This window comes from Leptospira bandrabouensis, assembly GCF_004770905.1.
Lineage (GTDB): Bacteria > Spirochaetota > Leptospiria > Leptospirales > Leptospiraceae > Leptospira_A > Leptospira_A bandrabouensis.
The window spans coordinates 1,095,759-1,153,429 of the sequence record NZ_RQHT01000014.1 but is presented as its reverse complement, the minus strand read 5'-3'; the positions used below and the strand labels follow the sequence as shown (position 1 = coordinate 1,153,429).

Below are 57,671 nucleotides of genomic sequence, written 5' to 3'. Positions count from 1 at the left end.
GCAGTTCTCACACATAATGGCACTTTTGCATTTCACTCCTATTTCCGGGGGCGCCAAAAAAAACTAAGTCCAACGAAAGACATTACAGTCAAAACAAGTTTTCAATCTTTTTTACTTAGCAAACGTAATGGAGCTTCTGTTGCGGAAACTTATTCCCATGAAAACATAAATAATGACTTTATGGAACTCCATGCAAACTACATTTATCCTTTTATCTTTCGAGAAAAACTCTTTGGTTTCATTGCGGTTTCCAACATCCCCAATACGGATGCAACACATAGTTTATCACTTCTTGCAGGACAATCAGCCTTAACTATACACAACCACATTCTCTCTTATCATATTTCAGAAAACAAAAAGTATCAAAAAGAAGCAGCTTATGCGGTGCGCGTACAAAACCTTTTGGAAACAGGAACTATTCCTGAGCTACTAGGTTGGAAAATCACTGCTTATAAAAGAACTAGTAGAAACTTAATCGAGTTTTTCCAAGTGGAGGATGGAAGTTGGTTTTTTGTCATTCTAAATGCAGGAAAATCTTACCAACATATTGGGATCATACTATCTTATATCTTGGGTGTGGTTTATTCGCAATCAAGACTTCGTATTTTAAAAGGATTTTCCGATATAAAATCTTTAATCCAATCCACCTTTCAAAAGTTAGACTGGAAAGAAAATTACGAAATGATTATTGGAAAAATTGGATATTCCGAACTTTATATAGTTCAAGAAGGTAAACAATTCCGTATTACCAGAAACTCTGAAGAAGTTGTGGCCAGTATGGGTTGGAAAAATATGATCAATATGGACAAAGGACCCATCCTCATCCAACAACGTGGCGAACCAATTCTTAAATTTAGTTTCGAAGAGCCAGAAGTCAAATGAGAGAACTTGCCATAACCATACTTTCATCTCTTTTATTTTTTTTAATCCTTCTATTTGCTTTTATAGGATTTCAAAATAACGCAAAAAGACTTCCCTTTTACCATTATCCTTCTGGACTCATTGTAAATATTGGCGAAGAAAACCGGACCCACTGGGGAAATTCAGTGGTTCAGGAAGATTTAGAAAAATTTGAATCCATTACCGATTTTTCAAATATAGACTCCTTTCCTTTACATATCAAAGACCATAAAGGCGAAATTTACGAAGAAAATTTTAAACTTACGAAAGTTCGCAAAACAGATGTTTTGAATGTATTTTTTTCTGATTTATTTTTGGCATTTTTTAGTTTGGCAATTGCTGTTTATTTTTATTATTCCACAAGAGATGCATTGATATTTGGTTTCTTTTTTAATTTTGGCCTTATCATTCTTTCGAACGTTTTTGTATTAACTTTTAATAATTCTATTTTTCTTTTTATTTTGACCCTCTATTTCGGCAGTTTTTTACAATACCATTTGATCTACAGGCTACGTGGAAAAGAGATCAATTCTAAATGGTTATTACCGCAAGTATTGATTTCTTTTATTATGGCAATGATCGCATCACAAGAAAAATACGATATGGTGCTTATCGAAAGAGTGGCTCTGATAGCTCATGCCATCACCGTTTTATTTGGCTCCATCAATATCATCGCCAATATTTATGAAATTATTAGATCCAAACCGCAAGAAGAAGCTCTTCTCAAACGAGTCGTTTTAGTTTCATCTATTTTCCTTTACGTAGCCCTTCCTATTAGCATTATTTTTTTTGATGGATACCCTTGGTTTTTCGTACATAGATCCTTGTTCATTTCGACTTACCTTTTATTTATTCTTTCTTTTTTTTATGGAACTTACCGTTACACCTTTGTTCCATCTCTAGTCATTTTTACTCCAAGTATTGTCACTTTGATTTTGGTTTCTATCATTTTGGGAACCTACATCGGCTCTATTTTCATTTTAGATTTTATTTTTCCTATTCGATATCTAAAAGATCGTTGGGTATTTAACCTCATTTATCTTTTTTTAGTTACTGCATATTTGATTCCACTCAAACTCAAAGTAAAAGAATTATTTGATTATTGGTTTTTTGAACAAAACCCAAAACTCAGCGAAGGGATCAATAAAATTGCAGGTTTATTATCTTCTCCGCTTTCGATGCGAAAAACAATTCTAACCATCAATCGTACTGTAAAAGAAACTGTGAATGTTTCGAATATCATTATATTAATTCCAGGTGATCAATTTGCCAGCACTGACTTAAAAAATATAAACTTCGTACGAATTTCGCCTCAATCTGAAATATGGAATTATTTCAAAAGTACGGACCGAGTCACCGTAACTTCACATTTAGAATATGGAATTGGACTAAGAGAGACATTATATAATTTTCTAAAAGGATTAAATGTTCAGTTAGCATTCCCTGCTTATGACTCATCCACTAACAAAAAAAATATCCAAGCGATGATTCTCATTGGAGAGAAATTAGATAAAAAATATTTCTCTATTGGAGAATTAAAGTTTATTAATGAAGTTGTCAAAATTTCGGGTATGTTACTCGAAAACTATAGTTTGTTAGAAGATGAAATTCAGAAACGTAAAATCGTAAGGGATATTCAAACTGCTTCCATTGTTGACAACACTCTCAGACTCATATTACCTAGTGAAGTCAAAGGAATCGATTACGGCTATATTTCTAAACCTGCTGTGGGAATTTCGGGAGATTATTTAGACATCATACCAATTTCTCAAACCAAAATGATAGTTTTGTTAGGTGATGTTGCTGGACATGGACTTGGTACGGGATTTTTAGTCAGTGCGATCAAAGGAATTGTCAGAGAACAACTTAGAAATGGAACTTCTCTCGAAGGTTTATTTCGCGAAATCAATTCGTTTTTCCGTGCAAGGTACAAAGGGAATGAGTTTATGACTCTCCTTGGAGGAGTATTCGATTCGAATGAAAATGTTTTCAAATATGTAAATGCAGGGCATCTTTCGTTAATTGAAATGCGTGCTGATGGCCAAATTAAATTACATTCCAAAACGCAACGAGTTCTTGGAATTTTAGAAACAGAATACCATGCGCAAGAATTAAAATTAATCCCTGGAACTAAATTATTCCTCTACTCAGATGGAATCACAGAAGCCTTTAGTGAACGCGATGAGATTTTTGGAGAGGAAACTTTAATCGAATTTTTGCATTTTAATGCCGAAAAAACCGTAAAAGAAATCCCAGCACTTCTTGATGCGAAGATGACAAATTTTCGCGGGAACCGAGAACAATCGGATGATATTACATTTATTGGTCTTTCTTTTACCCCCAATTAGCCGATACTGAAACTGATGATGGCAGAAAAACCAGTCAAATTTGTCATTTTTCTTTCTTTGATTCTGAGCTTAGTTGCGTTTTGGGACCACCAATTCACTTCTTATCTCAAAGAATTTGTTGTACTCATCCATGAAATCTGTCATGCCACAGCCGCACTCTTTAGCGGTGGAGTGGTCAAAGGAATCGCACTTCATGGAAACGAAGGTGGAGAAACCATTGCAGTTCCTGCATCTTTTCGTGGTTCTTTTATTTTAGTAGTTTCTGCCGGTTACATTGGATCCTCCCTCGTCGGTGCCTTTTTGCTACGTTTAGGTTTCCAAGGTCGCCATGCTCGCCAAACAATGATTTTGTTAGGATTATTTTTAATCTCAGTTAGCGTTTTGTATTCCAAATTAGGTGAACTTGCTTACCTCACAGGAATTTTTTGGGGAGTAGGAATTCTCGTAGCAGGAATGTTAGGCGAAACTATTTCGATTTTATCTTTAGTTTTTTTAGGTACAAGTATCTCTTTATATTCTTTGTATGACCTCTCTGATTTTGCAGAACGATTGACGGAAACCGATGCGGGGATCCTTGCCTTCTGGATGGCTGGACTTGGGCCGGAAGATCTACAAAACGAGGAAGTTCCGACCGTAGTTGTGGTGCTTGGTTACATGATTGCAACCCTATGGTCTCTTCTCAGTGTCGGTATCATTTTTATGTCCCTACGAAGTTCCCTCAGCCACGAAGAAACCCATGATATTCCTAGTATGGAAGAGAGTTTCGAACGTTTTCCTGGGGATCTTTCTCCGGAGGCAAAACTTTGGTTGGAAAAACGAGGTGTCGACCCCGAAAGCGGAATCGTTTTACCCCCCAATTTGTTCCAGGACTTCCCTCCCAAAGACAACAGTCCTTAGGCCTTCTCACAAATTTTCATTTGCCGAGGACACAGACTTCCTAAATATAGAATCTCAATGGCAAAAAGAATCCTTATCACAGGTGGAGCCGGATTCATCGGATCCCATCTAGCAGAAACTCTTTTGAACGCTGGGAACCAAATCATCGTATTGGACAATTTCCATACCGGACGAAAAGAAAACCTGACTCATCTTCTCGGGAATCCAAATTTCGAACTGATCCGCCACGACATTACGGATCCAATCAAATTGGAAGTGGATGAGATTTATAATATGGCTTGTCCTGCATCTCCAGTTCATTACCAAAGTAATCCCATCAAAACTACCAAAACGAATGTTTTGGGGATGATGAACATGCTTGGTCTTGCAAAAAGAGTGAAAGCAAGAATCCTACAAGCTAGTACTTCCGAAGTTTACGGAAATCCACTAGAACATCCTCAAACGGAATCATATTGGGGAAATGTGAACACAATTGGAATTCGTAGTTGTTATGATGAAGGAAAACGAGTAGCAGAAACATTGTGTTTCGATTATCACCGCCAACACGGGGTAGACATTCGAGTAATTCGTATTTTTAATACGTATGGTCCAAGAATGATCCCAGATGATGGTCGTGTAGTAAGCAATTTCATCGTACAAGCGTTACGTGGAGAAAACATTACCATTTATGGTGACGGAAGCCAAACACGTTCCTTCTGTTACGTAGATGATTTAGTGCGTGGAATCATTTCTATGATGAATACGGATGGTTTCGTTGGACCTGTAAACTTAGGTAATGATGGCGAATTTACAGTTAAGGAATTAGCTGAACTCGTAATCAAAGAGACAGGAAGTAAATCCAAAATTATTTATCTTCCGCTCCCACAAGATGATCCGACCAGAAGAAAACCAAACCTCAGTTTGGCGAAAGAGAAATTGAATTATTCAACGACCGTCCCATTAGTGGAAGGCGTAAAAAAAACCATCGAATATTTTAGCAAAAGAGTATAAAATGAAAATAGGCGTAATCAAAGAACCATCTTATGAAAACAGAGTGGCTATCACTCCCGACGTAATAGACCCATTAAAAAAACTAGGTTTCACTGTTTCCATTGAAACAACTGCTGGGGACAATGCATTTTTTTCTGATTCAGATTATAAAGAATCAGGGGCAACAGTAGAATCAAGAGACGCTATTCTTTCTGGTTCCGACATTGTTGTGTCCATACATGCTTTGGACGAAGCGAGTGCAAAAAAGATTGGCAAAGACAAAATCTATATTGCAACACTATCTCCTCTTGCTTTCCCCAAAAAAGTAAAAGAAATTGCCAATGCATCTTTTAAGATTTTCTCTATGGACACCATCCCTCGAATCACTCGTGCGCAGTCCATGGACGTTCTTAGTAGCCAAGCAACTGTTTCTGGATACAAAGCAGTGTTACTTGCCGCTTCCAATTATAGCCGATTTTTCCCAATGTTAACTACTGCGGCGGGAACCATCACTCCAGCAAGAGTTCTGATTCTTGGCGCAGGTGTAGCTGGTCTTCAAGCCATTGCAACCTCTCGCCGACTTGGAGCCGTGGTTGATGTTTTTGACACTAGACCTGAAGTAAAAGAACAGTGTATGTCACTTGGTGCAAAATTTGTCGAAGTAGAGGGTGCCGCTGATGCATCGAATACTGGTGGTTATGCGGTAGAACAATCAGAAGATTACCAACGCCGTCAAAAAGAAGCCATTGCAAAATACGCCGAAAAAGCAGATATCATTATCACAACAGCCCTCATTCCAGGAAGAAAAGCTCCACTACTAATCACAAAAGAGATGGTAGATAAAATGAGACAAGGATCTGTGATTGTGGACTTGGCAGCTGTGAATGGTGGAAACTGTGAAGTGACCGAAAATGACAAAACCATTGTTTACAAAGGAATCACAGTCATTGGAAATTCCAATCTTCAAAGTACACAACCAATGGATGCAAGTAAAATGTATGCAAAGAACATTGTGAACTTTCTAAAACTTTTTGTGAACAAAGAAAAACAGTTCAATATCAACTTAGAAGACGAAATCATCAATGCATGTATGATTGCGGAAAATGGTTCCATTCGTCACAAACCAACACTTGCACTTCTCGGAGAATAACTCCGAGATTTGAGATTGTCATTTGAAAGATTAGACTTTTATTTTTTAGATTTCTAATCTTTCAACTTCTATTTGTTTGCTGTGACTTGCGGTTGGGTTCTCCATCGACGGTGGACCCAAAAGTACTGCTCCGGAAACAACTTCACTTCTTCTTCTAAAGTTTTCGTCCAAAGTTCTGTATAATGTCGAATCACATCGTCTTTGGAAGGATAAAGTTTTTTATCAACAAAACCCAAATCCTTTACTCGAACAATTACCTTCCCATTTTCACCGGCTAACACAGAATAATATAACATTTTAGCGCCAGTTAAGTAGGCCATAAGTGCAGGGCCGACAAAAGTAGAAGCTTGTCTGTTCATAAACGGAACAAAAATTCCTGCTTTGCCAGCATTTTGATCGGCACCAAAACCAATCCAATATCCTTGTTTAAGAAGTTTAATCACTTGCGTTGATTCTTCAACGGGAACTAGGACAACTCCATTTTTAGTACGCATACGACGAAGCAACTGATCCACAAAAGGATTTCTCACCTTTTTGTAAATCCCTCCACCCTTCATACGAATTCCTAAAAACTGAACTAAAATTTCCCAAGTACCAAAGTGACCCGAAATCAAAATCACTCCGACTCCTTGTTTTTTAGTTTCTTCTTCAATTTTTAAACTCTCATCATCGATGACTAAATTTTCATCTAACCATTTTTTAGTCATCCGTGGTGCCCAAAGCGTATGTGCAAGAAGGATACCCAAATGACGATAATGAGCCTTTACTAAGTTTAAAATTTGTTCTTCGGTATAAGTAGGAAACGCAAATCGAATATTATCAGCAGCAACCTTTCTGTGTTTTTTATCAAGGGGATAAATAAGGTTGGTTAAAAAGATTCCATACGCCAAACACCATTTATATGGAAGAACCTTAAATGGAAAATAAAACAAATAAACGATTAAAAATGAAATAAAGTATCCAATCTGTTTCATAAAGTTACACAATAAGTCCAAAAATAATAATGAATTAAAACTGCAATGAGTCCTATTCCAAAACCAATGACCCATCCTCCCACAATATCACTCACAAAATGGTGTAATGTAATTAACCTACCAACACCAGCAAACAAACTAAAGAAAAAGAAATACGGAGTTTCGTGAAATGCAAAAACCAATATAGTTGATACCACAATGGAATTTGCACTATGTGCTGAAGGAAACGAATGTTTCATATCAGGATTTGAATCCACTTTTCCCATAACACTAACTAGTGGACGTTTTCTAGCGAAGTATTTTTTTAAAACTAAAACTAAACGATCCGTAAGATAGGTAAAAACCAATACAAATGGCAAACTAAAATAAACTGGTTTGTATAAATCACTTAAAAACATAAGTGGCAACAATACCAATGCAAACATTTCTCCACGGTTGACCCGAGACAATACCCAACTCAAACGTGGATGGTGGAGATTTTTTTGGATCCAAATCGAAAACTTTAAGTCAATAGAAGAAATCAAATTCATTTAGAAAGCTCTTCTTTGATCTTATGAAGTGCTTCCGAAAATGAAAAAGTCCATTGGTTCCTAGTGGCCATATCTTTTAAAGTCACAGTACCCGCTTTAATTTCGTCTTCACCACGGAGTAATATCCAACGGTATCCTTTTTTTTCTGCATAGGAAAGTTGTTTTCCCATTTTTTGAGAAACTAAAGAAACCTCGGTGGCAATCTTTTCTTTTCTTAACTCTTTTGCAAAGTTATGATTCTCAGAAAAAGAAGACTCATCCAAAAGAGGAATGTAAACCGTTGCATCATTAGCAAATTTTGGTAACAAATTATGTGCGGTTAAAAAATTCTGTAGGGTTACATCACCGAGCCCAAATCCAATTCCAGAAAGTTCTTCATTGGAAAAAAGGCCGATCAAATTATCGTATCTCCCACCACCATATAACGAACGTTTGTTTTGTGGAGATGTATCAAAAATTTCAAATATAAAACCAGTATAATAATCAAATCCTCTTACTACGGAAGGATCAAAAAACACAATATCGTCTAATCCAATTGTTTTTAAATCTCCAAACAAAGTTTGAATTGTTTTTCTTGTTTCTTCTTTGATTCCAGGAATTTGATCAAGTGAATCTGCAGTTGCCGCAAGAAACAAATTTATTTTTGAAACGGCCGTTGGATCATTAGCAATGGTTTTGGAAACGAGGGTCGTATATTCCTCTTCTGTAATTTTATTTTTTTTGTCTAAAATTTTAGATACTTCATGGGCTTGATTAGGGCTTACCTTTAGACCGTCTAACAAAAATTCATCGAGAAGTGACCTATGAGAAATTGTTACTTTAAAACTGTTCCGTGGAGCACCAAATGCAAAAAGAATATCACAAGCCAAAGATAAAATTTCTAACTCTGCTCTTTGACTCGTTACGCCAAACATATCTACATTTAATTGCCAATGTTCACGAAGTCGGCCATGCCCTGGTTGTTCGTATCTCCAAAGATTTGGGATTGAAAACCAACGAATGGGGCGTGGAAGGTCTCTCAGTTTTTTTGCCACCATCCTTGCAACTGTTGGTGTCATTTCAGGTCGAATTGCAACTTCGCGGTCGCCCTTATCAATGAAATTATAAATTTGTTTTCCTACAATTTCTTCCCCAGTTTTGGCCCGATAGAGATCCAAAGATTCCACCATTGGACCATCGTATTCTTCATATCCGTAGGATCTGACGACGTCTTTCATCACGGAAAATAAATAATTGCGAAGGCGCATATCTTCAGGATAAAAATCCCTAGTGCCCTTATAGTTTTCTGTTGTTAGTTTTTGCTCTTTCAATATATGGCCCCTGGAACCTGAACCTAAGTAAGATCAGCCGAAAAATTCAATAAGACTATGGTAAATCTCTTTGGCTTTTTTATCGCCGCTGACACCTGTGATTCTTCCACCCAATCTAAAATAATCATTCACCTCTTCTAAATGACGTAATTCTACTGCCATTCGAATCGGTGCCTGCAATTTGAAATTGATATCTAAAGTAAATGTAGGTTTCACTTTCAATGCTTTGATAATTTCCATATCGTTAACTTCCAAGGCAACTCCACCTCGGGAAACGTTTAGTACGTTTTGTCTGATTTCAAGAATATGGGTATTTGAATCCATGATTCTTTCCTGAAACGTACGTTCAACCTCTTTAAAGAGATCTAAAACCACTTCTGGAATCCCAGTTCTCTCTGTTTCAAGAGAGAGATATGCAAAGAAATGCATGTCTTTCATTTGAATGAACAAAGGATAATAGATAAAAGAACCAATTTTTTTCTTTTTATATTCTTGAATTTTATCATCCAACAAAAACTCATCTTCAAAAGTTTTTTTAGGATCAAATACATCTTCTGAAGGAAAGGAAACAAAAGTTTCCGTATCCAAAATAAAGATAGGTTTTTTATGTTCTTTCATCAAATCGATTTCATCGCTATGGATGGATACCGAAAGAAAAACTACTTTAGATTGCGGGAAATCGCGAAGGACAGTTCTTTGAATATCAGATAAAATAACCTGTGAACTCACTCCCGTTAGCTTGGAAAAGTCGATATTCGTTTTTGCGACCAAAAAATTAGAAGCAACTACATTGCCTCGAACCTTTTCATTTCTAGGATCTTGTCTTGTTGTATAAGTTTGTCTACGATCAATAATTTTACCAAGAAGTAAGTTATCCTTTTGGTTGATCAATTCATAATCCACTTCTACGTGAAAACTAGGTGTTGCCTGGACCGTAAAAATCGTTTCAATTAGTTCGGGAATGGTTTCGAGTTCCCAAATATGAGCACCATCAGGTCTTTCCCCTTTAAACTTCACTCGAATCGGAGTGTCGTATCCTTTTAAAAACAATCCATTTCCACCCATCATCTGTTTGAAAAACTCGGGCAAAGTACGTACGGCTTCTAAAGGAACGTAATCTCTTTCTTGGTCGAAATGAATTTTAACGCGATTGATCATATTAGTCTATCTTCTTGAAATTCACGCGCCTATTACGCGAACGACCTTCTTCTGTTTCATTTTCCGAAATTGGTTGAGAATAATGGTAAGCTTGTACCTTCATTCTTTCCTTAGGAACACCTTTCAATCGAAGATATTGATAAACGGAAATGGCTCTATCTTCACTCAAACTGATATTGTATTCTTTATTCCCTATATTATCCGTATGTCCACCAATTTCAACTTTTTCATTTTTATGTTGAATAAGGAAGTCCGCAAAAAGATCCAATTTTTTCTTATCTTCATCACTCAATGTTCGTTCATTGAACGGGAAATAAATAATTGTATTGTACAAACTATCAAAATCATTTAGATTTCTTAGATAAAGTACGGTATCTTTTCCTTCCATTCCAGAAATTTTCTCTTTTGCAAATAGGAAAGTTTCTTCTTTAAAACCTTTGGCCCTAACCAAAATTTCAAAATCCATAGTCGGCGATTTTTCCAAATCAAAATGAGCATCTTTGGATTCTAAGGATTTTCCTTTTCTTGTGAGATCATCAAAATAATAACAAATCGCATTCGGGATTACCAAATCAGTTTTTTTATCTTTCACTATAAAACGAATTCCTTGGATGGTTTTATCAGGGCGTTCGTCTTTTGCCTGTCGAATGGGTTGTAAGATAATTTGAGAATATTGTTCCTTATCTTTTCCTACGTTCCCTCTTAAATCCAAAAGTAACTCTGTAGGATGAAATCCAGGTGAAGACACTTCCACTCGGTAAACTTTTCCAGTTTTGATTGTAGTGCGAAAGTTTTCCGCATCGGCAATGGAAAGATCCCCACCAATTCGTTTAGAAGTAATCACTTGGATGGGTCTTGTATCATCGTAAATTTTAAGTGTCGAATCGAGACCAATCATAATTGCTTCCGATCCATCTAGAACTAACCCACGAAATAGAAATTCATAACTACGACGAAGGTCTTCTGGAACCATAGTTCGATAGATATCGAATTGGCCTTCCCCACCGGGCCTGTTGGAAGAAAAATAAAACCACAAATCATCGAAAGTGACTGAGATTCCTTCGTTATCACTTTCTTCCCAAAGGCTATATGTAGAATAATCTGCCGGAGTATCAAAAGGAAATCCTGTTGATTCACCTGACAATTGTTCTTTGGTATTAAAAGGAGATCCTAATAAAACCGGGGTAACGAAAGTTTTTTGTGATTCATCATATTCACTATAATAAAAACTAAATTTACGATTTTTATCTCCTCGGTTGGAGCTAAAATACAAACGTAATCCATCCCAATGGTATCTAGGACTAATTTCATCATCGTTTGTATTGATCAAAGTTCCCATAGAAATAGGTTTTTGCCAAACTCCATCTCTACATTGAATGGTAGGTTTATCTGGGTTTTTTTCTTTAGTTTCTGTGATCGGTTCTCGTTTGGAAATCCAAAGGTCAAATCCTCCCAGTCCACCAGGTCGATTGGATGAAAATACCATTGAACAACCATCAGGCGAAACTGCAGGCATTTTGTCTTCAAAATGCGAATTAACTTCATTTAAATGAACTGGAATGGACCAAAGGCCTGTTCTTTGGTTGATTTTAGTATAATAGATATTGAGTCCGTCATAACCTTCACGGTTCTTTTTAGGGTCTGCTTGGGTTTTATCACGAACCGATGTAAAATACAGTTCGTAAGGTTTTTCCTCTTCATCAAAGAGGATCGAAAACATACCTTCAAAATTGGATGTGTTGAGTTCCCGAAAGTTTTTGGGTGGTGACCAAACCGGCAATTTCATTCGGTCAGGAAAACTTAAGTTTTCAGAAACCCAAATGTCCATCCCTCCTTCTCCACCAGGCCTGTTGGATTGGAAAACCAGATATCTGCCTGTGGGAGAAATGATGGGGTTATACTCCACATTTTGTGTGTTGAGTGGCTGGTAAAACCTTACATCTTTCACTTTCGGTAAAGGCTGAGCCAGAAGTGGGAATGCCAAAATGATTAAGAAAGTAAGGAGTTTTTTCATCTGCCGTCTCTCCTATGTATCGGCTAATCGGAATTTTCTGCCAAGGGAAAAATAAGGCTTTTAGGACCAGCTTTACCGAGAATCCTACTCCTACATGGCCGAAATCTTCGGAATCTTAAACATTACCACCGATTCATTTAGTGACGGGGGAAAATTCCTAAACCCAGACGATGCAATCGAACAAGGAAGAAAACTTCTCCAAGAAGGTGCCGATTGGTTGGATGTCTCTGGACAATCCTCAAACATCAATGCCAGCCTTGTTTCCGAAGAAGAAGAATGGCAAAGAGTAGAACCTGTAATACGTTACTTTGTCCCCCAAGGGGTTCGGATCAGCTTGGATAGTTTTCGCCCTTCAGTCCAACAAAAGGGAATTGAAGCTGGAGTGCGATGTATTAACGATATCACAGGTTTTACCTACGAAGGTGACCGCAGTTTTTTAAAATCAGCGATTCAAAAACACCCAGAGCTAAAACTAATCATCATGCATTCGCATAACAGGAATATTGCGAAAAATAAGTCAGATCTCACACCAGAAAAAGTCATCCGAAAGATCCAGGCTTTTTTTAGGGACCGACGTTCTGAACTTCTGGCAATGGACATCCCAGAATCATCTCTCTGTTATGATCCAGGAATGGGATTTTTTTTAAGTGAAAATCCAATGGTTTCCTTTCGCGTATTACAAGAATTAGAAATTCTCAAATTAGAATTTCCGCAATTGATGGTGGGAGTTTCCAGAAAATCATTTCTCGGAAACGTACTTGGAAATTTACCAATTGCAGAAAGAGAATTTGTCACTTTGGCTTGTGAACTTCATTTGTTAAGATACAAAATTCCCTACATTCGAACGCATAATGTTTTAAAACTCAGGCAAGCTGAAAAAGTTTGGAATTTGTGTCAGGAAATTGATTAAGGTTTAAAGTTTATTTTACAGGAAAAATTTTAATTAGCTTCTTCCTGAACGAGACGCTTTGCGAACATCCTTACCTTCTTTGGATAACGTAGGAAAAAAAGCAGACTCAGGAACTGCGTATCCATTTTCGACCGCCTTACGGTAGTAAGGCAAAAGATGATCCCAACGAGGATAATCTTTTAAAACTAGTAAAGTATCTCGCCAAATTTCTAAAAAACTAATTTGTGATTTTTCAGTTGAAGGGGCAGATTCTGCCCATTTTAAAGCTTCTTCGTAACGCCCTAATTCATAATTTGCTTTTAAAAAATAAAAATGGAATTCCTTATTTTTTTTGGCGGCAACTTCCAATGATTTTGCATAATCAAGTAAACTGTACCAGTTGGATTTTTGCACTTGAATCTCTGCCATTCCATACAGAGCATTTTCGTGAAAAGGAACCACTTCTAAAATTTGATTAAAATAACCTTCCGCATAAGCAAAGTTACCTGTTTGTAAGTAATAATTAGCCAACTCTTCATAAGCAAATAATTCCCAACCTTTCACTCGGGATAAAGCATCCAGAAGAATCACACGTTCTTCATTTCGCAAACGTACTTCTAATTCTTTAAGGACAGTTGTATAAGTAACGGATGATCGAGAAGGTGCTTCTTTCGAAACTTTTTGTTTGAATAACTCATATTCATCCAATAAAAAATAAAAACGGAGTCGGTTTAAATGAACGGCCACTTCATTCGGATTGGTTTGAATGCATTTGTCCCAAACAACTTCAGCTTGGTCTAATTGAATGGCTTTCGAAAGTTTAATCCCTTCAGCATTACAATCAGTCGCAGGAGATCCCGTGATCTCCAAAAACAAAGAATCGGATTCCAATTCATCTTGTTTGGCAATGGGATACCTACATCCCAATAGAAAGAGGATAAAAGAAAAATATAGAATATTTAAAATACGAAATTTCAATCTAAGATGGCCCGTCTGGATTTGTCTTTTCCTTCATCTTTTGAGCAAATACCAAATATTGCATCGCTTTTTCAGGATTCCCATTGAAAAGATATAACAAACTTAAATCCAAAGCTTCCTGTGCGTCGGGAGGCGAAAACTCTTCTGGGTTTTCTTTGGAGAGTTCTAATTTTGTCTGAAACTCTTTTAATTTTTTTTTGGCTTTGGATTGGATCCGAACCAAACTTTCATGAACCACTTCATCTTCTTCTTTCCAAGCCGCTTGCAAACTTTCGTTAAAATTAGTAAAACCGACATCCTCTTTTACCATAGTAGAAAGCAAAGTGGCAGAGGCTTTATAATTACCTTGTTTGGCAAGGATCTCTGATTGGATGATTTTTAACTGAGCATTCCCTGGATACAGAATCAAATAACGTTCAATCATTTTTAAACTTTCTGGAAAACGATTCCTTTCGTAATAAAACATGGCGAGCCCTCCTAAAGCTGATTTATGATCTGGTTCGATTTTAATTACATTATTGAGATATACTTCGGTTTTTTCATCGTTGCCTAATTTCTGATATGCCTGCGCGAGTAATAGATGCGCCGATATAAACTTCTTTTCAAATGTAAGAGTTTGTTTTAAAAAACTAATGGCTTTTTCGGTTTCTTCATGTTTGTAAAGAGACACCGCTAAATTATAACTGTTTTTAACATTGGCATGTAATTTGTATGCTTTGGAGAACAAAGGAATGGCTTCTGCATGTTTTCCTTGTTTGGCGTATATCACACCTAAATTCTGTAATGCCAAATGAAAATTGGGATCTTTTTCAAGGAGAAGTTTGTACTGTGTTTCGGCACGATCCCAGTCTCCGTTTCTTTCCAAACGGACCGCCTCATTAAATAGAGTTTGGATTTCTTGTGCCATACAGACCGATTATCGTTTCAGAAACCAATCTCCCTCGAGAAAAATTGTCACGAGAACGGAAAAACATTCCGAAAGGTACTCACAAGAGTCCAGAGGAAGGGGAAAGTTATGCAAAGACTCATACTTATATCCATAGTATTGTGGTTGGTTTCTTGCAGTTCTGCAGATGCCACCCGAAGAGATTATAGTGCTTCCGGAGATCCCGAAGATATATTTTTCGAACGTTCTTCAGGAAAGTCCAAACCAACAAGTAATACCAAATCGGAAGATCCAGTGGCACGTTCGATCATTGACGATTTAGATTCCAATGGAAAGGCAGTTACACCAGTTGCAACAACGGCAGCAATCCCAACCAAAAAACCAACAGAATCATTTGATGAAGTCGGTTTGTCATCTTGGTATGGGCAAAAATTCCAAGGTCGTCCTACTGCCAGTGGCGAACCTTTTGATCGAATGAAAATGACAGGTGCTCACAGAACACTCCCCATTGGAAGTGTGATCCGAATCCAAAATTTAGATAATAACAAAGAAGCGGTGGTTCGAATCAATGATCGTGGGCCTTTCGTTGATGAAAGAATTGTGGATGTATCTGAAAAAACAGCTGAGATCCTTGAATTCAAAGATAAAGGTGTCACCAAAGTAGGAATCAAAGTCCTTAAAAAAGGGGAAGATGATCTTGCCGATGACTTAGATGATGCAGACCTTCTCGATGATGCCCCAGCAAAACCTGAAAAATTGACTCCAGTGAAACCAGGAGTTACCAAACCTGTGGCCGCAGGAAAAGGATTTACTGTGCAAGTGGGTGTGTTTCAGGAAAAAGAAAGAGCTCTGAAATACCAAGAAAGCATAAAATCTGAATACAACCAATCCGTGTTCGTAACTCCCAGAGATGGAAAATTCGTAGTTCAAGTTGGGGATTTTGCAGACCGCGCAAAAGCAGAATCTCTCAAATCAAAATTGAAATACGATGGAATTGATTGTTTTATCGCCACTCGTTAATTTGACCCCTTCCCTTCGGGCAATCAGTTGTTGCACTGATTTGCTCGGAAAGGTAGGAAAATGAATTGATTTCGCATTTCCGCCTGTTACGATTTCGTATTAAATTAGCAACTAGAAGACCCTATGAGTGAAAGCATATTATCCGTTGACCACATACTAACAAATTATTACACATTCGGTAGTTTAATTGTCACTGTCCTCCTTGCGGTCTTGACTACATTCTTTTTCTCTTTAAAAGATAGAACCGTCGCCACAAAACACATGGGACTGGCTTGTTTGTTTTTAGGTTTATTCCAATTTGGTTACCTCTTAGGTGCATTTTACTATCACCCCATCGCTTCCTACCATCGTTGGATCACCGGGGGATTTATTATTTTTGGTATCATACACTTTGGTCAGTTTTTTTTCCGGTTCCCAGATAACGAAGACAGCCGAACTGCCAATATTATACAAGTAAGTCTCTATGCTGTTGCCATTGTAGTGGTTCTTTGGTTTTTAGTTACAGTTTCACAAGGAGAAAGAAAATACCATTTCACTGCACACCACTGGGATTTTAACTCCGAAGGTGCTAGCCGAATCTTAAGTTTGTTCATCGCAGGTTTTTCCTTTATTAACTTTCTCGTTTTACCTGGTTATCGTTTATTCCATGTAACTAAGGAAAAACGAGGAACGCTTATGGTTATGTTAATGGCAGCATTAATTGCCGGCGTAGTTCCGAACATAACAAACGTTATGAGTCGCGATGGAGCGATGGAACGATCCACTTACCTCACTGCTTTAGTATTACTATTCACTTTTACATTTTTTATCATTACGATTTCCTTTATTAACAATAGTAGTGAAAGAACTACTTTCATGGTAAAAATTGTAGGAATTTCCTTTGTAACCATCCTTCTCATCATGCAGGCCTTCAGTTACTTGGTAGACCAAGAAAAAGAAACTTCCTTTGATAATACGGCAATCCAAAAAGCACTTCGTGTGGCCGAAGGTGGAGAAAGATCAAAAGATATTTTATTTGTCATTGAGTCCGATTCATCTGGACAAAATTTAAAAAAGGCCTACTTACCTTCTTCTGTTAATTTAGATTTACCACTTGTCCAAGCTGATCTTTATAATACTGCATTGTATGATGAAGTGGTCAGTATTCCCGAGACCGACTATAGAAATTCTCTTAAGTCTAGTTTAACGAAAACTCCTTATTATTTTGAAGGTTATAAAAATGCCATCCTACAATTTTTGGATGAAAATCCAGATTCGGAAGGTGCAGAATTAAAAGCAGAAGTTTCTAAATTAATCGAAAAACTAAACAAAAGAACCTTTATCAACACGAACAAATTGGGCGATATTCTGCCTGACCAGTTTTGTGAAGAAGGAGTCAAATACGTTGAAAAAGTTAAAAACGTAGACACTTTCCGAGATGCTATCCTTAAACATGTAAACGAATGTAAATGGGACGGAAAAGAAATATCAGGTGCAGATCTACGTGTCGAAATGCTCAAGTTTTTTCGATATTTCAAACCTGACTTAACAAGACACTACAGAAAAGATTTAGACGGCGTTTCGCATTACATTGCTTATATGACTTATGATGCGAAAAACAAAATCAACAGAGAAGTGGGTTTTAACTACCGCGATTATCGTGCCTACATGCACAAATCAGCAAAACTCGAATTAGTCATCCTTGCCATTGTGATGTTTGTTTTGTTAGTCGTATTTCCACTTTTCTTCCGTTCTGCACTTGTGAATCCACTTTATGCACTACTTGCAGGGGTTGAAAAAGTAAACCAAGGAAATCTGGAAGTAGAAGTTCCAATTAAAGTAAATGATGAGATAGGATACCTAGCAGAATCATTTAACGGGATGGTATCTTCAATTCGCGACGCTAGACGGGAACTGCAAGACTACGCAGAAAATCTAGAAGAAAAAGTAAAAGAACGTACCAAAGAACTTCAAGAAAAAATGGATGAGATCCATCGTTTGAAAGTACAACAAGACGGTGATTACTTCCTCACTTCGTTACTGGCAAAACCATTATTTTTTAACGCAAACAAATCTGATAATATACGTTGTGACTTCTTTGTTCATCAAAAGAAAACTTTTGAATTCCGTAATAAAACCGGCGATCTCGGTGGCGATATTTGTATCACAGGAAATTTAAAACTGGGAAAACCAGATGATTACCGCAGATACACTATGGTAATGAACGGAGATGCAATGGGAAAATCCATGCAAGGAGCTGGTGGTTCTTTGGTAATGGGAGTTGTGATGAACTCCATTATGGCACGTTCGGCAGGTAACAAAAGAATCCTAAACCGCACACCAGAAGAATGGTTAACTGATGTTTACGAAGAAGTAAATGCAGTATTCAAATCTTTTAGCGGGACAATGGTCATATCCGCAACAGTCATGTTAATTGATGATGAAACAGGTAAAATCTGGTATTTTAATGCGGAACATCCTTACAGCATTCTTTACCGTGATGGAAAAGCTAGTTTCATTGAAGATGAATTGAAACTTCGAAAATTGGGTTTGGACTCGGAATATCCATTCGAAGTGCAAACCTTCCAACTATTGCCTGGTGACCAATTAATTCTTGGTTCCGATGGGCGTGATGATATTGACCTCACTCCAGACGAAGACGTTCGAACCATCAATGAAGACGAAACAATGGTTCTTCGATTTGTGGAACAAGCCGACGGAGATATTTATGAAGTCGAAAAACTCGTAAAGAAAGCCGGAGATATTACTGATGATATCTCGATGATGAGTGTTGTTTTCAAAAGCGATAAATCTCCAATTCATCATACTCCAGAAAAAGAAGACTTATCTCAACAACCCGTGGATGATTTTTTCGACACCCCAGGGGATGATTGGGATGAAGCCCTCACGACCTCTGGTGCTTTCGAAGAAGGAAAATTATTATACCAAAATGGAGAAATTGAAAGAGCCATTACTGTAATGAAAAAGGCTTTTCTTGCTGATCCAACCAACCAAAAACTAAACAAGTTTTTAGGCCTTGTCAGTTACAAAGGGAAAGAATACGACATTGCAGCAAAAGTACTAACTGAGTTTTTAAGAGAAAATGAAGGTTCGGGAGAATATTGGTATTACTTAGCGATGTCTGAAAAAAAACTTGGGAACTATGAAAGCGCCTTAAAAGCAGCCCAAGAAGCTTTGAAATACGATCCAGAAAATTTCCAAAACCTTATTAACCTTGCAGACGTTAGCAGGCTTCTTGGAAACGTGGACCGCGCTGTTACTTACGTAACACGGGCCCAAACTATAGATCCAACAAACAAAAACGTTCTCAAACTTTCTAAGTTGTTAGAAAAAGCAACTAGCCTCAATTAATTGAGGTTAGTTGCTGATCTTGCATAGTTTTAAGTTCCAAATATTGGATGTAGCTATCAAATATTTTTCCTAACTCTAGGAAAAATCCCTGTAAGTTAGATCTTTCTAAAGTAATTTTCTCTTTGTCATTTTGTGTAATTGCCTCTTTGATTCGAATGGCACATCGATGTAATTCTCGATGAGGAGTTTCTAATTGGTCATGAATTGCCTTTTGTTTAGAATCCAATACAGAACTTTGATAATACCATAGACCCATTTTACAGAGTGTATGATCTAATTGCGGAAATAAATTTACATTTCCACTTGTTATTGCTTTGTCGACTGCTTGAACCCAATGAATATGATCTAATCTTCTTTGAAAAATGAACTCTAACAACCAAACTGAATTTTGATTTGTAATGAGTTTCACCGTATTTTCAATTTTACTAAATATAGCTTCAAAATCAGATTTTGTTTGTACACTGTGATCAGAAAGTATGTGCACTTGATTTGAGATACTAGTGGAATCATTGGCAATATTCTGAGATGCAATCCCCACTTCTCGAAGTTTCAATTCTAAATCATGAAATTGTGTAATCAAAACTTGGATTTCACTTAAATTCACATTTGATTCTTTACGGTTTGAGACAACCGATGTTTCAATGGCTTGGATCTTTTCAATGATTTCAATGAGAACCGCAGTTCTAGTTTTTGAGTTCTCTTGGAATTCTAAAAATCGTGACCTAATATGTTGTGCAGATTCTTGAATTGTTTTTACTGCTACCTTTGTGTTTTCTGCTAATTTGGAAACACCATCCGCAACCACAGAAAATCCTCTTCCTTCTTCACCAGCCCTAGCAGCTTCTATCGAAGCATTTAGAGCCAATAAATTGGTACGGTCAGAGATTTCTTTAACCAACTGTATGTTCTCATTAATCTTTTGTAAATCATTGTATAAAAGTTGGATTTCAACTTCATTTTTTTGGTTCTCAACCTTTACCCATAACGATTGTTTTGCGATTGTTTCAATTTCTTTTGCAGTATTTTCTAAACTTTTTACTAATTCAATATTCCTTTGGCCTGTTGCATCAAAGGTCTTTAAGGTCTCTGAAATTTGATAGGAAACTGAATGAATCACAGCATCGAGCTCTTCTGCACTACTTGCTAAATTTGCAGAAATATCGCTAAAATGGGAAAGACCAGATACAAATTCCGATTGTAAGTTCTCAATATTTTTTAGATTAGTAGCAGAACCAAGGATGGAAACTGCGATTTCATCTGCTGATGCAGTTATTAAACTTCTTAATTTTTTTTGTAATTCTAAAAGTTCTTCAACTTCACGATGATTTGACTGATCAATAGAAGTATTTCGAATGATATGTTCTCTAATCGACTTACGGTTTTGTATTAAAAATTCCCTAGTGGAATCATTTGATTTAAAATGAAACATAATAATTTTATTTTTTAAACTGCATCGTTTCAATATACCATTTTCCTAATTTATGGCTCTGATTTTTCAAAAACCAGCTTGCCAGAGATAAAATTTCTGTCAAAATAAGCGAATCCAATTTTGTAGAATAAGGATCATTATGAATCAAAAACTTGTTTTAAGTGTATGGACGGCTATTCTCTTTACAGGAAGTTCTCTTCTTGCGCAAGAGGCTGACGTTGCTTTAGGACGATATCTGCCACCTGAAAAAGACTCAGTTATCGAAATTTTCAAATGTGGTGATAAATACTGCGGTAAAACAGTTTGTATCAAAGACAATGCTTACCCTGAAAAAGAGAAAGATAAAGGTGTTCCAGGAACTCCTTACCTAGATCACAACAACGAAGATCCAAAATTACGTAATCGTCCGAACCTTGGTATGGTATTTATCACTGGATTTGATTATGTTGGAGAAGGTGTTTACAAAAACGGTAAGATTTACAATCCTCGTGATGGAAAAACCTACTGTGGAAAATTCACATCATTGGAAGGTGGGAATCGATTGGATCTAAAAGGAACACTTTGTTCTATCACCTTTATTGGAAAAACGAACAACTGGGTAAAACTTGGTGGTGTGAATCTTGATGACCCAAAATGGGACTGCACTTTCAAAGCTAAAAAATAATTGTAATCATGAAATACCTGCCAACCCAATGGAAGGCAGGTTCTCTTTAGAGAGATTCTAAAAACTTTAAAACTCTATTTCTTTTCAAAGTCTTTATACAATAAAGATGGTTGGATGCCTTGGTTGGCTTGGTACTTTCCTGATTTGTATTCGCTGATTTCGCCTTCCACTGTATGATAAAAAATCTGGCAAATTTGAACCCCTGCATACACACGTAGTGGATGAGTGACTTGAATTTCAAGAGTCCAAAAACCTTTAAAGCCAACATCACCAAATCCAGCTGTGATATGCACAAACATTCCTAGTCTCCCAATAGAAGAACGACCCTCTAACATCGGCACTAGGTTGTGAGTCTCGGTAAATTCGATGGTTCGTCCTAAATACAATTTACCCGGTTCCATGAGTAAACCTTCTTCTGGTATCTTTAAAGTTTGCACAGGGTTTGGTTTTTTCATATCTAATGGAAATTCAGAATAAACCAAAAGGTCCTCATGTAATCGCAAATTGTATGAATTGGGGTTTAATAAATTCGCATCATAAGGTTCAATTTTGATATCAGTCCCCAATCTTTTTAAAATTTCTTTTCCAGTTAAAATCACAAATCATTCTCCCTTAAAATTAGGTTTTCTTTTTTCAGCAAATGCTTGTAAGGCTTCCAATCGGTCTTTTGTACCAATTGTTTCAAAATAACAAAGCCTCTCCCACTCCAATGCCGATTCCATAGGTAATTCCAATCCACGACGGACTGCTTTTTTTGCAGCAGAAACAGCAATAGGTGCAGATTCTGATATCTCCCGTGCTAAGGCAAGAGAAGATTCCTTTAAAGAATCCGGACTAAAAACTTGGGACACCAAACCTCGGACCATCGCTTCTTTTCCACTTAATTTTTTTCCAGAAAATATCCATTCCAAAGCAGTAGATTCACCAACAATTCGCGACAGTCTCTGTGTTCCACCTGCCCCTGGAATGATTCCTAATTTAGTTTCAGTGAGTCCCATTTGTGCTGCTTCACTCGCATAACGAATATCACATGATAAAGCCAACTCTAAACCTCCACCAAATGCAAACCCATTGATTGCGGCAATGGTAGGTATCGAAAGATTTGCCAAATCTGAAAAACAGAGATTGATATTTTTTAAGAATTGTTTTACCTGCAAATCCGACATGGATTTTCTCTCTTTCAAATCGGCACCGGAACAAAAGGAATCGCCGACTCCGGTGATGACTAAGACACGAGCTTTGTTTCTTTTTACTTCCTGAATCTTTTCTTGTAATTCGGCCAGAAGTTGGAGAGAAATGGCATTTTTAGCATCAGGCCGGTTGAGTTCGATTAATGCTACATAACTGTGGTGGGTATGGAGTGTGACAGTGTTCATAGAATTTCCTCCAAATGAAAAAATAGAAATGAAAACTGTTTTAATTTTCCGATAATGGAAGCAGCCGTCATGAGAAGGATTTTATACACAATCGGATTCTCACTAGTACTTGGAAGCAGTTTTTCTTGCAAAGCTTCTTCGAAGGAGGACCCACTTGTAGCTTTATTAAGCTCACCTCCTGTTGTATCTTCTGTTACCCCACAAATTGGTAGTCCTGCCCAAAACAATCTGAATGCGATTTACCCTGCAACAGAGGTGATAATCAAAGGAGAAAATTTCGGCGTTGATCCCGTCGTTAGATTTAACGATGTTGTCGCGGCAATTACTGCCAATCTAGGAACCGAATTACATACTCGAGTTCCCGATGGTGCCTACTCGGGATTTATCACAGTATCAAAATCAGGTGGTTCTTGTTTGCCGAATTCGAAACAAGGTGCAAACTGTTCCGGAACAGAATACTTTATCGACTGCTATGCGATCACAAACAAACAATACGGATCTGAAATTGAAATCAAACAAGGTCAAAGTTTATCAGTAGAATTTGGTGCCATTGAAACAAAAGCATTTCATACAGATACCTTACTCGGTGCTCGAAACTTGATCATTGGCTGCCAAAGTGTTGTCACTGTGCGTGTATTTAGTAGATCGTGTCAGGCAACTGACTATGTACTTCAGAACGACCCGATCATTCCTTTTCCTGCAGGAGTGGCAACGCAGTTCTACATCACTGCAAATTCTGCTACTTGTAGTTTAGTTCTTTAGAAGAAATACCTTTCTTCATCCAAACTTTATTTAGTTGATGTGAGATTTTTAAATGGAAGGTTAAACCTTTTCCTCTGGTTAGTTTTTGCAAACTTACCAAGAGGAAATAGATTAAGACTCTAAAAGAATTAAAGGATTTTAGTTTGAATAAAAGATTTCGATCAAATTTTGGCTTGGATCTGCAAACGTAAGACATTCCCCAGAATCGGTTCCTTCTGGTCCTTTGATGATCTTAACGTTTTTTTCTTCCAATTCGCTAATGGCTTCTGTGAAATCATCCACATCCATCACAAAACTGAGGATAGGTAGAGATCTGTCAGAAACTTCTGCCACTACCAAACGGATCCGAAACGAATCCAGAGAAAGAATTGCCTCAGTAGCCTTCTTTGTCTCCACTTCGAAGTCAAAAATGTCCCTGTAAAAATCGATAGAGGTGTCGAGCTGGGAGACGGGGATACTGACGTGGCCAATGCCTTCTACAATAATCATAATGGAATTACACCTTCGTGAACTTTTCTGTCATCATGCTTGAAAAAGCGGCTTTGTCGACAAAAAAGCAATCTCCGCAAACAAACTCGAAACTAAAATTTGAATTCCAATTCCAACTCAGGAAAAAAGAATCAAAATATGAATGTATTTCGGATTTCACTCATCGTTTTAGCTGTTTTTGCCCTTTCTTGCAAGGAAGAGGCCGTTCCTTTTGAAACCGCCCACCAAAACATAGTGGCAAAACTCCTCGCAGAGAACCAAATCCTTCTCGAAGAGTATCTAAAAGACAATCCTAAACCAAATTGGAAAATATTTTCAGAAACATTGGATGCATTGGTGGCCAGTGGACATCCAAAATTAAAGTCCTGGGCTGAAAATTTACGCCCACACCTACCAGCATCTGGTGCCGATTTAGATTCAAGTTATGAAAAAATTTCCAAAATTCAGGAAATATTGATCCAAATAAAAACGGAAGTGCCAAACCAATCTCAATACAATCGATTTTACTGTCCTATGGTTGATAAATCTTGGCTAATGACAGGAAGAGAAGTAAAAAATCCCTATGCTCCAGAAATGAGAGACTGTGGTGAAATGTTACAGTAATATATGCCCAAATGTTTTTTAGGTACATCTTTATATGAAGCCTGCCCGCCAAGTTGCAGGCATTCATTCGCTAAACAAGACGTAGACGAAGATTGTATTGCAAAAAACAAACTAGAAGCTTTTTTACAAGACAAGGTCACTTTTAAAGTTGGATTTTCTGCATTTTCACAAATTCCCGCAAAAACCTTAGAAAAATTTATTTGGACCTCAAAAGACAATTTAGAACTGATTTCCTATTTTTTATATATCGGTGAACCAACACTTGTCCGCGAAATCATTGAATCATTTTCTAATCACACATTAAGTTATCTTTTTAAATGTGATTTTGAAAATTATATGAACATTCGAGAATCCATTAAAAGAGAAAAATCTGTTAAACATATGTTTGATATTCGAAGTTTCAAATATTGGACATTCGTAAGTTATTTAAGGATCTGTGATTTAATACAGTATTTTGTTAGGTATCTCAAAGAACCTGAATACGCTTGCCAGTTTATCGTCATTTTACCTTCAGAAATAGTATCCAATCTTAACAAATATACTGGCTTGGATTTTGAAGAAGAAAAAACATTATACAATGCTTTGGGTGATTCCATCTACGAATTGCCATTACAATCACCGAAAATTTATGACCATATGATGCAGTTATTTGCAGATGATCCTGAAGTTTCCATTATCCTTTCCACAATGGAAGGACTCATCGAAAGACAACAATTGATTTTGGAAACCACTGAAAAACTAGTTAACTTTATTGGAGAACATAGAATCGATAAAAACTTTCAGTTTATTTTTTCCGAGATGTCTGGAATGGAAATTGGCACCGCATCTGAAATTTTGAATCAATTGTTAGAACGAAAAATGATCACTCCATCTCAAAAACAAATGATTATCGATTTTCTTAACACTGGAAAATTAGAATTATAGAATAAACTAACTTTTGCTAGTTTATTCTATGCCTCTGGAATCTTTATCCTGCAATTTTTATTTTTTTTGCTAAATAAACACTAAACAATAAACTAAATACAGAAATCATTCCCACCAATTCATAATTCACAAGTTGGTTGTCAGCTGTCTGGACTAATATGAGACCGGCTACATAGGAAGCCGCTCCAGAAGCGATCTGCTGGATAGCAGAATTTACCGACATAAAACTTCCGCGAATCCTTGGTTCAACAGCAGAGGTAATCATAGCAAACGCAGGAACCATCCTTCCTGATACCAAAATCATAAATAATGTTGTCACTGTAAGAACAATAGGCAAAGAAGTTTTCGTTAGCGTTACCACAATCACAATGGGAATGACAGCAATGATAGATATGATTTGGTAAATTTTTAGTTTTCCGTAACGATCTGATAATTTACCAATAAATCGGCTTGTAAAAAAAGTAAACAACCCACCAAAAAAATAAATATATGGAAGTTCACTAATCGCCAATCCAACATTAGAAACAAGAAATGGGCTTAAAAACGGAATGATGGTAAATCCACCAAACATCAAAAAAATCATAAAAATGAAGGGAGCGAAATGGTCTTTTTTAGTAATTACTTGTTTCAATGATTTTAACTGTGACTGTTTGGGGTGAACATCCGAATCCAAATGATAACGAATGGACGGTAAAACTTTGTAACCGATAGGTAAAATTAGAAATCCTGCAATTGCCAATGAAAGAAATGGAAAATGCCATCCGTACTGATTCGCTAATGATAAACCAATCGGAATTCCAATCACCGAAGCTACGGAAAATGAACTCATCACAACACCTGTGGCAGTACCTCTTCTGAATACAGGGATGATATCTCCAATGATGGAAAGTACAGTGGCCCCAATCATTCCACCAAATCCGCCGGCAACAACTCTTGCAAAAAGTAGAAAACCGTAATTAGGAGCAAATGCACATAACAAAGTTCCAAAAGAAAATCCAAAGAATAAAACAAGAAGGCTCAATTTACGATCATAAGAATCTAAAAACAAAGCACCGATGAGCCCAAACACTCCAGCACTGATAGAATAGGAAGAAACAAGTAAACCGAAGGCGGCCGAGTCAATTTTGAAACTTTCCATAAAAACTGGCCCGAGTGGCATCATGATGACAAAATCCAAAATGTGTAAAAATTGGAGGGCGGCTAAGATAAGGATGATGGCTCTTTCTTTTTGGATGGTATGAAGCGGATGGGTAAGAGGTTGGCTCATAAAACTAATATTGACCAGGCGTTCAAAATTTCCAAAACTATTTAGTTTCGAATTGCCAACTTTTGCGTTGAGTAATAAATTTCCCTCTATGAAATACGCGTTAATTACAGGTGCTTCTACAGGACTCGGAAAAGATTTTGCACTCACTTTGGCAAAAAAGGGTTACACTCCCGTTTTGGTGGCAAGGAATGCCGAAAGGTTAAAGGCTCTTGCCACAGAAATTAAAACCAAATACGGAATCCAAAGTGTAGTGATCACACAAGATTTGGGCAAACCGAATGCAGCAGAGGTTTTATACAAAGCAGTCAAAAAGTTAAAATTATCAATTCATTGTTTGGTGAATAATGCAGGTTTCGGTCTCAATGGAGAATTTTTTAAAAATTCTTTTGAAAAAGAATCTGAGTTAATCCAACTCAATGTGACCACTTTAGCACAACTTTGCCATTTATTTTTGCAAGATATGATCAAAGCGAAAGATGGTTATATCTTAAATGTTGCTTCCACTGCTGCATTCCAACCTGGTCCACTGATGTCAAACTACTACGCATCCAAAGCATATGTTCTTTCACTTAGTGAAGGACTTGCGGAAGAAGTTCGGGATTATGGTGTAACAGTCACCTGTGTATGTCCAGGGCCCACACAAACAGAGTTTTTCGAAAGAGCCAATATGACCAAAATTAATTTAGTAAAGTCATCCTTTCTCATTATGAATTCACAGGATGTAGTAGATATAGGACTCGATGCATTGTTCGGAAAAAAGGTCGTAAAAATTACAGGCTTCTTTAATTTCCTTCTAGCACAGTCAGTTCGATTTTCTCCAAGATTCGTAGTTCGCTTGATTGCAAAATATTTACACAAAGCTGGATGATTTGAACCAAAATCCCTTAACATTTTCCAATCGATTTTCTTTGTTAGGTGATATAAATTCAGAAAATAAAATTCACCAAACAAAAGAAAATTTAGAACTTTTAGGAAATGTAATTTTAGATCTTACCAATTCCAATCCTACCAAACTAGGGTTGGAATTTCCAGCAAATGCTATATCTCATATATTTTCCAGTTTGGATCTTAGTCAGTACGAGCCAGTACCAGAAGGATTAGAATCAACAAGACAATCCATTGTTTCAGACTATGAAAAACGTGGAGTCTCGGCACAAACATCGGATCTAACTCTAACCTCAAGTACATCAGAAGCCTATTCTTATATTTTCAAATTATTTACAAATCCAGGAGACGAAATTTTAACACCTAATCCTGGTTATCCCCTATTTAGCTTTCTCATCGGCCTTGAAAATCTGAAAGAAGTCCATTATCCCTTAAAAGAAAATACAGAATCGGGCAAATGGACTTATTCTGCAGAAACTATAGCCAATTGCATTAGCACAAAAACTAAACTCATTCTTTTGGTGAGTCCTGCAAATCCAACAGGTTCGCGAACTACTGCAAAGTTTTGGAAAGAATGGGAAGAATTAGGAATCCAAATTCCCATTCTCTTAGATGAAGTTTTTGTAGGTTATGAGTTCTCGGGTGAACCTCACACTATTCCAAGTTCGCCTAACTTTCCTTTATTGATATGTAATGGTTTTTCCAAACTTTTGGCACTCCCTGGTTTCAAATTAGGATGGATTCTTAATAAAAGCCCAAAGATTTACCATTCAGAAATTCAGAAAAATTTAGGATTTGTCGCTGATACTTACCTTTCCGTCAATTCACTCGTTCAATTGGCAACTCCAGAACTTCTTCCTTGGAAATCAATGATCCAAAATCGTATCCGAACAAGAATTATGCGAAATTTATCAATTTGTCATTTGTATTTAAAAGAAAATCCAAAAATCAAAAACATATCTGGAGTTGAGGCTGGATGGTATTTTATTTTCGAAATGAATCTGGATACAAAAGACGAAGATTTAGTTTTGGATATACTTACTAAAGCCAAAGTTTTTTTCCATCCCGGATCTTGGTATGAATTTTCGCATAACCGCTGTTTCCTAGTCATCAGTTTAATTTCTGAAGAAGAAACTTTAAGACAAGGATTAGAGGCCTTTCTGTCTTACCTTAAGTAATCGAGGATGGCTGTTTTTTGTGCCAATGCATCGGCCTTTCCTAACTCATAGGTTTCCCTGACTCCTTTTGGATTGGTATAATCAAAAGAAGTAATTGGCAAGGGTTTCGAAGGAGTGATCAAATAAGTTTTTGCTAATAATTCGGGATCTTTGCCCACAATTGTATTGGGTTCGTAGTGAATGCCTATTATTTTGGCGTTAGGCGAAAAAGTTTCAATGACCATATTATTGGTAAGGCCACCATCCAAATAATACTCGTCATTCACCGATTGAAAATCCACAATGGGGGGAATCGAAGAAGAATTCATAATAAACTGCTCGATGGTTTCGGGGTTTACAAAGTCTTTTTCGGTAAAATCAACATCTTGCATGTTCCATTTTTGGATCATTTCGGCAGTTCGGTTGGCAGGGATTCCTTCGGACCGGTCCCTATCATCTAAAATAAAGGCCCGGCCCGTTTCAGAGATGAGTCTTGCCAAACGAAACTTATTCTTTAAAGAATCTTCCTTTGGATGTGCTTTTACCGAATGAATCCAAACCTTAGCTCCAGATTCTAAAACCTTATCAAACTTCATTCCAAAACGAATGGTTCGACGATACATATCTTCATGTGGGAAAGTTGATTCTCCCCGAAGTAGGTTTGAAAAATGGAAGTTACGCGAATTGCGTTTCGTAATTTCTTCGAAGTATTCGACAGATTCTTCTTCTGTTTGGGATAAAATACATAAGGCCATAGCAGCACCGGCAGAAACTCCAGAAACTTCTGTAAAACGGACTCCCCATTCGCGGAGAGTTTTTCCAACTCCTAAGGCATAAAATGCCTTACAACCTCCGCCAGCGATGGCAAGAGACGCATCATAGGATGGAAAAATTTTGACTAATGTTTGTAAAACTTGTTCTCGAACGCCCATAAAATCGACAAATTCTATTCCCCTTCCCATCGAAAGCATAGAGTATTATTCTCTCCCAAAAATCTGTCAAAATATAAACTAGCACGACAATCATCTTCTGTAGCTAAAAAGAAATCATAACCACCGGCGGGGTATTTTATCTTACAACATCCTTTTTTGTCTTTGCGATCAGGAGGTTGACGAACCGACTTATCTTGGCCTTTTAAATCTCCCAAGCTCGGTGGCAACTCTTGCCTGGAATCAGCGAAACTTTCGGATACAATGGTAATCCCGAAAAAAAGAAAGATCAGGAAAACTTTCATTCTGTAAAGATAGACTTTGTTAATGATACGCAAGTTCGGCGATTCCTAAAAAAGCAATGATTTAGGTTCAATGCTACGAATTGTATTTCTTATGGATAGGAAATATTTTTCTTTACCCATATCTGAAATTTTTTAATCTCTTCCCACTAAACATCCTTTGAGGACTTCAATGAACAATACAAGATTACAATACCACGCAACAGGGGGTCAACTTTTCATCCTTTTGTTAAAGAACATGTTTCTGACAGTCGTAACACTGGGAATTTATAGCTTTTGGGCTAGAACCAATGTGCAAAAGTACATGGCCGAAAATTTAGAATGGGCAGGAGAACGTTTTTCCTTTCATGGAACCGGAAAAGAACGTCTCATTGGCTTTCTAAAGGCGTTAGGTATATTCGTAGTTCTTTACATTGGAATTTTTATCATTAAGACCATTCTTTCCTACATTCCCATTCCCTATTTTGCGGCGATTGTAGGATTTGTTCTGACAATGGGAGTATTCCTTGCACTTGTTCCCATCATCGTAGTGGGAGGAAGAAAGTACCTAACTTCTCGGACAGGATACCGTAACCTTCGATTTGGATTTGATGGAAAAATTCTCGAAGTTGCTAAAATTTATGGAAAGGGGATTCTTTTAACCATCATTACCTTAGGAATTTATTATCCTTGGTTTTTTGCGGAAAAAGAAGCATACATACAAAGCAAAACCAGATACGGGAATACAAATTTTGGATTCCAAGCAGAAGGAAAAGAAATCTTTTTTCTCTACTTAAAAGGTTTTCTTTTGAGTATTGTCACGCTCGGAATTTATTATTCTTGGTTTTTAGCAGACATTCAAAATTACATTTGGAATAGAACTAGTTTCCAAGGAAAAAAATTTCGATCGGATATTACAGGTGGAAAGATTTTTGTTAATTTTCTCATCGCTTATTTAATCATCTTTTTTACCTTAGGAATTGGATTTGCCTGGGCCATCGTGCGTCTGACTAAACTTTTTATTGAGTCAGTAAGTTTGGAAGCAGAAGTTGATTTTTCAATCATCGAACCAAAAGCGGATACCACAGCCAATGCCACCGCGGAGGGATTGGAAGCACTTGCTGAGGCTTTAGAAGGCTTCCTATCATAAACATTGTTCGAAAACCAAACATTTTCATCCCGATATTTTAACGGAGTATCAGCAGTCCCTGAAGAAGGGACTGTTCTGATTCATGGACAAACTCTTGATTTTGTATCAGAAGAGATTGCTCACAAACTTAACTTATTCCAATTTAGCGAGTTCAGTCTAACGCATAATGGCTGTAAGTTGACACTTATGCCTGACGAATTGAAAGAAAGCCCTGTTTTGGAAATTATATGTTCTAAAACCGATGCAAAAAAATTAGAATCCCTTTGGATACAATCTAAAAAAAACCAAAGTCATGGACATGTATTTTATTACTCGATTAGAGAGATGAATCCGTTAGTTCTTGGAGCCTTTGCAATCATCATTGTTGGTATTATTGGTTTCTTTTATTTCAAAGGTTTGGAACTAGTTACTAACTTTATTCCCGTTTCAATGGATCAATCACTCGGTGAATCCGTTCAGCTCAAAATGGATGCCCAATTTCAAGAATGTAATACCAAAGCCACCGAGAAGTTCTTTTCGGATGCATTAAAAAAAGTTGTACCTAAAGGTAGCCCACACAAGTTCAAAGTCTCTGTAATCGGATCAACCATTCCCAATGCTTTTGCATTATCTAACGGAAAAATTTATTTTTTTTCAGGTTTACTAAACGATGCTAAATCACAAGAGGAAGTGATAGGAGTTTTAGCTCATGAAATTGCCCATGTGGAAAAAAGACACCACATGCGAAATTTAGTAAAAGCGGGCGGAACCTCGCTTGCGATTAGTTTGGTGGTCGGACCTGGATTAGGAAATATGGAATTTCTGGAAACAATTACAGAACTTGGTTCCACAATTCTTGTATTAAAATTTTCAAGAGACTTCGAAACTGAAGCAGATGAGACCTCTATTGAATATTTAAGGAATCAAAATCTCTCACCTTCCGGTCTTCTTACCTTCTTTAAAAGAATGCAAGAACTGGAAAAAGAAAATACTGAGTCCGAAGAAAATCCTTCTAATAAAAAAGCAAAGGATGATCCAGGAGTCACAAAATCATTTACTGATTTTTTAAGTACACATCCTGCTACAGAAGAGAGAATGAAAAATCTAGAATCTCTGATTAAATCAGGAAAAAAAGGATCTATCAAAAAAGTCGTTTCTGATAAAACTTGGAAAGAAGTTCAATCCGTTTGTCTAGATTTCAAAAATTCTGATTCCAAATGATTATAAATTTGTAGTAAAGTTTCGCTTAAGCTATGTTTGTTTCTCCAACCAAGTGCTTTTAGTTTGGAATTATCACCATAAACTTTGGATGTTTCGGAAACTCTAACTCGTCCAGAGTCCACTTCAAATTTAATATTACGCCCAGAGATTTTCACTAACTCCTCAACCATATAGCGAATGCTTCTTTCTTCGCCAGAGCAGATATTATAAATTTCACCTGACTCGCCTTTTTCAATTAAAGTCAAATATCCACTGACGATATCTTCCACATGGGAAAAATCCCTTGTCGGTTCTAAATCGCCAACAGCAATCGTTGTCTTTCCTGAATGTTTGGCTTCAATGATTTGGGAACAAAAGTTTGGAATCACAAACTCTTTGCGCTGGCCAATTCCAATGTGGTTGAAAGGACGAGCTATGACAACAGATACATAAGGACTATATTGTGCATACTGACGGCAATAAGATTCAGCCGCCAATTTACTACCCGCGTAAGGATTTACTGGATTTGGTAAAAGTGTCTCTTTTAGAGGGAGAAGGGATAAGTTTTGTTTTCCGTAAACATCTGCTGAAGAAATGTACAACATTTTGCACTGCCTTTGCGTCCGATGCAAAGACTCGAGTAAATTCAAAGTACCACCGACATTGATTTCTTCCGTTTCCCAAGGGTTCTCTATAGCCATAGGAACGAAAGCTTGAGCCGCTAAATGAACCAAAATATCTGGTTTGATTTTTTCTAACTGATTGGTTACCGTATTTCGGTCACGAATGTCACCTTGAAAACTATGGATTTGGGAATCACCATGCGATTCAAGTGCAGGAAGGAGATAACTTCCTACAAATCCGCTAGCCCCAGTGACTAAAATTTGTTTTTTTTTCATAGAAAAGGGAAAATTCCGATTCGGCCCTAAGATTTAGTTGCCATTCTTCCAATTTTTCAAATCCTCTCAAGAAAAGAAAGAAAACTGTGGAAGACAAAAAGAAATTCAATCCAACCCCCTTTGTCGAAATCCGAGACCCACAGTTAAATGTATCGGAATTAATGCAGAAAATCGAATCGAAGATTCCTCTCGATCCATCCCAAGCTGCAAACTGGTTGGAACTGACAAAGTTGAGTTATAAACCCGAATCTCCTCAAGGATTTAGAAAATTTGATCCGGCAGGGACCGCTCACCTCTTCGAAAAAGGAATTTCTAGTCCTAAGTTTTCTAATCCCAAGTTCTGGTTTATCAAAGGTCCAATCAAATATCTCCTCGGTCGCCTAATCTCTGTTTATGGACTAATCGATAAAAAACTTTCTGAAAATAGAATACGTGCTTTTTTTTCGGTATTACATGAACTGGTTCGTCTGGGAAAAAGAATTGAACAAATTGAAAACCGGTTTGATGGATTTTATAGAGATCATTTGTTGCAAACAACATCGAATTCTTTGCCTAACTTTGGTTGGGCGGCCAATTCCTATTTTATCGATGCAGGTTCTAATCCAGCTTGGAAAGTAGCATTAGAAGATATTTCAAAATCAAAGGAAATCACCGTATTATTTCCTGAATGGGGAGACATTTTAAAACAACTCTCCATTTTAAAAATTCCCTTTCAATCAATCACCTCGGACGAAAACGAATTTCGGTTCATTCAAAATAAAATTACCTCTACCATCCGATTGGAAAATCAATTATTTCCCTTAAGAAATATTCTAAACAATTTTACTGACATTTTAGTATACTTACCTCTTAACCGATTTCCATCTTTCTGGATCGAAAAGTTATTCGCTGAAATTTCTAATGCACTTCCCCATGAAAAACATTTATATTTTTCTGTAACAATCAAACCCAATCATTTAAACCGCCCCTTCAGCGACATTCAAGTTTCAGAAATTGATTTAGACAAGTTGCCAAACTATTTAGAAACCCTTGGTTTTAAAGAAGTTCGAGATCTTTCTACGACAGAAGACACAAAAGTTTACAGATATACAAAATTCAATACATGAATGTTTTTCAACATTTAGATGAACTTAAAGATTCTGATGGAGTAGGAAATGATGCCATTGGCCTTGCGGAAGTTTTTAATTCGTTAGGTTACAAATCGCATTTTGTTACCAGACAACCAAGAAAAGGGAAACCTTTAAATAGTGAGTTCCATCTCACTAGTCAATTTCAACATCCAACTGCTTCCAATGATATCCACATTCTTCACTATGGTGGAGCAGGATATCCTTATGAATTGTTCTTAAATTTACCAGGGAAAAAGATAATAAGATTTCATAATGTAACTCCAGCTATCTATTATAAAGACACAACAACACCTGATATTTACCTAGCAATGGAGAAATTTGAATCTCTATCTTATTTAGAATTAGCAACCTTATCCATAATTGCAGATTCTATTTGGTGTGACTCCGAATATAATTTACAAACTGTATCCGAATACCAATTCAAAAATCCTTATATCATCCCTATATGTAAAACCTATGATTCCCATTCGAAAGCAGAAAAATTGTCGAGAAATCATTCTTTGGTATTTGTTGGGCGCTATTCCCCTCAAAAAAAATGGGAGGATCTAATTGCATTATTCTCCTACTGGGTAAAAGAATTTCCCGATGCAAAATGTTTATGTATAGGCTCTGTGATTGGCGCTTTCGATGGTTACTTCGAAAGACTAACAGAGACGGTACGAAGATTAGGTTTAGAAGAAAAAGTGAATTTTTTGGTTGGTAAAACAGACGAGGAAGTAATCTCAATTTTAAAAGAGACAGGAGCCTTTGTTTCCATGAGTGAACACGAAGGGTTTTGCCTACCAATTCTGGAAGCTTTTGGATCGGGGATTCCTGTTTTTGCTTATGCCGCAGGAGCAATTCCTGGAACTATGAAAGGAGCAGGTGTTCTTCTTAAGTCGAAAGATTACCCTTCTATCATCAAACAAATGAAAGATAATTTATTTCATCAAGAAAAACGAACTTCCCTGATTTCTGAACAATACAAAGTATTGGAATTTTACAATCGATTCCCATTTCGAGAAGAGATTTCAAAAATTCTCAGTTCCGGTATCCAATGAATATACACCAGTTTTCTGCAGGATTTCAGTTAGGTGACGCAATCTCTCAGGAAATGTTGGAGATAAAACGTTTACTTTCGAAGGAAGGTTATTATGGAAAAATATTTGCCGAAAATATATTTTCTTATGATAGAAAATATGCAGAAAAACTCAGTAAGGCAAATATTAAACCAAATGATGTTTTAGTTTATCATCATTCCATCCATAGTGAAGTTTTAAATTTTGTTTTAAAATTCCCAAATAAAAAAATTCTTATTTATCATAATGTGACACCTGAAGATTTTTTTTCAGGTTATGACTTAAAGTTCTCGTACTTGTTAAGAAAAGGTCGCGAAGATTTAGAAATCATACGGGATCATTTTCATCATTCTTTTGCGGTTTCTAATTTTAATTTGGCAGAACTAAAGGAAATTGGATTTAAACATGTTCGGTTACTTCCTTTACATTTGAATTTCCAAAAATGGAAAGATGTACCAAGAGATCCTATTTCAAAATCTTTTACGCAACCTTCCTTCCTTTTTGTTGGTCGCATAGCACCAAATAAACGACAAGATGATTTAATTCGTTTTGCAAGAACATGGAAGTCGAAAATGGGAAATCAATTTTCCATGCGAATGTTGGGATTCTGTAATCCAAACCAACAATCTTATATGGACGAACTCAATTTTATGATTCATCACTTAGATTTAACGGAAGAAGTAAAAATCATTTCCTATGTTGATGAAAGGATGTTAAAAAAAATCTATTCGGAAAGTAATATTTTTTTATCAATGAGTGAACATGAAGGATTTTGTGTTCCTCTTATGGAAGCCATTTATTTTCATCTTCCTGTTGTTGCTTTCGCTGCTGCGGCCGTTCCCGAAACACTAGGAAATTCAGGAATCCTTTTTGAATCGAAGGATTTTGAAACACTTGTCCCTCTCGTAGATTCTATTTTTAAAAATACCGATTTCAGAAATTCTTTAATTTATTCACAAAATCAAAGACTAAATGAATATTTAGAATCAACAAGTATCCTTCCGCTACTGGAAGTGGCCAAACCTTAGTTATGGCAAAAATCCTCATCATCACAGCGCGATTTCTGGAAAATGCCTCTGGTGGAGCTGAAAAATTAGCTCATGACTATGCATCCATTTTATCGGAATCTAACGATGTTACAGTTTGTACATCATGCGCAAAAGATTATGTGAGTTGGAAAAATGAATTTCAGAAAGGCCAAAACCTGGAAAATCAAATTCGTATCATTCGATTTCCAGTGAATCAAACTCGCAACATGGTTAAAATGAACCGCATTTTAAATCAATGTTTAGAAAAAGGTGATTCTGTTTCCGAGAAAGAACAATTTGAATTCTTAAAAGAACAAGGACCCTACTGCCCTGACTTAGTAGATTATATAACGAAAGAACAAAATCATTTCGATATTGCCATTCTAATTGGATATCTTTATTACCCTGTGGTTGCAAGTATTCCCAATTTAAAAATTCCGTTTGTCATTGTACCAACATTTCATGATGAACCACCTTTTCGTCTTCCTATATATAAAAAAACTTATTCAAATAATTTTATCTATAGTTTTAATGCGCCAGAAGAGTTGGTTGTTTATGAAAATAATACAAAACAAAGGGTCCAATCCTATTTTTTAATTGGAACCTATATTAATGATACTTTTAAAAATATAAATCCTAACAATAATAATGCGAACCAATTAATTACCATTGGTAGAATAGAACCTGCAAAAGGTTTTCCTGAACTTTTTGAATTCTTTCAGAATTGGAATTTGTATTCTCATCGAAGCGATGTTTCTTTGAAATGTCTCGGATCGATTGCTTCTATGGAAATTCCAAAAGACCCGTTGATCGTTTTTACCGGTTTTGTTAGTGAAGAAGAAAAAATTACTGAGATCCAAAAGTCTTTTCTTTTACTGAACCCATCAGCTTATGAAAGTTTTTCCATATCTATTATGGAAGCATGGATTCAGGAAAAACCTGTTTTAGTGAATGCGAAATCCTCAGTAATGCATGGGCATTGTTTGCGAAGCCAAGGTGGCCTATTTTATTCAGATTCTCTTTCCTTTCAAAGGACCTTAGATTTTTTGTTAGAAAATCGCAAGATTGCAAATCGAATGGGGCAGAATGGCCGTCAGTATGTTTTGGCAAACTTCAGTAAAGATGTGATCCGAAATAAACTAAACCAGATGGTTAGTATGCTACTCGGTTAATTTTCCCTTCAAACTCAGCTAACAAATATTCATGCACAAGACCATTTGTAGCAAGTAAACTCGGAATCAAAATAGAAAAGTCATTCCCATCCATTGATGTGATTTTTCCTTTTGCTTCGAGAACAATCAAACCAGCCGCAGCCATATCCCAAGGTTTTAATCCAAGTTCATAATAACCTTCAAACTTTCCTTCCGCTAACCAACATAAATCGAGAGTTGCTGCCCCTGTTCGTCGGATTCCACGCGATTTTTGCAAAATGGATTTATAGTACTGCATAAGAGTATCTAAAGATAAATTCCGGTCATAAGGAAAACCTGTAACAAACAGTGAATCCTTGAGAGCACTCGTTTTGGAAACTTGGATTTGAGTTTTTTCTCGAAATGCTCCTTGTCCTTTGATCGCATGATAATAAGTATTGAGTTCTGGAAAAAAAACCATTCCTAGGAGTGGAGACATCGTTTCGGTTTCTACAACTCCAACAGAGATACCGTAGAGAGGAAGCCCATGTGTGTAGTTGGTTGTCCCATCCAATGGATCCACAACCCAAGTGTAACCTGACTTACCTTCTAACTTTCCACGTTCTTCTGAAAGGATCCCATCGGCTGGATAATTCTTTTGGATTTCATCCAAAATCATAGACTCAGCTTTTAAATCTGCTTCTGTGACAAGGTTGTACAAACCTTTTTCATCTACCTTCAGTTCCGATTCTTTATGTTTTTGAATCAGGAAGTTGGAAACTGATGGAAGAAAATTTAAAAAATGATAAGATCTATCCAGTAACTCAGAATGCATCAATACCCACCAAATTCGATGTTTTTCTTCATCGCGGTGATCTCAACATCTAAATTTAGAGTTTCATCAGCCTTTAATTTATTTCTTACCTGTTCTGTCGTTTTGATTACTTCGCTAAGCAAAGAATTCAATTCAGTTTTTCTTTTTTCCGATTCCGGGGAATTACCTTCCAAACTAACTTTATTGTACTGATTTAAAATTTTGGATACAGTCTCTGGAAAATAATTTAGAAATTGTTTCGCTTTGCGATATGATAAAGGATCTTCCGCAAGTCGAACGCGCAAATCCGACAAGGAATGTAAATATTCATTACACAGACTTTGCAGGGAAGTATCTGTCAAAAACTTGGATTCTTTTTCTGTCTGAACTCGAAATCCATCCAATTTATCCATTTGTGTTTTGTATTCAGTAAACTCGACTTTATCTTCAAATTTTTTCTTTAGTTCGTTCCAGTTTTCCTTTGTTTTATTAGAGGAAAATAGTAGAGGAAAAAAACTAAATGGATAATGATGTTCTTTCCCTATCGTCGTTCGATAAATAGCAATTCCTAAAAAAATAACATGTAGGAATGCCATAAATACATAGGAAAAAACAAGTAAAACCCGATCATCACCGAACTTAGTTCCAAATCCAAAAAAGCCTAACGATAATAAAGCCTGTAAATACATTGCCTCTAACGATTGTTTAGCGGAATAAGAAGACTTATTTCGAGAAAGCCACATCACAAATGGATAAACAATTGCACCCAGTGAAGAAATGAAAAACGGAAAAGGCAATAAAGCCATCGGATAGGTAAGGATTGTAGAGAGGTGGGCACGCCTTGCCCACTTCTTTTCTTCTTGATTTTGTTCCAATTGCACTTCTGTCATTCTACTTTGATTCCAATAGTTTTTGTTTTATATCTGATTCGATTTTAATCATTTCTTGTTCTGCAGCTTTTCGTTTTTGACGACCATCCTCTTGAATTTTTAATGTTTCAGTAATAGTTTCGATTAACTTTTGATTCACTGTTTTTAAAGTCTCAATTTCGATGATACCTTTTTCTGACTCTTTGGCAATTTCCACAGTTCCTGTTTTTAACATCTCTGCATTCTTTTGGATTAAATCGTTTGTTGTTTTAGAAACCTCTTTTTGAGCTTCTAAAGCTTTTCTTTGACGTAATAAACCTAATGCGATGACAATTTGATTTTTCCAAAGAGGAATTGTGTTTAAGATTGAACTTTGAATTTTTTCAACCAAAACTTGGTTACCGTTTTGGATCAGTCGAATTTGGGGTCCGGTCTGCAGAGAGAGGATTCGAGTGAGTTTCAAGTCGTGGATTTTTTTCTCAAATCGATCGACCATTTGGACCATGTCCTGGTATTGTTGGGAAGCCAAGGTGTCACCCTGTGCTTTGGCTTTTTCTAACATCTCCGGTAAGATTTTGTCTCTTAACTCTTTTACTTTCTGATCGCCGGCAGCAATATACACTTGGATTTCCTTAAAATATTCCAAGTTTTTCTCATATAACGCCTGTAATAATGTTATGTCTTTTGTCAAATTAGTACGTGCTGTATGCAATTCTTCTACGATCTTCTCCACCTGGGACTGTAGGTCTTCAAATTTTGCCAAAAACTTCCGGGAAGCATCAAAAAGACCACCGATCAAAGGAATTTTGGACAAAGTGTTCCCTTCCCCCGCGAAACTATCCAAATTCAGATCTTTGATTTTAAACAAAAGGTTGTTTAGAAGTTCACCGGCATAACCTGAATCTTTTGTTTTGATTTCTGAAAGAACTTTGTCCGCAAATTCGGAAACCTTAGCTTGGGCCGAGGCACCGTATGAGATAACATCGTTCGGATGATTGAGTTTTATTTGCCCGGTAAGTTCTTCTACTTTTTGTAAATCTTCCTTTGTGAGTTGCAGTTCCGGGTCATTCGTTTTCAGTTCCAAAGAGTCCATTCGTTTCTGTCCTTTATCGTTTCTCCCAAAGATAGGATCGTTTTTAGAATTTGAATCAAGCAGAAAATGGGAAGGTGCAAAAACATGAACAAGTAAATTTATTTCTTCGGAATTTTCGATCCAAAACCGCAGTTTGGTGACAAATTGATTGCAAGGATTGTTATAACTGTTACATTCCTGCGAGAAAATTTATGCTAAATAATAATTTAAAAATACCAGCCCTTCTTCCACAAGTTTTGACAGTTGATGTTATGACTCTTGATAACCAATTGATTGACCAGTCAGAAGTCAGAACTCTTTTATTCCGACTCCGTGATCGAAACTACCTACACTACTTAATCATTAAGTTTCTAGTATGTACGGGACTTTCCCTGCCAGAACTCATCCACCTTAAAATCGCTGATTTCAATTCAGAACGCAATCTCTTCAAATTAAAGAACGGTGGTCGTTTGCGCAGAAGAAAGATTTTTATCGAACCCAACTTAGCATTAGAGCTGTACCGGTATTCCTCTGAGTTCTCTCCTAGCGATTATCTATTTCCTGGACGCTATGGAAAACTAAGAACAAGAACTATTCAGAAAATTCTTAAGAACGCAAGTAACCTCATTGCCAAAGAAATTCATATTCCTTTCCTTCGCGATGTCATTGCCTTAGATCTTTTCAAAAAAGGTTTTCCTGTTTGGGAAATTCAGGAGTTTTTGGGACATAGGTCGACTCGTTCCACAAGACAAAGAATATTATTGCACATTCCGGTCGAAGAACGAACGAATCCGCGACTTTTTAATCGAAACAAAAACCAAGCAGCTTAAAAATTTCTTGAACCTTTGGTGTTTTCAGAGATTCTAGTCACCAAGTAGGCTCGCTTTGGAAATTAAGACCAAAAAAATCGGAAAGCACACACTCGTTCACCTTAACGGTCGTTTGGACATTACCCATTCGGATGAAGTGGAGGCCAAATTGGCTGATGATGTGCAAAACGGCGAGGGCGATATCATCATCAACTTGGAGCTTATCTCTTATATTTCTTCCTCTGGAATTCGTATCTTTGTAGGGATGGTTCGGGAGTTAGACAAACAAGGCAGAAAACTAAAACTCTGTTGCATCACACCTCCAGTGAAAAAGGTTTTTGATGTGGTGGAACTTTTGGACTTGTTTGAAGTCTTCGAAACGGAACAAGAAGCCGTTAATTCCCTCTCTAAATAAAACCCACGTGGCTTATGCCTCGTTTTTAATTATTTCCGCAGTTTTTTTCTTCCAGGTTTGGATGAACTTGGATATTTTCCCGGTCGTCTGGCCTGATGAAGTACTCTTTTTCTCCCCAGCATTGTCTTTTTCGACCAATGGCCATTTACAAACAGATGTTTTGAATGGTCTCATTCCCGGAATGGAATCCAAAACCTTATGGATGCCACCCCTCTATTTAATATTCTCTGGTTTTTCCCTATCGATATTTCCGGACACACTAACAACCGTTCGTATTGCTAGCGTAATCATAGTATATCTTAGTGCATTAGGTTTTTACTGGTTACTCAGAAGAGAATCAATCTCCCCATGGGCAAGCCAAATTGCATTTGCAAGTATCCTTTGGGAACCTCTTCTTTTTCGTTTTGGAACTGCTGCGAGAATGGAAGGTTTAACAGCTTTTTTCTTTATCCTAAGTCTTCTATTTGCAACGAACAAAGACAAATCAAAACACTTGTATGTTTTTTTAGCAGGCGTTACACTATCGTTTTCTTTTTTATCGCATCCGATTGGCGCCTCATTAGGATTAGTGACACTTTTTTTAGTCTGGCGAAACTTTGGTTTCAAAACTCTTCCTTGGTTTATTTTTGGAGGAGTTCTTCCCATACTATGTTGGATGTATTATATCCACCCTAATTGGGAATGGTTTGAAATCCAATTCGGCGCACAACTCACACGAAAACGCAATCTATTAGAAACTTTCACTTTAGTAGACAAACTAAAAGTATTCTCCTTTGGATTTGGATTTCCCAAATTACGATTGATTCTTATCGCAATTGAACTCTCTGCACTCACTTATATTTCCTATCAGTTATTTAAAACATTTGGAAAACTGAATCAAAAATGGATACTGTTTTGGATTTGGATTCTTTCCGTCCTACTTGCTTTATACACATCCTCTGAGGGATGGTATGTTTTTCACATTCTATTCCCATTGGCATATGGAATGGCTTTACTCTACGACTCAGAAGGTTCTAGTTCCAAGTTAGCTTTCGTTGGGATTCTATTATCACTTTCGTCCTTATTATATATAAACCATATCCATTGGTATCGAACTGATTCCAAACGAATTTTAGAATCACATTTCCAACATATAGAAATGAGTTTGTCTCATTCAAAATCTGTTTATTTACAGGCCTTACCTGATCCTTATTTCCAATTACGAAAGAACCGACCTGATATGAATCTCTTAGAATTTATTCCAGGAGAATTGGATATTCCTTCCGATGTATATATTAAAACGATCAAAACACGAGATAGTTTTGTGTTTTATGATGACCAACTCATCAATCACGTAATAAGAGAATATCTAAATGAATCCTCGTGGAATCGGGAAGAATGGGAAATCCCTGTTCCAGGCAATCATTGGCTACATTATAAAACCATTGTTTATACAAAAAAATGAACATCTTGGTTCTTAAAAAAAAATTTCAAATCTTTAACATTATCATATTTTTTTTGATAGGTTGTTATCATTCAAAACAACCAACAAATCAATATTTAACTCTACTCTCTGGAGTTCCAATGGAACGTCGCATTACAATCGTTGGGGATTCTTTGGGGCAATGGTCCGATGGATTCGGACTTAAAACAAAACTACCGCAGGGTTATAAAGTAACAGATATCTCGGTGGCTGGATACACAATTGAAGATTGGTTACAAAACAAAAGTCGCTTAAATGAAATTCCTACCGATCTTTGGATCATTGAATTGGGAACTAATGATGCAATGGTTTATGGAACCAGTGGGTTTGAGTCTAGAAACATTGAGCTCATACAGTTTTTGGAATCTTCACAAATTTCCAAAGTTTTACTAACTACAATTCCTCTTACAAAAATGACTTCGATTCGAGAAACGATCCGAACCAATAATGAAACCATACGTAGAATGAAAGAAAATAGATCCAATTTAGACTATGTTGAAATGGAATCTATATTTGAGTCCTACACTGGGGAAGTTCCCTTATATCCTGTATCCGATCCCATTCACCCCAACCAAATTGGATATGAACTTATGGGAGAGGCGTATAAGAAAAAAATCTTAGGAATTTAAATCCGCCAAAATTTTTAAACCTTTTAGAGTCATCATTGGATCAATTTCGTCGAACACTTGGTTATGCGAAGCGTGGATGGTAGTGACAAGGCCACCAGTTCCCACCACAACGTAATCACCAGGATGTTCTTCCTTTATGGCTCTAACAATTTCTTTTAATAAACCAATCCAACCAAAGAAAAAACCAGCCTGAATTGACTCAACCGTTGATTCGCCTAATACTCGTTTGGGAGATCCAAAAACAATGGGTGGAAGTTGTGCTGTGTTCCTTGTTAAAGCATCCATAGAAATTTTTAAGCCCGGTGCAATGACTCCTCCCACATATTCCGGTTTTTCACTGATTACGCAGAAAGTAGTTGCTGTTCCCAAATCCACTAGGATTGCTTTTTTTCCGGGGTATGTTTTGGCGCAATAAGCAGCATTGACCAATCGATCGGCCCCGATTTCAAAAGGGCGAGGATAACTAATCCCAAAATTGAGTTTCATTTGATAATGAACTCGGAGTGGGTTGACACTAAACCAATCTTCTAACATTCGTTCCACGATAGGATTGAGTGATGGAACTACACTTGAATAAATTGCAGTTTTTACACGGTCGGCTTTAACATTTTCCTGGGTCAAAAAACCTTTTAAAAAAAGGCCTAACTCATCAGAGGTTCGATCTCTTCTTGTCACTGTTCTTTTGTGAAAGTCTGGAGTTTCTTCTCCCTCACGGAACACACCAAATACAGTGTTTGTATTTCCCACATCGATAACTAATAACAAAGGTGATTCTGACATTTATATAATCCGAAATTTTGGTGAAGTATCCATGAGTTCAATCTTTTCACCGGTTTCGGTCATAATGAGAAGGAATCCTAATTCATCAATTCCCAAAACACGTCCACGTACCATTCTCGATTGCCATTCGGTTTCAATCACTTTATGTTTTAATAAGGAATGGTCCTCAATCCAAACTAAATCTTTTAAGATCTGTCCTTGGTCCAGGAGAGCAATTACAGATTGGTTGATATTTACTATCAATTGATTTGCAAAACGTTCTAAAACTCCCTCTTCTAGTGGAGTATCACATAAAAAAGTAGCTTTATCTTTCAAAATCTCAGGAACATTTTTTCCAAAAAAATTAAGTCCAATTCCAATCACTACTTCAAAAATTCCGTTTGTAAACTCGGACTGAACCAAAATCCCTGCTACTTTTTTGTCACCGCGATAAATATCATTGGGCCACTTGACTGTTGTATCTTCTTCCCGTTCCGGAAAAAAATGGAAGATTGTTTTTAATACCGCAGAGGAAACAAAAATCGATAATAAGGGAAGTGATATTTCGGCGGCTGAAATCCGGATTTTTCCAGAAAAAATCAAAGGATCTTCGCCTAACGATTGCCAAACATTTTGTCCACGACCCTTGCCCGCAGTTTGTTCCTCAGCAATCACCCACGAACCAAATGGAATGGACACATCTCGAATCCATTCATTCGTCGAAGTAACGGTGGGAAGTCTGTGGCCCAATTCCGACTTTAACAATCTATATTCCATGTGTCTATTTCTCTCTTGATTCGGATTGACGAAAGTAAAAAAAGCATTAGATTTAATATATGAAACTATCGGGAAATACAATACTTATTACTGGGTGTGGGATGGGAATCGGCGCCTTAACGGCGGAACGTTTAGCAAAAGAAGGAAATGATATCATCGGCGTTGATGTTAAATTGCCCTTATTAAAAGAGATTCAAAATAAAGTGGAATCACAGGGAAGAAAATTCTACGGCTTTGCTTGCGATCTTTCTAAAGAGTCAGAAATCGAATCTCTCATTAAACAAATCCAAAAGAAAAAACTGACTTTTCAAATTTTAATTAACAACGCAGGAATTGCGCCCAGTGGATACTATGAAGGAAAGGATTTTTCCGTTTGGAACAAAGCCATTCAAATTAATGTAGCAGGACCAATGAAGTTGGTTTATCTTTCCTTGCCAATCCTTCGGGAACAAAAGGAAGCTGCCATCATCAATTTAGCAAGTATTGCTGGTAAATTTGGAACGGAAGGAACTGTAACTTATTCTGCAACAAAACACGCTATGGTTGGTTTTTCCCAAGCCCTAAAAATGGAACTTTATGAATCACAAATCGGTGTTAGCTGGATTTGCCCAACAATGGTCAATACAAGAATGATTGACGGTGTTAAACCTTCTATTTTTACCCCTGTGATCGAACCTTCTCAAGTAGCAGATGCCATTGTTTCGGCCATTAAAAAAAATCCAGGGGAAGTATTGGTGCCTTCCTATTTGCGAGCCTCAATCGTGATCCTCCCAGCCTTGTTTCCTAAATTTGCGCTCTGGTTGGCCGTGAAAACAAAAGCATCAAAAGGTTGGCTCTTGGCTAACAAGGGGCTTGAGAAAAATATTCCTGTTTAAAGGATAGGTTTTATGCATATTTCTCAGGTTCTCGGTAAAAAACAAACCACGATCAGCTTCGAATTTTTTCCTCCAAAAAATCAGGAAGCCTCAGAAGATTTGTTCCGAAACATACAAAAATTGTCCCAAATGAATCCTGCCTATGTAAGTGTCACTTATGGGGCAGGAGGATCTACGAGGGACCTAACACATGACTTAGTGGTTAAACTCCAAGAAGAAACCGGCCTAACTATTGTTAGTCATCTTACCTGTGTAGGTTCCACCAAAGAGGAAATCCGAGAAATCCTGAAACGATACGAAAAAAGTGGAATCCACAATATCATGGCACTTCGTGGAGATCCTCCGAAAGGACAAACGGAATTTCAAAAAACGGAAAACGGATTTGCTTTTGCAGGTGAATTAGTTGGATTCATCAAAAAAGAATTTCCACAAATGGGGATTGGTGTTGCCGGTTTTCCCGAAGGACATCCATCCACTCCTAATCGTTTAAAGGAAATTGAATATTTAAAGTGGAAAGTTGACCAAGGTGCGGATTACATTTGTACCCAAATGTTTTTTAACAATAACTACTTTTATGATTTTGTAGAACGATGTGAAATTGCAGGTATCAAAGTTCCAATCATTGCAGGAATTATGCCGGTTACTTCCAGAAAAGGAATGGCTCGAATGGCAGAGTTATCACTTGGAACAAATTTTCCTGCAAAATTGTTAAACTCCCTTTCTCGTGCAGAAGACGATGTTTATGCAGAAAATGTTGGTATTCATTGGGCAACGGAACAAGTCAGAGATTTGTTAGATCACAAAATTGCTGGAATTCATATGTATACGCTTAACAAGTCTAAGGCGACTCGAAAAATATATGAGTCACTCGGGATTCGAAATTTCGATAGCATTCATTGATGAATTGGTCGGTGTAATTCCCATCCACCGACTATCTTTCCAAATTCCCTCTAACACCAAACTTCCCTTAGCATTTACTATTTTTGCATTTCCCTGGAGGTGATTATTTTCCCAATGACCCTCCAAAATCAAGCCATCAGAATATATATACTTTCCAAAACCTTGCCGTTTCCCTTTGGAATAAGATCCAATGAATTTGTCTCCATTCGCATAACTATAAATTCCGGAACCTTCTTTATAACCGAATTGGTATTCACCCTCAAAAATATCGCCATTAGAATAATAATAAATTCCTTTCCCATGTTTGATATCTTCGAAAAATTCTCCTTCAAAACGATCTCCATTTTCATAGGTAACATGGAATTTTCCATTCCTGCAATTTTCGCCTTCGCAAATTTTTTGATTCGACTTACAAAGGCTGAAAAGGTAAAAAAATAATAATAAATAATATTTGGATCGCATATAAGGCTGGAGAGTTGTTTTTTTTCCGTCAATTATTAGGTGCAATCTCATATATATACTAGTTCGGAATTAAGGCAATACATATGTCACAAAAAAAAGCGCTAATCGTCGACGATAGCACAGTAACTCGTTTAATGATTCGGAAAATTATTTTAGAAAAAAATCCTGATTGGGATATTTTAGAGGCAAGTTCAGCAGATGATGCAAAAACACTTTTAAAGGGCCACCAAGACATCGACTTTTTCACTTTGGACCAAAATATGCCAGGAAACTTATCTGGACTCGATTTAGCAGAAGATCTCAAAAAGAATTACAAAAATACAAAAGTGGTTTTGATTACCGCAAACATCCAAGATGCAATAAAAAATCGAGCGAAAACCATTGGAATTGATTTTGTTGAAAAACCAGTAACCCCTGAAAAAATAATACCCCTCTTGGATTAAAATATGAATTTTCTAACTGAAATAGAACGAGATTCTTTATGTGAATTATTCAATATTAGTTTAGGCGGTGCCGCAAAATTAATGAGTGAAATGATTTCTGATGAAATTTTACTCACTGTACCAAGTTTAAAACTAATCACAACCGAAGAAGCGAAAAATATTGAATATCTAGCAAATCAAGATGTTTGCACCATTGAACAAAAGTTTGTTGGTGGAATCGGCGACGGATCTGCATTTCTTTTATTCCATAAAAGTGCAAGTTTAGAAATCGTCAAAATGATGATGAAGGATTATGTGGCCTTAAACGAAGTTTCACAATTTGAAAAAGATGCGTTAAGTGAAATTGGAAACATTATTTTAAATGCTATTTTATCAAATTTAGCTAAGATGTCTGATTATAAAATTGAAACCCATATCCCAGAATTCTTTGCAGGGAAATATGAAGAATTACTTCTCAGACGAAATCCCAAAACAGACAATTCGATTCTCTTAGTTTTTATCGATTATAAACTGAGTGGGAAGGATATTAAAGGTTATATATTTTTCATTCTTAACTTTGATAGCATTAAAAATCTTTCTAGAGTACTGATTGAAAAGCTGAAATAGTGAATTCTCTTAATGAAAAACACTTACTAGCGATTATAAAGAAATCTGGAATAGGGATTCTCATTCTAGATAAAAACCTAAATATCGTTTTAACAAATAGTTGGTTTATTAAAAGTTCAGGAATAAAAGAGAAGGATTTAATAAATGCTTCATTCTTAGATATTTTCCCTGAATTAATAAATACAAGAACCTTCAAATCTATCAAACTTTGTTTAGATTTTTCTCAGTATTCTATTTTAACTCATACATTAAATCCATTTCCTTTTCCTCTTTATGATAACGAAAAAAATCGAGAAATAGGAAATCGTATTTATCAATACTTACACATCATTCCAATTTCTATCGAAGATGAAACTGATTCATTCTGTATGATTCAAATTTCAGATGTTTCGCAACAAGTGGTACGCGAAAAACTTTTGCGAGAAAAAATGACTTTGGCCAACCAAAGAGAAATCGAAGCGCAAAAAGCATCACAGGCTAAAACCGATTTTTTAGCTTCGATGAGCCATGAAATTCGGACTCCGTTAAACGCAATCCTCGGAATGACAGACACCTTAAATGAAACAGAGTTAACAGAAGAACAAAAAGAGTATTTAACGGTTCTTCGAAATTCAGGAAAAGCATTATTTAATATAATTAATGATATTCTCGATTTATCTCGAATTGAATCCGGAAAATTAGAAATGGAACATATCCATTTTTCAATTCGGGACTTAATGAAAGATACTGTTTCCATGTTTTATATGAAGGCCCAGACAAAAGGCATTGATATAAAATTTAACGTAGATGAAGAAATAGCTGAAAGTATTGCAGGTGACTCAACTAGATTACAACAAGTTCTAATCAATTTACTAAGTAATGCAATGAAATTTACGGAAAGTGGAAGAATATCCGTAAATACATCGTTAGGTGAAAACAAAAAGAATCTAATTATCTCTGTAGAGGACACAGGGATTGGTATTCCTCGAGAAAAATTAGATTCTATTTTTGAGAGTTTTACACAGGTGGATAGCTCTACTACGAGGAAATACGGTGGAACTGGCCTTGGATTAACGATTACAAAAAAGTTAATCCAATTAATGGGAGGGGAAATTTCAGTCGTAAGCCATGTGGGAATTGGTTCTAAATTTTCTTTTGAAATTCCATACGAAGGTTTTATCAAACGAAACTCAGACATACACAAACATTGGCTCAATTTAGAACTTCCAGAACCTGAAAATTTTCCAAATTGTAATATCCTGCTCGCTGAAGATTCCGAAGAAAATATATTTATCATCAAAACTTTTTTTCGTAAATATCCAATCAATATCAGCATTGCGTATAATGGAAAGGAAGCTATAACAAAGTATAAATCACAAAAATTTGATATCATTTTAATGGACATGCAAATGCCAGAAATGGATGGGTTAGAAGCAACTAGGGAAATAAGAAAGATCGAAGTAGCCAATCAAATTAAAGCTAGCGACTCAATTCCCATCATTGCTATTTCTGCAAACGTTCAGAAAGAAGATATTAGCAAAAGTTTTTTGGCAGGAATCACATCTTATCTTCCCAAACCAGTGAGAAAACATGAGATTCTAAAACTAATGTATTTTTATTTGGCGATGTAAAAACCTAATTTTCGTTATGCGAATATTACTTTAAACTTTTTTCCAATGCAATATCTGGATAAGCTTCCAATACATTCGGCTCCGAAAGGATTTCATTTGCCTTTTGAATAGACAAATAACCTGGTTCCGTTTGAAAACTAACTAATCGGGGGGACAATTGATCGAGAATTTGAATTCCATATTTGTTTGCGATTTTTTCCAAAGAAGTTTGTGATTGGTCACTAGAAAAAGTAATAATGATAATGCCAGGCAAAACAATATTTGGTCCCGTTCCGACACCTGTGGAATAAACTTCCGTTACTTTCAAAGGAATTGCTGATTTACTAGATTTTGGATTTAAAACTTTTCCCTGTGGGCGGATGTTCCATCCAGATTTAATTCCTTGGTTCCCTTGGTTTTTCTGTTGGTAGTTTGAAATTTCTTTTATGTCTACATATTCAGCGACAACGTTCGGATTTAGATAAAAAGTTTTTGTGACACCACCTTCTTTAAAGGTAATGGAGCTAGGTGGTTCCTTAGGTTCCGCATTTAATGAAGTAAAAAAAACGATTGTGGTAAGAGTCACCAAAGTGAAACGAAATGAAAAAACTAACCGTAAACTAGGAATCATAAATTTACCTTCCATAAATACGTAATTGCACTGAGTTTATTTGTCCCGTGTCAGTGGCGCTGGCATCATATACCTTGAGAACCCAAATTCCATTCGGATTTTCTCCCAGATGGCGAGCCACTCCAAATCGATAGGTAGAAGAACCTGTCATGGAAGCGATGGAAGTATTTCCAGAAGAACAAGTAGTATTGTTATACGGATTAACACAATAATGTGGTTCGGAAAGGACACTTTTTGTTCCACTGGGAGAAGTAATTTCAATGCGAAGTTCTGGAAAGTATGTATGGTTTGATGTAAATTCTACATCCACATATTCAATATAACTAATGGGACTACTAATATTGTAATTTACTGTGGCCCCTGTCACAAGATCATTATCAGGAATAGAGGTGTTAGGTGATAATGCTGATGCAGTATAAGTAATGAGTCCTGCTGTTATTGGTATCCAAGTTTTTGCCTTTGTCAATAAACTGACCGCATCGACGGCACCGAATCCATACTTATGGTTAATATTTAATCCTGCAGAATTAAGACTCCAGTCTACATCACTCGCATCATTTTTTCTAGCACTATAGGCAACTAACTCACGTACATCACGCCAGGTCAAATCGGGGTATTTCCCAATCAATAGAGCAACCACACCTGCAGCCAGTGGTGTAGCAGAGGAAGTTCCATTAAATTTTTTAGTATAATTTCCTAACGAATAATCTCCTGAACTACCACCTACATTTAATCCATTGGCTCCTGTGGCATCTGTTGTCGATATAGCAGTTGTATATGCTGTGGCGTCATTGCCTTGTGTATGGGCAACCACCCATAGATTTGCACCTGATTCGGAGTAGGCCGCCTTTTTTCCATTTTGACCAATACCACCAATGGCCATCACACCATAATAGTTGGCTTGACCATCATAGTTGGCGTTATCGAATAAAAGTGGAGAAGCTATTGTATTTCTAAAGGCACCATTTCCCGCTGCCCATACATAAACAGTTCCCTTTCCTGATTTTCCCTTGCTGATTCCTTCGTTTACACCTTGTTGCCAAAGTGCACTGGAAGGCCAAAGCCATCCATAATTATCAGGAGAACCCCAACTGTTATTGGATATAGAAACCCTTGCTGATTCATTTACCATTGCTCGGTATTCATCAGAAGTATAGATGGTGGACTTTTCCAGTATATTGACACCAACTAACTTAGAACAAGGTGCTGCTCCTCTAACACCGAGATTATTGCCACCGCGAGCAGCAATCACTCCCCCTACTGCAGAACCGTGAAAACTATTGGAATAGGAATGCGTTGGATAAATGGTTCCATTTAAGAGATTTAATCCACGAGCCGTTACCGAAATATTCTGAACTAAGTCTTCATGTTTAATATCCAACCCATCATCTACCACACTGACAATCACACGATTGCCGGAGATATCCTGATCCCATAATGGACTGACGTTTGCATCTTCACCAACAGTACCACCAAATTGGCCAATATTTTTTAGGTGCCATTCGTCCCCATAAAGCGGATCGTTAGAACTAGGAGAAAAGGAACAATTCTCTTCAGAACCGTTGGATAATGCTAAAAATAGAAGATAATATAAAACGAGATCACTGATTTTTTCACCTTTATGGGCAGGTTTACAATTCCCAAAGGCGAAACTTGTGAAAGCAAGTAGTGCAATTAAAGTTTTCAAACGATTCATCTAATGAAAATTTCCGCCCTATTCCTTATAACATTCAGACGGTTTGAATCAACCGAATTCCTTTCAAAAATAAATTCTTTTTTTATGCTTTTGCTTCCGCCAAACGTTTCGATCTATCTTCTTGAACCAATGCATCAATCAATTCATCCAAGTCACCTTCCATGATGGCAGGTAAATTATGACTCGTAAAACCGATTCTATGGTCTGTGCAACGCCCTTGAGGAAAGTTATAAGTCCGAATCCTTTCAGACCTGTCTCCCGAACCAACTTGAGCTTTTTTCAACGCATCTGCACTTTGTTTGGCAGCATCTGCCATTTGATCTACAATCCTTGCACGTAACACGCGCATTGCTTTATCACGGTTTTTGATTTGAGAACGTTCTTCTTGGGAAGCTACCACAATACCGGTTGGAATATGTGTAATACGAACTGCTGAGTCAGTTGTGTTGACGTGCTGTCCACCAGCACCTGACGAGCGATAGACGTCAATACGCAAATCACTTTCTCTGATTTCTATTTCTTTTTCTTCAGCTTCAGGAAGGATTGCTACAGTGACTGCTGATGTATGAATGCGTCCACCCGATTCAGTTTCAGGAATTCTCTGAACACGATGTGTACCGGATTCAAACTTAAATAAATCATAAGCTCTTTCATCATCGAGTGAAAATACGATTTCTTTGAAACCGCCAATTCCCGTGGGACTTGCGTCAATGATCTCTGTTCGAATACCTTGTTTATCAGCATATTTATTATACATGCGAAATAAATCGGCACAGAACAAACCTGACTCTTCCCCACCAGTTCCAGCACGGATTTCGACAAGAATACTTTTTCCAGAATTTGGATCTGGAGGTAATAACATAATTTCGAGTTCTTTCGCTAACTCTTCTAACTTTTTTTCACCTTCTTCAATCTCTGATTTCAACATAACGTGCATGTCTGGATCATTTTCGGATTCAAGGAGAACTTTTGCATCCTGAACATCTTTTGTAATTTTTAAATATTCATCAGCTTTTGTATATACTGGTGTTAGGCGAGATCTTTCTTTCGATAGATTCTTCAAAGTATCGGATGCTGTGGCTTTGGCGAGCTCATCCTCGATACGGAGGTATTTTTCTTGAATTTTTTTCAATCTATCTATCATGTCTATGGAAAGGATATAGAATGCCTGTTTTTGATAAACCAAAATCTAACGAGGATTTAAGAAACCCGTGAGCGAAACACCTTCCCAGGTCAAATCTGAAGGTTTTTTAGAAGGCCTAATCGAGTTATTTGCAGGCTTAGAAGACTATCGAAGTCCCTATGCGCCCACAATCCAACCTCCAGACAATCTAATCCAGGAATTGGTTCAAAACGCATCCTTTAAATCGGGACTGGTTAGCGCCACTTGCTCCCTACCGCCTGGCCCACTAGGAATTCTAAGTATCCTTCCTGAATTAATGTTTTTGTATCGCATTCAGGGGCATTTGATTTTGGACATAGCCGCACTCTATGGAAAAGAAGTTCAAGTCACCAAAGAATTATTACTCTATTGTCTTTTTAAACATGGCGGCGCACATGTTTTCCGAAAAATTATAGAAGAATCTTCTCTTAAAATTTTGATTCGCCCAACAACCGTTAAAGTATTTCAAACCTTGTTAGAAAAATTAGGATTAATGATATCAAAATCCCTAATCCGAAAACAATTTGCTCGTTGGATACCTATTGGTGGTGCGGTAGTCACAGGAACTTTTGCCTATTATGATACAAAACGTGTTGGCAAAACAGCAATGGAACTATTTTCTAAAGAAATCCACGCAGAAGAAATTCAAGAATTGTTGGAGTCTCAGTGAAATTATTTTCTATTATAACCTCTGTTTTTATTTTATTTTTTTTCTCCTGCCAATCGAAACATGAATCCTTAGTCTCAGAAATTGAAGATTTAATCTCTAAAGAAAAATATGAAAAGGCACTTGCCCTTTTACAGGATAGACTTTCCGCAAATCGTTCCACTTCAGAAGTATTATCTAAAAATAAACCAAACCAACCTAGATTGTTCGCACTTTCTGAAGATAGAACAAAAATTGTTTGGACTGAAAACAAAACTCTTTATTTTAAAGACCTAGTCAATGACAGTCGAAACTCAATTGAACTAAAACTCCGTCCCGATTCAATACAAATTTCGGCTAACGGAAAATATGTGGCAGTGCAGTATCCATTAAAACAATATGGGGGTTGTGCTTTATTTGGATATTCGACAACTGATTCCTCGTTGGAACATGAATCCATTGTTCATATACCTTGCAAAACAGGAATGGCGATCACTAATTCTGGTGATTTATTATTATACTTTTTTGAAAACCAACTCTTCGTTGAAAAAACAGGTACAAACTCCAAACCAGAAAAATTCATCTCTGGAGATCTCTTTCCTACTCCATTCCCAAAACTAAAAACGCACTACCACATAACTTCCATAGGAAATGAATTTCTAGTTTGGTCGGGAATTGGTGGCTCTTACAATTTATTCTTTTTACATTTGGAATCAAAACGAGTGACTCTGCTTTCCAAAGACATTGTGCTTCCACGATTTTATTATAATAATGGAATTTCTGGTTATATTGTAGGCGGAAAAATTGGTGACCTTTATCTTAAAGAAGTTGTTTACCACCAAGGGAAAACTCCTTCGATCAACCGAGGTATTCCCATTGTCACTCGCGAAGCATTTTCATGGAGGCTGACAGGGAAAGACGAGTTCATTGCTACCAACCAAAACGATCCCAACCAACCAATGAAATGGAAGGTTTCTGGCAAAAAGGAACATTTTCCTTTTTTTATAGAAAGATTGTGGGGAGTCGCAGGGGACCGAATAGTTTATGAAAGCAAAAGAGGAGAACTTGTTTTAGATGACCTAAATTTTTCTCCGGAAGACTGGATGATTTATGAGTATTTTAAAAAAGTAAGGAAGCTGAGTGACGGTTAGGCTGCTTGTTCTTTTTCTTTTTTAGCAGAAAAGATATCACAAGCTTTATAAGTGTCAGTAATACAGTGAGAAGTAAGTCTTTCCAAATCCTCAGTTTGTAAACGATCTTTGGCACTAGGACAAATAGAGAGTCCTTTAGAATACAAAGGGCATTTTACATAAAACTCATTTTTAGGAAGGGACTTCTGTGCCATGACTCTGAAAATTTTTTGTGGAAAGGTATGCCTTGTCAAATCGATTTTATATCTAATCTTAAAATTAACGATTCAAAAAAACTGTAGTTTCGCCAGAAAATCAAAAGTACAAGTTTAAGATCGTAGGACTTTCTACCGATCCCACTTGATCTTCATTCGAAAAATCTCGCAGGTTAAAAGTTTTTCCATTCCATTTTTGGCCATATAAATGCCCGGCTAAGAACACCTGAACTAAGTCTTGTGCTTTTGTCGATTTTATGAATTTGGCCATCCCTTCCTTTTTCCAAACATTAGAATCTTCTAAATCAAAAGATTGCCATTTCATATTTGGATAAGAAGCTGAAGGTGAAATTAAACCATCGATTGGTTTTCCCACTAGTCGATTGTATATATTTATATCAAAAACTTCCTGTCCAATCAATATAGCTACTTTCCAACCAGGAACAACCCAAACACGATCTTGAGTAGTTTCACCAGGAGAAAGTATTTTTAATTCTTCTTCTGTTAATAAAGATTTTTTCACGAGAGGATCCATCAACTTTCCATCAGCAGAAAATGGAATAGCGACATTGTAAAGTGGTCCTTTGGAATCAAGAACAAGACTACCTTTTACAATTTTAGGATTTGGTAATATGATAGTTCCAGCTAAAATAGGAACATTGTATTGTTTAGCAAGTTCAGAAAAAGTTCGAACATAAACTTCCGCCATCTTTTCAGATTTCAAATAAAATAAATCGGAAAGGGAAAAATTTTCCCCTTTGGTTTTTAAAGCAAACTCTAATGAATCTGCATTTAAAAAACGAGATTTTTCATCTAAAAATAATAAACCTGATCCAGTATGTTCAGGAAGAATAACAATCGTTTTTCGGTCAAAAATACCAGATGTTTTGGCTTTGGTTAAGGTTTCTTCTATACGTTCACGCCACCATTCTTCTTTTACAAAGTCCTCAGGTTGGAGAACTAATTGAATTCCGACTAGGTTTCCATACTTTCTATCGGTTCCGTTAGTTTGAATCGTAACGTCATTCCATGACTTAGTTGGTTTTGTGATTTCTTCATCTACTTCAGGTTTGCTGAAATTAAAATCAAATTTGAAATCAAAACTAAAATCTGGTTTTGGGATATCTATCTTCGGCAATGTTGTCTGATCATCTTTTAGAATGGATGCAGAAAAAAATCCAAAACCGAACAAAATGAGAAATAGGAGAATTTTATAAGGGGGAACGTATAAATTATGCATATTTTTTTAAATAGAGTTGGACAGCATCCAACATATACTCCGAAAAAAGATTGGAAGGATCAAAATTAGTAATATCAACCCAGTCCATAAAGTCGTGTTCCTCTGATAACTGAATTTTCCCATCCAAAAGTTTGGCTGAATAGGCAATGATCACACAAGGGAAATTTCCTTCATTTACTCTATGTTTATGAATAAAAATTGGTTCAGGATTTACATCAATTTTTATTTGATCTCCCAACTCTTCTGTTACTTCCCTAAAGATACTTTCTGACCAGTCCGAAAAAAATTCATCCTCGTTCATCCTGCCACCAGGCAAATCACCATGACCAGACTTTCTATCTCGCAAAACTAACAATTGATTTCCGTTACGAAGAAACAATTTTTGGGTAATTTGAAAAAAACCGTGATTACTCACAATGAATCTCCCCAAACATTAATTTGGTGATCTACCGCATATAAATCAGGTTTTGGTAGACGCTTAGATTTATAATAATGAACCATGCCTAACGACACACTTGCAAGTTGAGAAATGATTGGATCCATTGACTCAGTTGGTACTCCAAAAAACAAAAAGTTCACAGGACTTCCATCGCTAATTAGATAAACTGCCTTTTCGATTTGTTTTTTATCGATTCTAAAAACTATTTTTGAACCCAAATCCATTTGTGTTTGCGGATCTAAAATTCTTTGGAAGGATATTTCCAAATCCTCTCCCCCTAACTTTGGATTCTCCTCTAAATTCAACGCATTCGTCCA

59 protein-coding genes (2 of these 59 cut by a window edge) are annotated in these 57,671 nt (G+C 36.7%); 31 read left to right on the top strand and 28 right to left on the bottom strand.

The features are described from left to right. The 5 genes in view from EHR07_RS12680 to EHR07_RS12660 are tightly spaced (at most 57 nt apart) and all read left to right on the top strand, a layout consistent with a single transcriptional unit that may run on beyond the window. Positions 1 to 882 carry the 3' portion of a hypothetical protein gene (locus tag EHR07_RS12680; protein WP_135745410.1) on the top strand. 387 nt of this gene lie to the left of the window's left edge, so the window shows 882 of its 1,269 coding nt (coding positions 388–1,269); its start codon lies beyond the left edge, outside the window; the stop codon is at positions 880 to 882. Beyond that, on the top strand, positions 879 to 3,248 hold the full coding sequence (locus EHR07_RS12675; protein WP_135745409.1) for a PP2C family protein-serine/threonine phosphatase: 2,370 nt from the start codon (positions 879 to 881) through the stop codon (positions 3,246 to 3,248). Before EHR07_RS12680 ends, EHR07_RS12675 begins: the two co-directional genes overlap by 4 nt. A gap of 15 nt (positions 3,249 to 3,263) precedes the next feature. Beyond that, positions 3,264 to 4,145: a M50 family metallopeptidase gene (locus EHR07_RS12670; protein ID WP_135745408.1), complete on the top strand. Its 882-nt coding sequence runs from the start codon at positions 3,264 to 3,266 to the stop codon at positions 4,143 to 4,145. A 57-nt stretch (positions 4,146 to 4,202) separates the two neighbouring features. Next, the gene (locus EHR07_RS12665; RefSeq protein ID WP_135745407.1) at positions 4,203 to 5,135 is read left to right on the top strand and encodes a UDP-glucuronic acid decarboxylase family protein; all 933 of its coding nucleotides are present in this window, start codon (positions 4,203 to 4,205) and stop codon (positions 5,133 to 5,135) included. 1 nt (position 5,136) lies between these two features. Next, positions 5,137 to 6,264 carry a Re/Si-specific NAD(P)(+) transhydrogenase subunit alpha gene (locus EHR07_RS12660; RefSeq protein ID WP_135745406.1) on the top strand — a complete coding sequence of 376 codons (1,128 nt, stop codon included), beginning with the start codon at positions 5,137 to 5,139 and terminating at the stop codon, positions 6,262 to 6,264. Positions 6,265 to 6,332: 68 nt separating this feature from the next. Here the strand turns inward: EHR07_RS12660 and EHR07_RS12655 are convergent, their stop codons facing one another. Genes EHR07_RS12655 through EHR07_RS12635 form a run of 5 tightly spaced genes read right to left on the bottom strand, consistent with a single transcriptional unit; the run spans position 6,333 to position 12,250 of the window. Further along, positions 6,333 to 7,238 carry a lysophospholipid acyltransferase family protein gene (locus tag EHR07_RS12655; protein WP_135745405.1) on the bottom strand — a complete coding sequence of 302 codons (906 nt, stop codon included), beginning with the start codon at positions 7,236 to 7,238 and terminating at the stop codon, positions 6,333 to 6,335. Then, positions 7,235 to 7,768 carry a phosphatase PAP2 family protein gene (locus EHR07_RS12650; RefSeq protein WP_135745404.1) on the bottom strand — a complete coding sequence of 178 codons (534 nt, stop codon included), beginning with the start codon at positions 7,766 to 7,768 and terminating at the stop codon, positions 7,235 to 7,237. Before EHR07_RS12650 ends, EHR07_RS12655 begins: the two co-directional genes overlap by 4 nt. Then, positions 7,765 to 9,078 (bottom strand): histidine--tRNA ligase, encoded by a 1,314-nt coding sequence (hisS, locus tag EHR07_RS12645; RefSeq protein WP_135745403.1) that lies wholly within the window; start codon positions 9,076 to 9,078, stop codon positions 7,765 to 7,767. The genes EHR07_RS12650 and hisS overlap by 4 nt, the downstream gene beginning before the upstream one ends. A 33-nt stretch (positions 9,079 to 9,111) precedes the next feature. After that, positions 9,112 to 10,236 carry a DUF1577 domain-containing protein gene (locus EHR07_RS12640; RefSeq protein ID WP_135745402.1) on the bottom strand — a complete coding sequence of 375 codons (1,125 nt, stop codon included), beginning with the start codon at positions 10,234 to 10,236 and terminating at the stop codon, positions 9,112 to 9,114. Position 10,237: 1 nt separating this feature from the next. Then, positions 10,238 to 12,250 carry an OmpA family protein gene (locus tag EHR07_RS12635; RefSeq protein WP_135745401.1) on the bottom strand — a complete coding sequence of 671 codons (2,013 nt, stop codon included), beginning with the start codon at positions 12,248 to 12,250 and terminating at the stop codon, positions 10,238 to 10,240. 94 nt (positions 12,251 to 12,344) lie between these two features. Here EHR07_RS12635 and folP point away from each other — a divergent pair, with 94 nt between their 5' ends. Continuing rightward, on the top strand, positions 12,345 to 13,160 hold the full coding sequence (gene folP / locus EHR07_RS12630; protein WP_135745400.1) for a dihydropteroate synthase: 816 nt from the start codon (positions 12,345 to 12,347) through the stop codon (positions 13,158 to 13,160). Positions 13,161 to 13,193: 33 nt separating this feature from the next. Here folP and EHR07_RS12625 read toward each other — a convergent pair whose 3' ends face one another. Further along, complete coding sequence (locus EHR07_RS12625) at positions 13,194 to 14,117, bottom strand: tetratricopeptide repeat protein (protein WP_135745399.1); 924 nt, start codon at positions 14,115 to 14,117, stop codon at positions 13,194 to 13,196. 1 nt (position 14,118) lies between these two features. Then, on the bottom strand, positions 14,119 to 15,024 hold the full coding sequence (locus EHR07_RS12620) for a tetratricopeptide repeat protein (RefSeq protein ID WP_135745398.1): 906 nt from the start codon (positions 15,022 to 15,024) through the stop codon (positions 14,119 to 14,121). Positions 15,025 to 15,132: 108 nt separating this feature from the next. Here EHR07_RS12620 and mpl36 point away from each other — a divergent pair, with 108 nt between their 5' ends. Both mpl36 and EHR07_RS12610 read left to right on the top strand, forming a co-directional pair. Then, entirely contained in the window at positions 15,133 to 16,023 is an 891-nt protein-coding gene (mpl36, locus tag EHR07_RS12615; RefSeq protein ID WP_135745397.1) for an RlpA family plasminogen-binding lipoprotein MPL36, read from the top strand. 123 nt (positions 16,024 to 16,146) lie between these two features. Next, positions 16,147 to 19,374: a SpoIIE family protein phosphatase gene (locus EHR07_RS12610; protein ID WP_135745396.1), complete on the top strand. Its 3,228-nt coding sequence runs from the start codon at positions 16,147 to 16,149 to the stop codon at positions 19,372 to 19,374. Here the strand turns inward: EHR07_RS12610 and EHR07_RS12605 are convergent. Continuing rightward, positions 19,367 to 20,836, bottom strand: a complete 1,470-nt coding sequence (locus EHR07_RS12605; protein WP_275067047.1) for a methyl-accepting chemotaxis protein — start codon at positions 20,834 to 20,836, stop codon at positions 19,367 to 19,369. The genes EHR07_RS12610 and EHR07_RS12605 overlap by 8 nt on opposite strands. Before the next feature lie 106 nt (positions 20,837 to 20,942). On the opposite strand from EHR07_RS12605, the gene EHR07_RS12600 reads away from it, so the two are divergent. Beyond that, on the top strand, positions 20,943 to 21,467 hold the full coding sequence (locus EHR07_RS12600; RefSeq protein ID WP_135745395.1) for a DUF2147 domain-containing protein: 525 nt from the start codon (positions 20,943 to 20,945) through the stop codon (positions 21,465 to 21,467). Positions 21,468 to 21,541: 74 nt separating this feature from the next. Here the strand turns inward: EHR07_RS12600 and dcd are convergent, their stop codons facing one another. Beyond that, positions 21,542 to 22,066 carry a dCTP deaminase gene (gene dcd, locus EHR07_RS12595; RefSeq protein ID WP_135745394.1) on the bottom strand — a complete coding sequence of 175 codons (525 nt, stop codon included), beginning with the start codon at positions 22,064 to 22,066 and terminating at the stop codon, positions 21,542 to 21,544. 3 nt (positions 22,067 to 22,069) lie between these two features. Further along, positions 22,070 to 22,843 carry an enoyl-CoA hydratase-related protein gene (locus tag EHR07_RS12590; protein WP_135745393.1) on the bottom strand — a complete coding sequence of 258 codons (774 nt, stop codon included), beginning with the start codon at positions 22,841 to 22,843 and terminating at the stop codon, positions 22,070 to 22,072. Between the two features lie 69 nt (positions 22,844 to 22,912). Between EHR07_RS12590 and EHR07_RS12585 the strand changes: the two genes are divergently transcribed. Further along, entirely contained in the window at positions 22,913 to 23,605 is a 693-nt protein-coding gene (locus tag EHR07_RS12585) for an LIC10067 family putative lipoprotein (RefSeq protein WP_135745392.1), read from the top strand. A gap of 138 nt (positions 23,606 to 23,743) precedes the next feature. On the opposite strand, the gene EHR07_RS12580 is transcribed toward EHR07_RS12585, so the two are convergent. Continuing rightward, complete coding sequence (locus tag EHR07_RS12580) at positions 23,744 to 24,094, bottom strand: VOC family protein (protein WP_135573138.1); 351 nt, start codon at positions 24,092 to 24,094, stop codon at positions 23,744 to 23,746. 99 nt (positions 24,095 to 24,193) lie between these two features. Between EHR07_RS12580 and EHR07_RS12575 the strand changes: the two genes are divergently transcribed. Continuing rightward, complete coding sequence (locus tag EHR07_RS12575; protein ID WP_135745391.1) at positions 24,194 to 24,697, top strand: DUF3347 domain-containing protein; 504 nt, start codon at positions 24,194 to 24,196, stop codon at positions 24,695 to 24,697. A 3-nt stretch (positions 24,698 to 24,700) separates the two neighbouring features. After that, positions 24,701 to 25,621 carry a cyclic nucleotide-binding domain-containing protein gene (locus EHR07_RS12570; RefSeq protein WP_135745390.1) on the top strand — a complete coding sequence of 307 codons (921 nt, stop codon included), beginning with the start codon at positions 24,701 to 24,703 and terminating at the stop codon, positions 25,619 to 25,621. Between the two features lie 43 nt (positions 25,622 to 25,664). Here EHR07_RS12570 and EHR07_RS12565 read toward each other — a convergent pair whose 3' ends face one another. After that, entirely contained in the window at positions 25,665 to 26,888 is a 1,224-nt protein-coding gene (locus tag EHR07_RS12565) for an MFS transporter (protein WP_135745389.1), read from the bottom strand. 88 nt (positions 26,889 to 26,976) lie between these two features. Here EHR07_RS12565 and EHR07_RS12560 point away from each other — a divergent pair, with 88 nt between their 5' ends. Beyond that, on the top strand, positions 26,977 to 27,756 hold the full coding sequence (locus EHR07_RS12560) for an SDR family NAD(P)-dependent oxidoreductase (RefSeq protein ID WP_135745388.1): 780 nt from the start codon (positions 26,977 to 26,979) through the stop codon (positions 27,754 to 27,756). Position 27,757: 1 nt separating this feature from the next. Beyond that, entirely contained in the window at positions 27,758 to 28,951 is a 1,194-nt protein-coding gene (locus tag EHR07_RS12555) for a pyridoxal phosphate-dependent aminotransferase (RefSeq protein WP_135745387.1), read from the top strand. Here the strand turns inward: EHR07_RS12555 and EHR07_RS12550 are convergent. After that, entirely contained in the window at positions 28,939 to 29,901 is a 963-nt protein-coding gene (locus tag EHR07_RS12550; protein WP_135745386.1) for a patatin-like phospholipase family protein, read from the bottom strand. The genes EHR07_RS12555 and EHR07_RS12550 overlap by 13 nt on opposite strands. Beyond that, a complete protein-coding gene (locus tag EHR07_RS12545; RefSeq protein WP_135745385.1) occupies positions 29,877 to 30,197 on the bottom strand; it encodes an LIC_11321 family protein in 321 nt (106 codons plus the stop codon). Before EHR07_RS12545 ends, EHR07_RS12550 begins: the two co-directional genes overlap by 25 nt. A 136-nt stretch (positions 30,198 to 30,333) precedes the next feature. On the opposite strand from EHR07_RS12545, the gene EHR07_RS12540 reads away from it, so the two are divergent. Both EHR07_RS12540 and EHR07_RS12535 read left to right on the top strand, forming a co-directional pair. Next, the gene (locus tag EHR07_RS12540; RefSeq protein ID WP_135745384.1) at positions 30,334 to 31,290 is read left to right on the top strand and encodes a YjgN family protein; all 957 of its coding nucleotides are present in this window, start codon (positions 30,334 to 30,336) and stop codon (positions 31,288 to 31,290) included. Between the two features lie 3 nt (positions 31,291 to 31,293). Continuing rightward, positions 31,294 to 32,490 (top strand): M48 family metallopeptidase, encoded by a 1,197-nt coding sequence (locus EHR07_RS12535; RefSeq protein WP_135745383.1) that lies wholly within the window; start codon positions 31,294 to 31,296, stop codon positions 32,488 to 32,490. Here EHR07_RS12535 and EHR07_RS12530 read toward each other — a convergent pair. Then, positions 32,448 to 33,368 (bottom strand): GDP-mannose 4,6-dehydratase, encoded by a 921-nt coding sequence (locus tag EHR07_RS12530; protein WP_135745382.1) that lies wholly within the window; start codon positions 33,366 to 33,368, stop codon positions 32,448 to 32,450. The two genes, EHR07_RS12535 and EHR07_RS12530, sit on opposite strands and share 43 nt — an antisense overlap. 86 nt (positions 33,369 to 33,454) lie before the next feature. On the opposite strand from EHR07_RS12530, the gene EHR07_RS12525 reads away from it, so the two are divergent. Genes EHR07_RS12525 through EHR07_RS12510 form a run of 4 tightly spaced genes read left to right on the top strand, consistent with a single transcriptional unit; the run spans position 33,455 to position 37,756 of the window. Further along, positions 33,455 to 34,474, top strand: a complete 1,020-nt coding sequence (locus EHR07_RS12525; RefSeq protein ID WP_135745381.1) for an LIC_10202 family protein — start codon at positions 33,455 to 33,457, stop codon at positions 34,472 to 34,474. After that, positions 34,471 to 35,538, top strand: a complete 1,068-nt coding sequence (locus EHR07_RS12520) for a glycosyltransferase family 4 protein (protein WP_135745380.1) — start codon at positions 34,471 to 34,473, stop codon at positions 35,536 to 35,538. The genes EHR07_RS12525 and EHR07_RS12520 overlap by 4 nt, the downstream gene beginning before the upstream one ends. Then, positions 35,535 to 36,584: a glycosyltransferase gene (locus EHR07_RS12515; protein WP_135745379.1), complete on the top strand. Its 1,050-nt coding sequence runs from the start codon at positions 35,535 to 35,537 to the stop codon at positions 36,582 to 36,584. Before EHR07_RS12520 ends, EHR07_RS12515 begins: the two co-directional genes overlap by 4 nt. Positions 36,585 to 36,586: 2 nt before the next feature. After that, complete coding sequence (locus EHR07_RS12510; protein ID WP_135745378.1) at positions 36,587 to 37,756, top strand: glycosyltransferase family 4 protein; 1,170 nt, start codon at positions 36,587 to 36,589, stop codon at positions 37,754 to 37,756. On the opposite strand, the gene EHR07_RS12505 is transcribed toward EHR07_RS12510, so the two are convergent. Genes EHR07_RS12505 through EHR07_RS12495 form a run of 3 tightly spaced genes read right to left on the bottom strand, consistent with a single transcriptional unit; the run spans position 37,737 to position 40,490 of the window. Next, positions 37,737 to 38,549 (bottom strand): inositol monophosphatase family protein, encoded by an 813-nt coding sequence (locus EHR07_RS12505; protein WP_135745377.1) that lies wholly within the window; start codon positions 38,547 to 38,549, stop codon positions 37,737 to 37,739. The two genes, EHR07_RS12510 and EHR07_RS12505, sit on opposite strands and share 20 nt — an antisense overlap. Continuing rightward, positions 38,549 to 39,418 (bottom strand): DUF4870 domain-containing protein, encoded by an 870-nt coding sequence (locus tag EHR07_RS12500; RefSeq protein ID WP_135745376.1) that lies wholly within the window; start codon positions 39,416 to 39,418, stop codon positions 38,549 to 38,551. The genes EHR07_RS12505 and EHR07_RS12500 overlap by 1 nt, the downstream gene beginning before the upstream one ends. 1 nt (position 39,419) lies before the next feature. Next, entirely contained in the window at positions 39,420 to 40,490 is a 1,071-nt protein-coding gene (locus tag EHR07_RS12495) for a toxic anion resistance protein (protein WP_135745375.1), read from the bottom strand. Positions 40,491 to 40,681: 191 nt separating this feature from the next. Here EHR07_RS12495 and EHR07_RS12490 point away from each other — a divergent pair, with 191 nt between their 5' ends. The 4 genes from EHR07_RS12490 to EHR07_RS12475 all read left to right on the top strand — a co-directional run bounded on the left by EHR07_RS12490 (position 40,682) and on the right by EHR07_RS12475 (position 43,784). Continuing rightward, positions 40,682 to 41,299: a tyrosine-type recombinase/integrase gene (locus EHR07_RS12490; RefSeq protein WP_135745374.1), complete on the top strand. Its 618-nt coding sequence runs from the start codon at positions 40,682 to 40,684 to the stop codon at positions 41,297 to 41,299. A 55-nt stretch (positions 41,300 to 41,354) separates the two neighbouring features. Further along, positions 41,355 to 41,693: an STAS domain-containing protein gene (locus tag EHR07_RS12485; RefSeq protein WP_002975971.1), complete on the top strand. Its 339-nt coding sequence runs from the start codon at positions 41,355 to 41,357 to the stop codon at positions 41,691 to 41,693. A gap of 7 nt (positions 41,694 to 41,700) precedes the next feature. Beyond that, positions 41,701 to 43,137 (top strand): ArnT family glycosyltransferase, encoded by a 1,437-nt coding sequence (locus tag EHR07_RS12480; RefSeq protein WP_135745373.1) that lies wholly within the window; start codon positions 41,701 to 41,703, stop codon positions 43,135 to 43,137. A gap of 119 nt (positions 43,138 to 43,256) precedes the next feature. Next, the gene (locus EHR07_RS12475; protein WP_135745372.1) at positions 43,257 to 43,784 is read left to right on the top strand and encodes an SGNH/GDSL hydrolase family protein; all 528 of its coding nucleotides are present in this window, start codon (positions 43,257 to 43,259) and stop codon (positions 43,782 to 43,784) included. Here the strand turns inward: EHR07_RS12475 and EHR07_RS12470 are convergent. Then, the gene (locus tag EHR07_RS12470) at positions 43,773 to 44,549 is read right to left on the bottom strand and encodes a type III pantothenate kinase (RefSeq protein ID WP_208739847.1); all 777 of its coding nucleotides are present in this window, start codon (positions 44,547 to 44,549) and stop codon (positions 43,773 to 43,775) included. The two genes, EHR07_RS12475 and EHR07_RS12470, sit on opposite strands and share 12 nt — an antisense overlap. Positions 44,550 to 44,564: 15 nt before the next feature. After that, on the bottom strand, positions 44,565 to 45,320 hold the full coding sequence (locus tag EHR07_RS12465) for a biotin--[acetyl-CoA-carboxylase] ligase (protein ID WP_135745370.1): 756 nt from the start codon (positions 45,318 to 45,320) through the stop codon (positions 44,565 to 44,567). A gap of 59 nt (positions 45,321 to 45,379) precedes the next feature. Here EHR07_RS12465 and EHR07_RS12460 point away from each other — a divergent pair, with 59 nt between their 5' ends. Both EHR07_RS12460 and metF read left to right on the top strand, forming a co-directional pair. After that, positions 45,380 to 46,195 carry an SDR family NAD(P)-dependent oxidoreductase gene (locus EHR07_RS12460; RefSeq protein ID WP_135745369.1) on the top strand — a complete coding sequence of 272 codons (816 nt, stop codon included), beginning with the start codon at positions 45,380 to 45,382 and terminating at the stop codon, positions 46,193 to 46,195. A gap of 12 nt (positions 46,196 to 46,207) precedes the next feature. Then, positions 46,208 to 47,095: a methylenetetrahydrofolate reductase [NAD(P)H] gene (gene metF, locus EHR07_RS12455; RefSeq protein WP_135745368.1), complete on the top strand. Its 888-nt coding sequence runs from the start codon at positions 46,208 to 46,210 to the stop codon at positions 47,093 to 47,095. On the opposite strand, the gene EHR07_RS12450 is transcribed toward metF, so the two are convergent. After that, entirely contained in the window at positions 47,060 to 47,557 is a 498-nt protein-coding gene (locus EHR07_RS12450; protein WP_208739780.1) for an MORN repeat-containing protein, read from the bottom strand. The two genes, metF and EHR07_RS12450, sit on opposite strands and share 36 nt — an antisense overlap. A gap of 83 nt (positions 47,558 to 47,640) precedes the next feature. Between EHR07_RS12450 and EHR07_RS12445 the strand changes: the two genes are divergently transcribed. Genes EHR07_RS12445 through EHR07_RS12435 form a run of 3 tightly spaced genes read left to right on the top strand, consistent with a single transcriptional unit; the run spans position 47,641 to position 50,216 of the window. Then, positions 47,641 to 48,000, top strand: coding sequence for a response regulator (locus EHR07_RS12445; RefSeq protein ID WP_135745367.1), 360 nt, complete (start codon positions 47,641 to 47,643; stop codon positions 47,998 to 48,000). A 3-nt stretch (positions 48,001 to 48,003) separates the two neighbouring features. After that, positions 48,004 to 48,606: a chemotaxis protein CheX gene (locus EHR07_RS12440; protein ID WP_135745366.1), complete on the top strand. Its 603-nt coding sequence runs from the start codon at positions 48,004 to 48,006 to the stop codon at positions 48,604 to 48,606. Beyond that, positions 48,606 to 50,216, top strand: a complete 1,611-nt coding sequence (locus EHR07_RS12435; RefSeq protein ID WP_135745365.1) for an ATP-binding protein — start codon at positions 48,606 to 48,608, stop codon at positions 50,214 to 50,216. Before EHR07_RS12440 ends, EHR07_RS12435 begins: the two co-directional genes overlap by 1 nt. A gap of 25 nt (positions 50,217 to 50,241) precedes the next feature. Here EHR07_RS12435 and EHR07_RS12430 read toward each other — a convergent pair whose 3' ends face one another. The 3 genes from EHR07_RS12430 to prfA form a co-directional block, all read right to left on the bottom strand. Next, on the bottom strand, positions 50,242 to 50,826 hold the full coding sequence (locus tag EHR07_RS12430) for a hypothetical protein (RefSeq protein WP_238776870.1): 585 nt from the start codon (positions 50,824 to 50,826) through the stop codon (positions 50,242 to 50,244). Between the two features lie 4 nt (positions 50,827 to 50,830). Further along, positions 50,831 to 52,522, bottom strand: a complete 1,692-nt coding sequence (locus tag EHR07_RS12425; RefSeq protein ID WP_135745363.1) for a S8 family serine peptidase — start codon at positions 52,520 to 52,522, stop codon at positions 50,831 to 50,833. Positions 52,523 to 52,604: 82 nt separating this feature from the next. Beyond that, on the bottom strand, positions 52,605 to 53,666 hold the full coding sequence (prfA, locus tag EHR07_RS12420) for a peptide chain release factor 1 (RefSeq protein ID WP_135745362.1): 1,062 nt from the start codon (positions 53,664 to 53,666) through the stop codon (positions 52,605 to 52,607). 67 nt (positions 53,667 to 53,733) lie between these two features. Here prfA and EHR07_RS12415 point away from each other — a divergent pair, with 67 nt between their 5' ends. Together EHR07_RS12415 and EHR07_RS12410 are read left to right on the top strand one after the other, a co-directional pair. Beyond that, positions 53,734 to 54,354, top strand: a complete 621-nt coding sequence (locus tag EHR07_RS12415) for a hypothetical protein (RefSeq protein ID WP_135745361.1) — start codon at positions 53,734 to 53,736, stop codon at positions 54,352 to 54,354. After that, entirely contained in the window at positions 54,351 to 55,481 is a 1,131-nt protein-coding gene (locus EHR07_RS12410) for a hypothetical protein (RefSeq protein WP_135745360.1), read from the top strand. The genes EHR07_RS12415 and EHR07_RS12410 overlap by 4 nt, the downstream gene beginning before the upstream one ends. Here EHR07_RS12410 and EHR07_RS12405 read toward each other — a convergent pair. The 4 genes from EHR07_RS12405 to EHR07_RS12390 form a co-directional block, all read right to left on the bottom strand. Then, the gene (locus EHR07_RS12405) at positions 55,478 to 55,675 is read right to left on the bottom strand and encodes a hypothetical protein (RefSeq protein WP_135745359.1); all 198 of its coding nucleotides are present in this window, start codon (positions 55,673 to 55,675) and stop codon (positions 55,478 to 55,480) included. The two genes, EHR07_RS12410 and EHR07_RS12405, sit on opposite strands and share 4 nt — an antisense overlap. 100 nt (positions 55,676 to 55,775) lie before the next feature. Next, positions 55,776 to 56,915 (bottom strand): carbon-nitrogen hydrolase family protein, encoded by a 1,140-nt coding sequence (locus EHR07_RS12400; protein WP_135745358.1) that lies wholly within the window; start codon positions 56,913 to 56,915, stop codon positions 55,776 to 55,778. Then, on the bottom strand, positions 56,908 to 57,330 hold the full coding sequence (locus tag EHR07_RS12395; protein WP_135745357.1) for an NUDIX domain-containing protein: 423 nt from the start codon (positions 57,328 to 57,330) through the stop codon (positions 56,908 to 56,910). Before EHR07_RS12395 ends, EHR07_RS12400 begins: the two co-directional genes overlap by 8 nt. Next, on the bottom strand, positions 57,327 to 57,671 hold the 3' portion of the coding sequence (locus tag EHR07_RS12390) for a hypothetical protein (RefSeq protein ID WP_135745356.1). The gene runs 2,106 nt beyond the window's last position; only the last 345 of its 2,451 coding nucleotides appear in the window; the start codon falls outside the window, past its right edge — the gene reads right to left on this strand; it ends in the stop codon at positions 57,327 to 57,329. Before EHR07_RS12390 ends, EHR07_RS12395 begins: the two co-directional genes overlap by 4 nt.

Coding starts and splice junctions, on each gene's coding strand:
- EHR07_RS12675 (WP_135745409.1), top strand. CDS start 879: ATGAGAGAACTTGCCATAACCATACTTTCATCTCTTTTATTTTTTTTA.
- EHR07_RS12670 (WP_135745408.1), top strand. CDS start 3,264: ATGATGGCAGAAAAACCAGTCAAATTTGTCATTTTTCTTTCTTTGATT.
- EHR07_RS12665 (WP_135745407.1), top strand. CDS start 4,203: ATGGCAAAAAGAATCCTTATCACAGGTGGAGCCGGATTCATCGGATCC.
- EHR07_RS12660 (WP_135745406.1), top strand. CDS start 5,137: ATGAAAATAGGCGTAATCAAAGAACCATCTTATGAAAACAGAGTGGCT.
- EHR07_RS12655 (WP_135745405.1), bottom strand. CDS start 7,238: ATGAAACAGATTGGATACTTTATTTCATTTTTAATCGTTTATTTGTTT.
- EHR07_RS12650 (WP_135745404.1), bottom strand. CDS start 7,768: ATGAATTTGATTTCTTCTATTGACTTAAAGTTTTCGATTTGGATCCAA.
- EHR07_RS12640 (WP_135745402.1), bottom strand. CDS start 10,236: ATGATCAATCGCGTTAAAATTCATTTCGACCAAGAAAGAGATTACGTT.
- EHR07_RS12635 (WP_135745401.1), bottom strand. CDS start 12,250: ATGAAAAAACTCCTTACTTTCTTAATCATTTTGGCATTCCCACTTCTG.
- folP (WP_135745400.1), top strand. CDS start 12,345: ATGGCCGAAATCTTCGGAATCTTAAACATTACCACCGATTCATTTAGT.
- EHR07_RS12620 (WP_135745398.1), bottom strand. CDS start 15,024: ATGGCACAAGAAATCCAAACTCTATTTAATGAGGCGGTCCGTTTGGAA.
- mpl36 (WP_135745397.1), top strand. CDS start 15,133: ATGCAAAGACTCATACTTATATCCATAGTATTGTGGTTGGTTTCTTGC.
- EHR07_RS12610 (WP_135745396.1), top strand. CDS start 16,147: ATGAGTGAAAGCATATTATCCGTTGACCACATACTAACAAATTATTAC.
- EHR07_RS12600 (WP_135745395.1), top strand. CDS start 20,943: ATGAATCAAAAACTTGTTTTAAGTGTATGGACGGCTATTCTCTTTACA.
- EHR07_RS12590 (WP_135745393.1), bottom strand. CDS start 22,843: ATGAACACTGTCACACTCCATACCCACCACAGTTATGTAGCATTAATC.
- EHR07_RS12585 (WP_135745392.1), top strand. CDS start 22,913: ATGAGAAGGATTTTATACACAATCGGATTCTCACTAGTACTTGGAAGC.
- EHR07_RS12580 (WP_135573138.1), bottom strand. CDS start 24,094: ATGATTATTGTAGAAGGCATTGGCCACGTCAGTATCCCCGTCTCCCAG.
- EHR07_RS12570 (WP_135745390.1), top strand. CDS start 24,701: ATGCCCAAATGTTTTTTAGGTACATCTTTATATGAAGCCTGCCCGCCA.
- EHR07_RS12565 (WP_135745389.1), bottom strand. CDS start 26,888: ATGAGCCAACCTCTTACCCATCCGCTTCATACCATCCAAAAAGAAAGA.
- EHR07_RS12560 (WP_135745388.1), top strand. CDS start 26,977: ATGAAATACGCGTTAATTACAGGTGCTTCTACAGGACTCGGAAAAGAT.
- EHR07_RS12550 (WP_135745386.1), bottom strand. CDS start 29,901: ATGCTTTCGATGGGAAGGGGAATAGAATTTGTCGATTTTATGGGCGTT.
- EHR07_RS12540 (WP_135745384.1), top strand. CDS start 30,334: ATGAACAATACAAGATTACAATACCACGCAACAGGGGGTCAACTTTTC.
- EHR07_RS12530 (WP_135745382.1), bottom strand. CDS start 33,368: ATGAAAAAAAAACAAATTTTAGTCACTGGGGCTAGCGGATTTGTAGGA.
- EHR07_RS12520 (WP_135745380.1), top strand. CDS start 34,471: ATGAATGTTTTTCAACATTTAGATGAACTTAAAGATTCTGATGGAGTA.
- EHR07_RS12515 (WP_135745379.1), top strand. CDS start 35,535: ATGAATATACACCAGTTTTCTGCAGGATTTCAGTTAGGTGACGCAATC.
- EHR07_RS12510 (WP_135745378.1), top strand. CDS start 36,587: ATGGCAAAAATCCTCATCATCACAGCGCGATTTCTGGAAAATGCCTCT.
- EHR07_RS12505 (WP_135745377.1), bottom strand. CDS start 38,549: ATGCATTCTGAGTTACTGGATAGATCTTATCATTTTTTAAATTTTCTT.
- EHR07_RS12500 (WP_135745376.1), bottom strand. CDS start 39,418: ATGACAGAAGTGCAATTGGAACAAAATCAAGAAGAAAAGAAGTGGGCA.
- EHR07_RS12495 (WP_135745375.1), bottom strand. CDS start 40,490: ATGGACTCTTTGGAACTGAAAACGAATGACCCGGAACTGCAACTCACA.
- EHR07_RS12490 (WP_135745374.1), top strand. CDS start 40,682: ATGCTAAATAATAATTTAAAAATACCAGCCCTTCTTCCACAAGTTTTG.
- EHR07_RS12475 (WP_135745372.1), top strand. CDS start 43,257: ATGGAACGTCGCATTACAATCGTTGGGGATTCTTTGGGGCAATGGTCC.
- EHR07_RS12465 (WP_135745370.1), bottom strand. CDS start 45,320: ATGGAATATAGATTGTTAAAGTCGGAATTGGGCCACAGACTTCCCACC.
- EHR07_RS12460 (WP_135745369.1), top strand. CDS start 45,380: ATGAAACTATCGGGAAATACAATACTTATTACTGGGTGTGGGATGGGA.
- metF (WP_135745368.1), top strand. CDS start 46,208: ATGCATATTTCTCAGGTTCTCGGTAAAAAACAAACCACGATCAGCTTC.
- EHR07_RS12450 (WP_208739780.1), bottom strand. CDS start 47,557: ATGCGATCCAAATATTATTTATTATTATTTTTTTACCTTTTCAGCCTT.
- EHR07_RS12445 (WP_135745367.1), top strand. CDS start 47,641: ATGTCACAAAAAAAAGCGCTAATCGTCGACGATAGCACAGTAACTCGT.
- EHR07_RS12440 (WP_135745366.1), top strand. CDS start 48,004: ATGAATTTTCTAACTGAAATAGAACGAGATTCTTTATGTGAATTATTC.
- EHR07_RS12430 (WP_238776870.1), bottom strand. CDS start 50,826: ATGATTCCTAGTTTACGGTTAGTTTTTTCATTTCGTTTCACTTTGGTG.
- EHR07_RS12425 (WP_135745363.1), bottom strand. CDS start 52,522: ATGAATCGTTTGAAAACTTTAATTGCACTACTTGCTTTCACAAGTTTC.
- prfA (WP_135745362.1), bottom strand. CDS start 53,666: ATGATAGATAGATTGAAAAAAATTCAAGAAAAATACCTCCGTATCGAG.
- EHR07_RS12405 (WP_135745359.1), bottom strand. CDS start 55,675: ATGGCACAGAAGTCCCTTCCTAAAAATGAGTTTTATGTAAAATGCCCT.
- EHR07_RS12400 (WP_135745358.1), bottom strand. CDS start 56,915: ATGCATAATTTATACGTTCCCCCTTATAAAATTCTCCTATTTCTCATT.